We start from the raw sequence: 54,005 nt of genomic DNA on the forward strand, positions 1-54,005 counted from the left end.
CAGCCCGAACGGCGCCGGCTTCCAGATGTTGCGGGGCTTGCAGTCCAGCAGCGGCGTCTTGCCCGCCGGGACGGCCAGGGGGTCGCGGTCCATCACGGTCAGGGTGTGGCGGCGGTGGCTGGTCGGGTCGTGGGTGAGGTACACCTGCGAGGGCGCGACGTCCAGGCCAGAGGCCAGGTCGTCTTTGGCCTTGACCACGGCGTCGAACCCGGTGCCGTGCGGCAGCACGACCTTGACCTGCGACCCCTGCCCTTCCTTCGTGCGGGACATGGTGGTCTCGAAGGTGACCTGCTGGCCGGGCTTGTCGGGGTGGCCGAGCCCGGCGGAGTAGTAGCCGCGCAGCACCACGTCGTGGTTCAGCAGCCGGAACCGCGGCACCGTCATCGCCGGAACGATGATCGGGTGATCCTCCGGCCGGCCGAAGTGCGCCAGCCAGGGCACGACCACGGCGGCGACCGCGACCCAGCCCCACCACGGCGCCAGCTTGACCAGCAGAAGCACGCCGAGGAGCACGCCAGCGGCCTGCCCGGCGAGGATGATCCCGCGGACGCGCCGGGTCTCCTTGACCTCGCGGTGCAGGGTCAGCCAGTCGCGCCGGTCGCCCTGGGCGATGGCAAGCGACCGCAGGTAGTCCTGTTCGGAGACCCACCACCATTTGAGCTGGCGGTTGATCAGACGGCACAGCCCGACCGTCCCCCATACCGCGGCGAGCAGGGCGTAGCGGGGCGCGCGGACGCCGTGGAACGCGGCGCGGTGAGCCAGGCGGCGGGCGTGCCGGCCGATCGCCTCGCCGACTCCGCCGAGGCTGCGCAGGTTCTCCGGGATGACCGGGTAGGCGTCGCCCTCGGGGTCGTCCAGCAGGTACCCGATCCCGTCGTCCACCGGCTCGGGCTCGGCGTCCGGCTCGGGGTCGAACTGCACCTCGAACGAGGTGTCAACGTCGGCCCCCTCGCCGCCGGTGAGTACGGGCGCGTCGGCCGGGTCGGTGCTCGGAGTGGCGGTCGGGTGGGCGGTGATGTCGTCGTCCGGCGAACCGAACGGCGCCGGGCGAAGCGGGATCACCTCGGCGTCCGCGGCGTCCGTGGCGCCGGTGGGGTTGGTGGTCGGGTTGCTCATCGCGCGTCATCTCCCTTCGCGGGGTCGGCGGTGATCTGGGCGTAGAGACGCTGGCCGGTGCGCGGGGTGACCTTGAGACGGCGGCCGAGTTCGGCGCCGCTCATGGTCGGGTCGGCGGCCAGCAGTGCGCGGGCCTTGTCGGCGGTCGTCGCGCCGCCGGTGCGACGTCGGGGCCGCGCGCGTCGCGGCGTCCTGTCGCGCACAGCGTCGCCCGCGGTGTCGCGGTCGGCGTCGGGGTCAGCGTCGGGGGTGCTGTCGCCCGTTCGGTCGTTGTTGCTGTCGCCGGTGGCGTCGCCCTCGCCGTCGCGTCCGGCGTCGCCCGTGCTGTCGCGTCCGGTGTCGCGCGGCGCGGGCAGGGCGGGCAACTCCGGGCGGGGCGAGAGGGCGCGGCGGCCGGGCGCCACGGGGGCTTCGTCCAGGACCCAGGTGCGGAACTCGCGCACGGTGCTCCAGGGCGCCATGCCGAACCGCAGCGCCCACAGCGCCAGCCCGCGAGCGGCGGCCAGCGGGGAGCCGTCCTCGGCGCCGTCGCGGCCAGCGAGCGCGCGCTGTCGGACCACGGCAATGAGCCGGTCGGACGCAGCGGCGTACAGCGCGGCGGGCAGCACCCACGCGGCCACCGACTTGGCCGAGCCGGGGTCGGCGGACAGCGCGTTCATGAACAGCGATCCCAGGACGCACGCCAGGTTGAGCGCACGTTCGGCGACCGCCGGGCGGCCGAGCCGGGCCTGTGCCAGGGCCAGCAGCGCGAAGATGACCGCGGCGGCGTCCAGCCCGAGCGCCTCCAGCATCGAGGCGGCGTGCTCGTGCTTCTGCGCGTGGACGAAGGAGTACTGCGCCCGGTAGGACACATAGCCCTGCGCGGCGGCGAGGATGAGCAGCAGGACGCTGGCCACGGCCAGCAGCCAGCCGCCGGCGCGGTCGGTGTGCTCGGCGCGGGGGTCGCGCTCGGCGCCGTTGGCGCGGCGGCGGGCCAGGAAGCCCGGCAGGTACCGCAGGTTGAACACCTGCACCGGCCGCCCGTACCGGTCCTGTCCGCCGGTCGCGTCGGCGTCGGGGCTGTCGGCGGTGGCGTGGTGGCCGTTGACGGTGTGCTGCCGCTCGTAGGCGCGCAGCGGGTCGTAGGTGGGGGTCATCGCCGGTCCCTCCCTTCGTGGTCGTCGGCGGCGCGGGCCGGGTTGGGCACCGGGCCGGGCACGGGGTGGGGGTGGTATTCGGTGTCGAGGTCGGCGGCCATCACCGACCGGCCGCACGGCTCGCAGCGGAACCGGACCGGGCCGCCGTCCAGCGGCGCCGTGCAGGACGGGCAGCGCTTGCCCGCACCGATGCGTGGCCGAGCACCGGCCGGGGCGGGGGCGGGCATGTCAGAGCCCCCTTTCGGCGCGGTGCTGGGCGGCGAGGCGGGCGATGGTCCGGAGGCTGAGTCCCATGCGGGCCGCGATCTGCCGGTGGGTCAGTCCGGCGTCGGCCAGTTCGGCGAACGCGGCGAGCCGTGCGCGGGTGACACCGGCCGGGGTACGGGCGGTGCCTTTGCTGGCGCGCAGTTCGGTGCGCCACAGCCGCGACGGGCTCTCGCCCTCGTGCCACAGGGCCAGGAACCGGCGGCGGGCGCACGACAGCCGCGCGGCGAACCCCTGGTAGCTGATCCCCAGCGCGTCCGCGGCGGCCTGATGGGTGCCGTGTACGGCCAGGGCCTGGACGGCGGCGCGCTCGCCGGGCGCCAGATGCGGCCAGATCTGCCACAGCGCTATCCGGTCCACCGCGGTGTGCTCGGGGCTGGGGGTCGGCCGGATCACCGTGTCCCAGTAGATGGCGTGCCGGGGCGCCGGCGCGTAGGTGCGCTGCTGGACGCCGTGGTGGTGCAGTTCGGTGCGGTGGTGCCGGGCGATGGCCTTCTGCCCGGTGGTGATCAGGTCGGACGGGTCGGGCCGGTCGGCGGCGGTGTACAGGTGCTCGGCGATCGCCGACCATGCCACCTCGAAGCGGTCCCGCGGGTCGATCGTCACGCCGAACACCCGCCGGGTGGCGAACTTGGCGAGCCGGTCCAGGTCGGCCAGGTTGTAGCCGTGCCGCAACGTGTGAACGTCGGCCACCGGCCGGTGCGGGGCGTCGGGGTGCTGGGTGCCGTTGGGGCCCGTGATCGGTTGGGTGGGACGGCCCTGGGCGGCGTGCGGGTTGGTGGCCGGTGCGCCGAGGTCCGTGGTCGAGGTCTGGGCGGGGATCGGGGGCGGGGCGAGGGTGGTCATGCTGCGGTCACCTCCGTGCCGGTCGGCAGGTCGGTGGGGATGTCGCTGGGGAAGTCGGTGGTGGGGGCGTCGGCGCAGTCCACGCAGGTGCCGAGGTGGCGGGGCAGGACGTATCCGGCGTCGCGTCCGCACTCGGGGCAGCGTCGGCGGGCGGCCAGCGCCTTGCCGAGCGCGGCGCGCTGACGCTCGGTCGGGGGCCGCTTGGGCAGCGCCAGGCGGACGTCGTACAGGTAGGCGGCGCGGACCCCGCCACCGCCGCGGCGCGAGTTCCACAGCACTTGTCCGGCGACGTCCTGACCGCCGGGGCGGAGGTTCTCGGCGGCGAGTTGGCGGCGGGTGCGCAGGTGCGGCGGCGCCATCCGCCACGGCCAGGTCGGGATGCCGAACCGGGCGCCGGTCGGGTCGAAGAACCGGGCCGAGCTGCGGCGGCGGCTCATGGCGTCACACCTCCCGCGCGGCTGACCGCGAACGCGGCGCGCTGGACGGTGACCAGGCACCAGCCGCCCTCGCGCAGCGACCGGTAGGCCATCCGGGCAGCGGCCACCGTCAGCACGGCGGTCACCGCGGCGGTGACCGCGATCGTCGCCGCCGGGTGGGCGGCCACCAGCACCGCGCCGGCGGCACCCAGGCGGACCGGGGACAGGCACAGCCACCCCAGCCCGGCCAGGGCGGCGAGCACGGCCAGGACCAACAGCAGGGCGGTCATCGGATGGCCCCCAGTTCGGTCAGCGCGACGGCCAGGAAGTTGCCGATCAGCAGCCACCACGCGGCGAACCGGATCCACTCGCGCGCGCTCATGCCCACCCCTCCCCGGAGTCGGAGTCGTCGGCGGTGCCGGGGGCGTCGTCGGGGTCGGCGGGGATGCGGACGCCGAGGGGGGACAGCGCGTTGTGCGCGTCGGCGAGCGCGGCCGCGAACATCGAGGCGGCGCGGTTGCACCACTGCAGGGCCTCCACCGCCCTGGCCACCGCGGCGGCCGGGTCGGTGGGGAACGGGCCGTGCGAGACGGTGATCTCGCGCGTCGCGGCGATGACGGTCAGCCGGTCCTCCATCTGGCGGAACAGTTGGTCCGTCCCGGCCGCCGCGGTGCGCAGGCGGCTCGCGATGTCGTAGAGAGTGGACGGGTAGGGCGCGCCCGCCGCGGCGTTGTGCGGCAGCGTCGCGTAGTTCAGCACGCGCACCGCTTCGGCGATCGCGCCGGCCACGGCGAGGGTGTAGTCACCGCAGTGACCCCCGGCCGGGTTCGGCTCCAAGGTGATCGGGTCCATTCCGGTTTCCTCCAACAGGCGGATCGAAGAGCTGGCGGCGGGTGAGGCGGCCCCGCACGGCGGCGGAGCCGCCCGGACGCGCCGTCAGCTCTTGCAGCACAGCGCCGCTTCGGCCGGGGTGTCGTAGCCGGTGCCGCAGGTCGGGCACTCGTTCCAGGTGCTCACCGCGATCACTTCTTCTGGCCGGACTTGGCGTCGTAGGCGTCCCGGACGGACTTGGGCTCGCCGTTGGGCCAGGTCGAGGACTTGCCGCTGGTCGGGTTGTCGGCCATCGTGGAGATGCCTTCCTGTGAGGGAGGGAAGTCCCCGGGGCGCTCGGGCTTGGTCGCTGTGGGCGCTCCGGGGCACACACCGTGTGGTGTGCGGGTCCGGCGGATCTCTGCCGTTCCGTGAGCCGCTCCCCCGCGGGGTGGTGGGAAGCGGCCGGACGCAACGTCAGCCGTCCAGGGCCTGGGTGAGCATCGCGACGTGGGCGGCGAACACCTCGCCGTCGAAGTAGGTCGCCAGCGCCTCGGTCAGCTCGGCGTAGGAGTCGGCCGGCACCCAGGCGGCGCGGGCGGCGTCGTCGCCGCCGACCACGCGCGGGAAGACGGGGCGGGCCAGCACGCCCAGGGACGCGTGGCACAGCACGGTCACCATCCACGCCTCATCGCTGGCGCGCGGGTCCGGGACGTAGCGGGCCGGGGTCGCCGTCCACGCCGCGGGGACGGTCAGGCCGGTCTCCTCGGCCAGCTCGCGGGCAGCGGCCTGCACCGGGGTCTCGCCCGGCTCGACGTGCCCGCCGGGGATCGCCCAGCCGTGCCCATCCGTGCGCTCCACCATCACGATCCACCGGCGACCGTCCCAGTAGTCGGTCACCGACACCAGCGCGTCGGCGGCCAGCGCCTCACCCCAGTGCCCCAGCTCGTTGCGGCCATAGCGCACCGCGGTCTTCTCGCACGGGTTCACCGGCCGCCCGTCCACCACGGCGAACGGGATCGCCGCGACGGCCTGCCGCGCCGTCCAGTCGATCCGGGTCGGGTCGGTCTCCGGGTCGGCCCACCCGTCACGGACACCGGCCCCCAGCACGTCGGGGTGGGTGTAGGTCCGGGCGGTCATCTCACCGGCGGTCATCTCAGGCGACCTCTTCCAGGTCAGGGGCGGACAGGTCAGAAGCGGACAGGGCGCGGGCCTCGCGTCGCAGCGCGGCCAGCTCGTATGGCAGGAGCCCGGCCCACACGCCGTGGGCGGGCGGGATCCGCATCGCGTAGTCCAGGCACAGGTCCCAGACCGGGCAGGACTCGCACACCTCGCGCGCCACGTCCTGGCGGGCGCGCCGGTCGGCGGGCGGCTCGTCCTCGAACGCGTCCGGGCCCATGTGCAGGTCCGGATCGTGCCGGCAGTCGCCGTGCGTGGCCAGTTCGGTCAGCAGGTCCGCCAGCGGCAGGAAGACCGGGCGAACGGACATGGAAACCTCCAGGTCAGGGACCGTGATCGGTTGGGGGTGCGGCCCTCGGCGGCGTGCGTGGTGACTGTGCGCCGCGGGCGGCTTGGGCGAGGGGGACGGGGAGGGCATCGCGGGTCAACCCAGCGAGCTTCCGAACGTGGCGATGGCGTGCATCACCTGGTTGATCAGTGCCGCGGCCTTCTCCGGGTTGTTGACCGCGAAGACCGCGATCGCGATGCCGGCGAGCCACTGCGGGATGCTGCTGGACCTCTGCGGGATCACTTGGGACCTCCTGGTCACCGTCTTCGGGGGCACTGCCAGCTGGCACGGGCCCCGTGTGGAAGGCTGCTGGTCGCAGCGTATACGTAGCTTCGTATACGCACAAGCCCTAGGTATACGATGCTGCGTATACGCTGGTCAAGAGCCGCAGAAGACCGAAGGGGTTGATCGAGAAGTGGCAGAACCGGCCTACGTCCGCATCGCGGGCGAGTACGCGCGACGTATCCGCGGTGGGGAACTCCCACCCGGCACCCAGCTGCCGAGCTACGCCGAGATCGCACAGCAGAACGGCGTGTCGGACATCGTGGTTCGGAAGGCCGTCGAACTCCTGCAGAGCCAGGGGCTTGTGCGGTCCGTGCGTCGGCGAGGTGTCTTCGTCGCCGACCGCCCGAATCTCGTTCGCGTGTCTCCCGAACGTCAGATGGAGAGCGCCGAGCAGTCCTTCCAGAACGAATCGGATCAACCGATCCAGGTAAACCGCGAGGTCCAGCAGCTCCCAGCCACGGTCGAGCTCGCCGAGGCGCTCGGTATCCCGGCAGGGCAGGAGATCAAGCACGTCATCACGAAGGCCTCCGAAAACGGACGCCCGATCTCGATCTCCGACACACACCATCCGCTGGACATCGCGGATATCTCGGGCGCCGCCTACCTAGAAGAGACGATCTTCGACCAACTGCCGCCGACGGCACACGCTGAATGGCTGCGGACGACGCCCGGCGATCTCGTCAAGACGGTCCATCAACGATTCATCGCCGCCGACGAACGAGTCGTCATGATTTCAAACATCTCATATCCCCGCGACCGGTACGACGCCTTCGTCTTCCGCATGTCCCTCGAATAAGGCATAGCGAAGGGGGGTGTCGATACATGGGCACCCCCCTTCGCTATGCGCGGCCTCAGATTCTGACCCACCCCTGTGCCAAGTCCGCGTCTGTCCACCATGAAACAAAGTGCGGGTCTGTGGAATCTAGGGTCCAGCGATCAGACAGGGCCTCGAAGAACGCATCGTTCCCAGTCTTGCCACCTCTTGGCTCGCCGATATAGACGAGTCGCTCGCCGCCGGCGTTCTCGAAGGCTGCGAGCGCCTCGGACGACATGGTGTCTCCCCATCCAGGCGGCCAACACAGGAAGAGAACATAATTCGCGGGCCGGGTACGAGCCGCGAAGTCGGACAGATCTTGGACGGGGTACCAGACGTCTGTTTGGCCAGCCACTTCGGGAAATGAGGCGTTCGAAGTCTTGTCTGGCGGCTCTGAATCATACGCGTCGATAGTCAGAACTGACCGTGCCAACTGGGCCGCCCAATAACCTCGCCCAGCTCCAAGTTCCACTATTGGGAAGCCTGCGCAAAATCTCGCTATCCAATCGATCGTCTCCGGTGAGGGAATCGCATATGCATAGGTTGCCTGCAACAGCATCTGTGCAAAGGCGAGACGCGGGCTGCCTTCTGCGCGACCGCCGTTTACTACACGGCGGTCACCATGCTCGACCACGAACGGTTCGACGATGTCCCAGTATGGGTTAGGGCTCACCGCGCTGCCGCCGGTCATGTAGTGCACAAACCGCAAGTCGAACTGCGCGTCTGCTTGATCGTCACCCGTTCCCCCCAGGCTTGCCGCCATGTCTAGGTACTCGGCCACCTTGGGGTACTCAGATCGAAGTCTCTGTTCGTCCTCCAGCAGGGCCGTGAGTTCGTCCCAGCGGCTCGATGTCATGGTCAGCTTGGCCATGCCGCAAGTCTCTCGCACTGCAGACGCGCGGTCCAGGGTTGCTGTGATCGCGTCCGGAATCCCCCCTCTGGAGAGATAAGCGAAACTAGGAGTGATGCGCCCATCACTTCCGCATGGCGGCGACGATTGCAACAACTGTACCAATCACTGTTGTTGTCGTTGCGATAATGGTTAGCCTCAGGGGCGTGATAATTGGCTCCGCTCGTACGACAACGGCGGAGCGTGAGTTTTTTATGACCGTGTACCATGAAATTCCAACCACTAGGAAGAAAATCAGCTCAAGAGGGAAGGCGGTGGCAACGAACCCAGTAACTGAGTTGTGGCGAGGGTCGATAATGTTGCGAACGATTGCCGCCGGAACTGCAATCAATAATGCGAAAAAGAATAGTAATGCGAGCAGCGCGGGGATGCTGATAAGCATTTGCAGTGCAAAAAGAAGGAAATCCTTTGCCAGTTCGCCAACTCCTCGCCTCTTTTTGCCCTTCGGCCATTCGGGACGAGTTCTATCTCCCAAGGCATACCACTTGCGTGTGTGTAGTAGTTTCTCCATGATTTCCGAATGTCGTCCAATGGACCAAGTGTGGTCCTCCGCTTCCACGGTCACGGAGGTAGCTCTGCCTGGACCAATTTTAATCTCCACCTCGCGCAATGGGCTGTCTTGATGTGCTTTTAGTGTGAGGTTGTCTAGCAGGGCTGGTTCGCCTGCTTCTCGAATCAGTTCAATCAGCGTTTTTTGTCTAACCCGTTCCCGATCTTTGATGAAGTGAACGAGTTCGACTTCTTTGTCGGGACTATCAAAGCCTTTTAATGCCAGGTTCCAGAGGTTAGAAAGCTCCTCTAGCGTGGGGCGACAGCCTTCTAGTTCTCCGGTGCATATTCGGGATCTGCTCATGTGACGGAAGGCCTTCCCGGTAAATGGAAAAGTTCTATATGTAAGCCCTTGGGGTATTATCGCAATGTCTCGACCGCCATGCCTAGCGATGGCGGCTCGTAGTCCAGTACTGGCCGATGGTGGGGTCGACCGGCCGGCCACCTATCTGGCGGCCCTTCTCTGGATTCGAAGCCCTGTTGAGCGTTAGGCCCGGTGGCGTGTCTGACAGCCCACCGCCCCGCCGTCGGCCGGAGGGCCAGGCGCGAGTACCAAAGTGAGTATCAAGCGGAGTGGACGCGCTTGGACTCGCGTGGACGGGTCGGGCATTGTCACCTGAGCCTGTATCGGTCGCGACGTGCGGTTTCTGTCGGTGTGGCCGATTCGAGTCCAATCGCGGGAGCTTCTCTGCGCGCGAAGACGCCACAGGTCAGGCCCCAGTTCCGATCAAGGAACCGGGGCCTTTTGACGTCCGGGGGAGCCAGTTGGGGAGCCACCGGGCTACTCATCCCTGAAGACCAGGTCCATCGCCTCTGCCCCCTGTGTGATGACCGGGCGCAGCTGCTTCCGGTAGACGGTCTGGGTGGTGTTTGGTGTGGAATGCCCGACCAGGTCCGCGATGCGCTCGATGGCCACACCCGAGTCACTCATGATCGACACGAACGAGTGCCGCAACTCACGCGGCGTCCACGCCTTGCCAAGGCCGGCCTTCTTAGTGATTCGCCGGAAGCCCCGTAGGACCCGCATCGGATCGAGCCGCGTCCCGTCCTCCTTGCAGAAGACGAGATCATGGTCCTGCCACGCCTTGCCGACCCGCCGACGAACCTGGGCCTGATCGGCCTTCTGCTGGGTCAACGCCTCGACCGCCAACTTCGGCAACGCCAGCGTGCGACGCGACTTCTTGGTCTTGGTGTCGCCACCGGCCCGGACCGACCGCCAGACCGCGACGGAAGGAGGCACCGGAGGAGTTCCGCCCGGAACGCCGACCAGATCGACATTGGTCCACGTAAGGTCGCGCGCCTCTTCCGTGCGCATGCCCGTGAGCAGCGAGACGATCACGTACGGGCCGAAGGGCTCTCCGGCACTGGCCTTGATGACGGCCGCGGCCTGGTCCACGGTGAGCGCCTTGCTCGGTCGGCCTGCCTGCCCGGTCGGGGTCTCGCAGAGCGCCGAGACGTTCCGTCCCACCAGGTCCCGCTTCTCCGCCATGCGGATCGCCCGGGTCAACAGGCCATGAACCTGCCGGATCGTCTTGGTCGCCAGATCTTCGGCCAGCTCGTCAAGCCACAGGTCGACATGCTCGGCCCGCAAGTCTCGAAGCCGGTAGTTCCCGATCTTCGGGATGATCTGATGGTTGGCCAGCGACCGAGCTTGGATCACCGTTTTCTCGGCACGCCCCTTGAGGCCGTGCGCCAAGAAGTCCTCCACCGCGTTACGCACCCGGTAGTTGGCGCTGGACTTGATGCCCTTCTCTGCCTCCTTGAGCAGCTCTCTGACCTTCGGCTTGAGGAGCTTGGCGGCCTGCTCTCGTTGCTCCTCGATCGGCAAGTCCGCCCACTTGGCACCGAGCTTGACTGACGCCTTGCGCCGGATGCGCTTCCCCGCGCCGTCGAAGCCCAAAGAGACGGCGGCGATCCATCGCTCCTTGTCGGTGTCGTAGTAGACCGAGTAGTCCCCGTTCTCGCTGCTCACGCTGCGCCCACCTGTCGCTCAAGGTCAGCCACGTAATCCTCCAGTGCGGTAGTTGAGATGCGCCGCAGCCCATCGATCTTGACCGAGCGGATCTCGCCACGCCGGAGCAGCGCGTAGATCTTCGTGCGACTGATGCCGAGCCGATCGGCGGCCTCTTCCGGGCGAAGAAGCCGGAACCCGCTGCTCGGGTCGGGGGAGGGTTTGATTGCCATGGTGTTCTCCTTGCGTCTACTCATGCGGCCTGCTGGCTGGTGTTGCTGAGGTGCAGTTCATGGGCGAGTTCCTCGCGTCCGGCCTGGTGTCGTCGGCGGGCTTGGTCGGCGGCGGTGTTGGCCAGGAGGGCGTCTCCGGTGGTCTTCCAGCCGGAGCCGACGTAGGACAGGCGGCCGAGGATCACGGTCGTTTCGGTGTCAAGGTCGGCTTGACGTTCGAATCGCTCGGGTGGCTGCTCGGGTCCTGGGGTCTGGGTGCGGCGGTACAGGACGCGTGCGGCGCGTAGAGCGCCGAAGGTGACCGAGTAGCGACGGGCTTTGGTGAGGAAGTGGCCGCCGAAGCCGAGCATGTGTGCCCAGCGGCGCAGGGATTCGAAGCCGGGGTGTTCGCCGAGGGTCCAAGCGGCGTGGACGAGGCGTTCGGTGTGGGTGCCGTCGGGTTTGGCGTAGAGCGCGATGTTGGCAGCGTGGAGGCGGCGGGAGGTGTGTCCGGTGACTTCGGTGCCTTTGGTGGCGTACTTGGCGAGGTAACCGGCCACCATGGCGTCACTGACGGACTCGCCGCTCAGGCTGATGATACGAACGTCGACCTGGTCGCCCCAGGCGATGGGCCAGCCACCGGGCCGGGCGGGGTGCGGGTCGGTGGTGCAGGTGATGTGCGCGGCGGCGTACCGGACGGCGTCGTCCAGATCAGCGGCGGTGATCCCGTCCGGTGGTGGGACGAAGGCGTCGGGGTCGTCGGGGTCGACACCGTCCAGGCGTAAGAGGGCGTGGAAGTGGACGGCGCCGCGTGCCTGGAATTCGGCGACCTTGCCGTGCGAGACCCGGACCGGGGGCAGGTGCCGTACGCGGGCAAGGCGGCTGAGGTAGCGGGTGATGGCTTGTTTGGTGCGTCGCCACAGTTCGCCCGCGTGGTTGTTCCAGACGGCGTGGTGGTCGTGGTCGTAGCAGTCTGGGCAGAGGGGTTGCCCGAGTTGGGCGTCGCCGGGCTGATGGCGAGCGAAACAGACCAGGGGCCGGCCATGGGGGCAGGTGGGTAGGTCGCGGCGAGCGTGGCAGGGCTCGGGGCGGCAGCTGCACCGGGTCTTGTCGGTGCAAGTGTGGCAGCGGACGTGCCGGGTGTGGACGGGCCCGAAGGACGGCGCGGTGAAGGTGGCGAACACGGCTGGGTGCCGGGCAACGGTGGTGGGAACGGTTTTGCCGCCGGTCAGGCCGGAGCGGATGAGTTGGAAGGCGTCGCGGCGGTAGGTGTCGGCGCAGGAGGGGCAGACAGTGACGCGACGGTTTCCGCACGCTTTGTAGATGACGCCATCCGGCATGTCGGTGGTGGGGGTTGTAGCGGTGATTTCGCCGGTGCGGGTGTCGACGGTGTCAAGAGTGCCGAACAAACGGATGGGGTGAGAGCAGCCTGCGGCGGGCCAGACGTGGTCGAGCCAGTCGAAGTAGCCGTCTCCGGCGCGGGTCAGGGCATTGTCGGTGGCGAACAACGCCGGACGGCGGATCGCTGGGATCGGTTGCCGACGGCGAGGTTGCGATGGCTGCGGATGAGTGCGGATCGGAGGTGCGGGGATGGGCAGCTGGGTGGGTGCGGTGAGTTTGCTGGTGACGCGGTGGTGCCATTGATAGGCATAACGGGGGCAGTTGGCGCAGTTCTTGTGGCCGGTGCAACCTGGGAGGGGTTGTTGCAGGCGGCGGGCTTCATAGCTCCAGGCCATCGAGTCGGCTGATGCGAGGAAGTGGCCGTAGCGTTCCAAGCCACGGGTCTTGACGCCGAAGCCGTGCAGGCGGAGGCCGAGATCGGCGAGGGACTGGATGATCTGAGCGATTTCGCCGGTGGATTGACGGCGACATACAGAGCCGACTCCAACGCGGGGCAGATCGGCAAGATTGATTCCAGCGTCGGTGTAGAGCTGGACGCAGGCGAAGTAGTCCGCCAGGGTCCAGCCTTGCAGGACGGGGATGATCGGCAGGTCGGGAGCCAGATCACGCAGGTGTAGGTAGTTATCGACGGTGCGTTGTTGGTGTTCGGCGACGGTAAGGCCGGTACCGGTGAAGTGCTGGCCGCCGAGAGTGCCCCCGTGGATGACGGCGGGCTCACACATCCAGTCCATTGGGGCGGCCCAGTCCAGGTGCCCGATGTGTTCTTGGTATCGACGAATTTGGGCGATGTACTGGCCGGGAGTGATGGTCCAGCAGCCGTGGTCTTTGAGTTCTTGAAAGCCACCGGAGTCCAGCGCCCATCGGGTGGCAGCCTGAGGGAAGGTCTTACGGTCACGTAGCCGCCGGTCAGAGATGAACAGCGGAACCGGGGCGTTCTTCAACCAGGCAGGCAGATGGGTGCCCAGGTAGAAGGTTGGGGGTTCGGTGTTCGCCCCCGTTCCCGGAGCCGGGGAAGCGGTTCCGGGAGCGAGAGCCAGCGTCGAACCCGACGCCGGGGTGTGAGTCACAGGCGGTCCCCCTCGCTGGGGGTTGGTGCCTGGAGCTGCCGCAGTGTGGTGGCGGCGAGAGACGCCGGGATGAAGCGCAGGGCGATGCCGTGTTCGGCGACGTCTTCGAGGGCCGGAACACGTGGGGTTGGGGTGTAGGCATGGGTAATGTGCATGTCGTCCACTCCTTGCGAGGGGGCTGGACGGCGGGGGCCGGAGGTCTTTGGCGAGAGATCCGGCCCCGAGCCGTATCTAGAACCAGGTGGGCGGTTCGACCACCAGGAGGATGGCGCCGCAGTGGGCGCAGTCGACCAGGCCGGGGTGCTGGTCGTCGGGGTGTGCGTCGGGTTCGCAGGGCCACAGACGCAGGTCGATGCAGCCGCAGTCGGGGCAGCGCAGAGCGCTGATGATGAGCTGGTCGGCCCAGGCGTTGAAGCAGTCGGGGCAGTAGATGTTCATGTCGGGCCAGGCCGACACGAGCCACTCGACGTTTTCCGCGCTCATCATGTAGGCGGTGCAGTGGCAGGAGTCGCATTCCATGACCCAGCGGGACCAGGCGGGTTTGCCGTTGGGGTGGTAGTGCTTGTGGATCATTGGGCCCACACTCCGTGGCAGGCGCCGCATTGCAGCGCCATGTCCTGGTGGCGGTCGTCGACCAGGACGCGGGTTTCGTAGACGTCGGTGGAGCCGCAGTACAGGCATCGGGCGATGCGGTCGCCGATGAGATCGGCGACGACGACGGCGCGTTCGGGGTTGCAGGTGTGTTCGCGGGCCCATTCGCCGAGGGCCAGGTAGTCGCCGATGGCGACGGTGTGGGGTTCGAAGCAGACCAGGCAGATGCCGGTGTAGCCGTTGGTCTCCGGGGTGATGGTGGTGACCAGGATTCGGGTCGGGGGTTGCGGTCGCGTCATTTGATGTCCCTTCGAGGGGGTCAGGCGGCCAGCGCGTTGGCAGACGCGGGGGCCGGCGGCCGGGTGTGGTTGGTGCGGATCCAGGTGGCGTGGTCGACCAGGCCGTTGATCTGGTCGTCGCGCAGGTAGGCCGCTTTGAACAGGGCGGGGACGCCGCCTTCGGCGATCAGGTACGCCACGCCCTGGTTGGTGGGGAGGATGTCGGCGGCGTTGAAGCCCGAGTGGGCCCAACCGTGGCCGAGGATGATGTCGCTGGAATTGGGGGTGGTGCAGCGGAACGCGACCCGGAATCCGAAGATGTCGCGCAGCGAGGTGGGGATGATGTCCACGCTGGGGCGCTGGGTCGCGGCGATGACGGGGATGGCGCAGGCGCGGCCCCGGGCGACGATGTCGCGTACGAGGGCGATGAACTCGGCCTGCTGCTCTTTGGTGCCGATGGTGGCGGAGTAGTACGCCAGCTCGTCGAGGATGACCGGGATGACGGTGACGCCGTCAGCGGCGGTGATCTTGCGGCGGCCGTTGGCCAGTAGCCAGGCGTAGCGGTTGTTCATGACCTGCTGCACCCGTCGCAGGGTGACCAGGGCGTGGTCGATGTCGGGGCCGACGAACTCTTCGGCGAGGTCGGCCCACATGCCCAGCTCGACGAGCTTGGGGTCCAGCAGAACGGGCCGGGTTCCGGCGGCCAGGAAGGCGTGGGCGGTGATGTTCTGGATCAGCCCGGACTTGCCGCCGCCGGGCTCTCCGGCGATCAGCATGTTGCGGTAGGCCAGCACCACGTAGACGGGCTGGCCGAACTCGTCGACCCCCAGATAGACGGGGTCGAACATCGAGAGCATCGGTCCCACGGGCACGGACGCCGTGGCGGCCGGACGTGGGACGGTCAGGGTTGCCATGAGGCGAGGTCCCTTCCAGGAAGTTGGGAGGGACCTGGGCACGAGGCGACCCGCGACGGGTGACCTCATGCCCAGGACCCGTGCGAGTGGACACGGACGGGCGCCCCGTCAGGTGGTGTGGTCACCAGGGGCGTCGGTCACCGGTAGCGAGAAGGCACCCAGACGGGGCACCGCCGGTGAAGAAGGACGACCGGGGGTTCAGACCCAGTCGAGGAGATCGTCACCGGTGCCGGGCTTGGCCGGTTCCGGTGCGGGAGCGGGGGCCGGCTTCTTGTCGGACCGCTCGTTGCGTCCCGCGCGCTTCGTCGTGCGCGGGGCGGTGTCGGTGTCGGGGATGGTGCGCTGGGCCGGGATGTCCGGCAGATCCAGCGCGGTCGGGGCCTCGCCAGCGGCGCGAGGCATCACAGGGGCGTCGGGGTCGACCAGGTCGACCAGCGGTGAGGTCACCGTGCCGATCAGCGCGTCGCGGCGCTTGATGTCGGCCCGCACGAAGGCGGCGTTGCGGGTCGAGGCCCGCTCGACGGTGATGTTCGCGGCCCAGCAGGCGACCGCGATTTTGTCGAGGCGCGATTCCAGGTCGGCCAGCGAAAGGCCGGGCCGAAGCCAGATCCACACGCGTTCTCCGACCGGGGTGGGCTTGGCCCACAGGATCAGCGGGAGGCTTCCCGACCGGTTGGAGATAATGAACTCGTTGAAGCACGAGCGGAGCCGGTGCCGGGAGATCAGGCACCAGCCGATGGCGATGAGCCTGCGTCGCACCACCGGGATCCCCGCGGGGACACCGGCCACCAGGGCGACGATGAGGATCCGCACGACCATGTTGGTGTGCGTCGACAGGACGACGAACCCGGACACCACCAGAGCGGTGGCGAGGATTTCCGGCGTCCACCACCACAGGACCCGCAGCACGGGCCAGACGGCGATGAATCCCGCGACGGGGAGGGCTACGCCGACGCCAATTGCGGCACCGGCGAGCAGCGCGAGGATGGGGTGGATGTAGGACGCGGCGACCACGGCGGCCAGCAGGCCGACCACGATGGCGACGACGTAGAAGGTGATCTTCGCGGTGCGTGCGTAGGACCGGGTGACCCGATCCTCGATGAGCGTGACGGTTCCGCCACGTCCCGAGCGACCGGACGAGCGGCCGAAGGACCCTCGCCCGAACGCGGGCAGGCCCGTAGACTTGGACATGTTGATCTGCCCTTTCGTGATGGTTGGGGTGCGATCGATAGCGGGGCCGGAGGTGGCTGCCTCTAGGCCCCGCACTTCTTGGTGTGGCCCGTGGCCTATACGGCCGAGGGCAGCTCGTTCGGTTCGAGCGAGAAGAACACAGTGTTCGCGTGGCTGATGTCGACGTCGCGAACGGTCTCGCGGAGGTAGCTCCAGACCTGGTTGTACAGGTCCTGCCGGGTCTGCCCCGGCCGCGCGGAGACGGTTCCGCCTCGGGTCAGGTAGCCCAGTCCGCCCTGCGGGCCGGGGAACAGAAGCGTGATGATGAAGTGGAACTCCATGACAGATTCCCTTGCTGTCGCGGGAAAGCAGAGGGGCCGCAGGGGCATACGCCACTGACGGCCCCGTCCGCGTGTGCGAAGACGACTGCGCCGATCACTCGGTGATCTAGTCGCCTTCCTGGCACCGCCGTTGGCGGTGATCGGTCCCACCGATGACGGTGTTCGCGCCGTCATTTCGGCTGGTGGGGTTGTCGCCGGACATCACGTCCGGTGCAGGGTTGGGCCAGCTCAGTCGGCTGGCGGCGTCCCGCTTCGGGGACGGTTCGATCTTCGGAGCCATCGGTTCGGCCCCTCCGTGAGTCACCAGATGCAGCAGGTTGCGATGCTGGAGCCAGGAGCCCCGGTCAGGCCGACTTGGCCACCGGACCGGCCGTCTTGATCTCCACCGCGCGGAACGCCACGCCGTTGCGCCCGTTGGTCGCCCACGGCAGGGCCTCCAGCCTGGACACGGTGACGAGCTGCCCCACCTTCACGCTCGGCTTCTCACCCGCCGTGGTGATGGTGATGACCTCGCCGCCGTCGTCGTCCTGGACGAACACCTGCGTCGACCACATCGGCCGGCCGGTGTCCCGCTCGGTCCGCTGACGCCCGTTCTGGTCCGTCTTCTCGACCGGGTCCTTCGACACCATGACCTGCTTCGCGCTGGTGTCCACGTAGAGCTTCATGAGCTCCCCTTCCGATCCAAGGGCCGCACCGCCTCTCGGTGCGCTTCCCTGTGTGCTGCGTCACCACGATCGGACGGGAAGCATGATTCGAACAGACTGTCGATGGGTGATGATGGATGATGATTGCTCGACACCCCTCGCGACATCGCCCGCGACGTGCGCAGACTGGAGACGACACCGAAGCAGGAGGAGAACCTCGTGACGGAGGAGCGCCCGGATTGGGCGAAGCGGATCACTGCTGAACGAGAGGCTCGCGGCTGGAACAAGCCGCAGTTCATCGAGGCTCTACGGGCCCATGCAGAGCGCCAGCTGCCGGGCAAGGCGTCGATGCTTCGCCGCGTGCACGCTTGGGAGAGCGGCGAGTCGTGCCCCGATGACGACTACCGGCCCATCATCGCCAAGACCTTCGGCACCGTCACCGCAGCCATCTGGCCCCTCGCAGGCAACCGAGACAGCGACGCCGAACTCGTCGCCGGGACCGGCATGGACACCTTGGAGATCGTCACCCGCTTGCGGGCATCGTCCGTGGATCCGGCCGTACTCGAAGGACTCCGGATCACTGTTGACCGACTTTGCAGCGAGTACCCGCACATGCCCGCTGACCAACTCCTTGTCGAAGGGCGCGCTTGGCTACGCAGAATCACGACGCTCCTCGACCGGCACCTGTCTCTCGCCCACCATCAAGAAATCTTGTCCCTGGCCGGCTGGCTTGCCGCACTGGTCGGATGCGTCGAATACGACTCGACCAACCGACCCGCAGCGGAGGCGACCCGACAGGCCGCACTGAGTCTCGGCGAGGAGTCCGGCGATGCCGAAGTGATGGCTTGGGCGCACGAGATGCGCGCCTGGTTCGCTCTCACCCGAGGGGACTACCGAGGCGTCATCGCAGCTGCAGATACGGGCAGCGCCATAGCTCCCAACTCACGCGCAGCCGTCCAGCTCCATGCCCAAAAAGCCAAGGCATGGGCGCGCATCGGCGACCGTCGTCAAGTCGAAGTTGCCCTAGACCAAGGCCGAGCGCTGTTGGAGCGGATGCCCTACCCGGACAACCTGGATCACCACTTTGCCGTTGATCCGGCCAAGTGGGATTTTTACTCCATGGACTGCTACCGGCTGCTCGGCAATGGCCAGCCCGCCAGCGCAGCGGAGAACAAGCTCGCAGAGAACTATGCCCAGGATGTCATCCGAGTAGGAACCGATGCCGGTGGAGTCGAGCGGTCCCCGATGCGTAACGCGGAAGCCCGGCTAACTCTTGGACTGATCGCGGCACGCGAAGGCGACGTGGAACGAGCCGTGGACTTCGGTGAACAAGCACTCCAGGGTGAGCGAAAATCGCTACCAAGCTTGCTGATGGTCTCCCGCGAACTCGGCTCCACGATCAAGGAGCAGTACGAGACGGAGCCGAGGGCCGTCGAGTATCTCGACCACCTTCGCCAGCTCCAAGCAGCCGCTCGCTAGTCACCAGGACCAGAGTCGGAGGACGGCTCAGCCAGCGTCTGGGACTCTGTGCAAACTTTCTGTACGTCTTCAAGGCGGCCCGAGAACCGGGCCGCACGCGCCGCCGACTCGGCGCCTGGCCCCTCCGCCTCTGCTTGGGCGCCGGCTACGGGACCAGGCCGACGCCGGTCGGCAGGCGCGAAGACCAGCAGTAGTCACGGGGCCGCACGAAGACGAGGACCAGTCACGGGGTTGATCTGGCCGCGCCCACGCCGCTGGCCGGTTCCCGACTTGCGCGGGGACCCCGCGCGGGGCCTCACGACGGGCCATTGCGGGCAGGCAGGTGCCGCCCGTCCGCCGCACCAGGCTACGAGGCCCCGCCCCCACGCAAGTCCGGAACCGTCCAGCTCAGTTTCACTTGTTATTGGATGTCAACCCTTGCCCTTGTTCTTTTTTTGCCGCGAAAGGGGTCCGATGGCTTGCCTGTATACTTGCCTCGATTTGCCGAGGATTGGCGCTCGCGGTACATCCAAGGCAAAAGCCAGTCGTTCCACTTCTTTTGTAAGAAGATTTGTTATGTTCTGTTCTTCTTTCCAAAGCTTTTCTATCTCATCCTCATCCAATTCATCTCGATGTCCGTCGAACATGGAAATCCGAGCGACGGTAAGCCAGTATGCCTGCTGCAATCGCTGAAGGTTCTTCATTTCTCTAGATTCTGGCTGAATGCTCGCAATTCGGCTGACTAGCCACCTTATTCTGATGTGTGAAAATTCATAGAAGGCAGAGACGGCCTCATTGGCTTTCTTTTCAACCTCTTCCAGGCGTCCGCCCAATTCCTTGGGGACGCCATCTTTGTAACTTGATTCAACATACTTACGAGTAGAGATCATGACAGAAACATTCACTCTGGCCTCTCTGGCCAATGAGGGAAGCTCGGAAGTCAATAGCTCGCCGAGTGCCAAAATGTCGCGTTCCCAGCGATCCTCTCGTCTCTTCTTGCGCTCCACTCTAGGAACCACAAATCTTTGAATCGCCAACTGTGCAATCAAAGTTAATCCCGCACCAATGGCAAGCAGGACTATCTTGTTGTCTAGTATTTCATTTACATTTTTAGTGACAATGATTGTGACAAAAGACATAACACTCATTCTCTAAATAACCTATCGGGCGATGAAGGTGGATACCTTGTATAGGTTAGCGTAATTCCAGTAAGCGCGTCGCGTAGAACGCAGGCCGTCCCGAAGATCAAGTACCTCTACCTGGCCGCTTGAACATCAAGTCATGGGCATGCGCGTCTACCCTGCGTGTCAGCAGAGTGATTGGCTACCAGTGCAGAGGGGAGCCAAGTAGGGAGCCACCTGGAATGAACCGGTGGGAACGAGCCGGGACGCGTGGGGACGTGGTGAGTTGGGCGGGGGACCGAACGGGATTGATCAACATCGTCGGCCGCTGGTTCGAGTCCAATCGCGGGAGCTTCTCTCTGCGCGAAGAAAGCACAGGTCAGGCCTCGGTTCCGAGCATGGAACCGGGGCCTTTTGGCATTCGGGGGAGTCGGCCTGGTACTCGCCTCGGGAGACGTGGTCTGGGCGATGAATTTTCCGGGCCGTGCTGGTCTGTACGCCGAGTACCGGCTCACAGGAGGCTGACGGCATGCGGAAACTGACCTTCGCCATGAACGTGTCCCTGGACGGCTACGTCGCCGCGCCCGGCGACGACCTCGGCTGGAGCGTGCCGAGCGACGAGCTGTTCCAGTTCTGGTCCGACCGGGTGGGGGCGACGGGCCTGGCGCTGTACGGGCGCAGGTTGTGGGAGACGATGAGCTCCCACTGGCCGACCGCCGACCAGCAGCCCGGCGCCACACCGGCGGAGATCGAGTACGCCCGCCGCTGGCGCGACATGCCGAAGATGGTGTTCTCCTCCACGATCAGCACGGTCGACTGGAACACCCGCCTGGTCACCGGCGACGCCGTCACCGAGATCTCCCGGCTCAAGGCCGAGGACGGCGCCCCCATGGACATCGGCGGCGCCACGCTCGCCGCGGCGGCGATGCGGGCCGGACTGATCGACGAGTACGTGCTGCTCACCGCACCGGTCCTGGTGGGCGGCGGCACGCCGTTCTTCACGGCGCTGGACAACTGGGTGGACCTGACCCTCGCGGAGACCCGGACGTTCCCCGACGGCGTCCTCCTGACCAGGTACGAGACCAAGCGCTGAGTGCCCCGCCGTCACTGCCGGGAGAGGACGCGGGTTATGCCGGCGGCGATCGTGGTGGCGAGGATCCAGCCGGAGGCGATCAGCGCGGCGGCCAGCCACTGGTAGGGGCCGCGCGGGTTGAAGGCCGGTTCCTGGCCGAAGCTGATGATCGGCAGGAGCAGGTCGAGGGTGTAGAGGAACGCGTTGAAGGCCGGCGCCTCGTCCTTCTTGAGGGGGACGGGGTGGTGGGCGGCGAAGAGCATGGTCCCGATCGCGAGGAGCGCGGCGAGGAGGATCCCCGCGCGGAGCGGCCGGTAGCCGTAGCCGACGGTCCAGTCCTGGGCGACGCCCCAGACGCGGGCGGGCAGCGTGAGGGTGCGCCGGCGGCGGCGCTGCTTCGCCAGGCGGACGGTCCGGGCCTCGACGTCGCGGCCCATGCCCTGGAAGACCGCCGCGAGCTGCTCGTAGGGCTGCGGATGGTAGCCGTCGGCGGCGTCCAGCCAGGCGAGGCGGGCGGCGAGCGGCCCCGGCTTGTCGATCGCCTGGTAGACGAACCCGTCGAGTTGGGGGCGCGCGGGCCAGTGGGCGGGGTCGTCGCGGAGGATGTCGATGCGGGCGTGCCGCAGGTCGACGCTGCCGTCGGTGAGGGTGCAGCGGGAGAACCACAGCATCTCCGCGCGCACACGGCGGAGGCCGAGGGCGAGGCCGCCGAAGCCGCTGATCGTCGCGTCGTCGAAGCTCAGCTCGCCGGCGCGGGCGCCGGCGAGCGACAGGCGCCCGGCGGAGGTGAACCCGTCGCAGCAGTTCAGGACGCCGCTGACGGTCAGGCCGTAGCCGGTCATCGCCCGGCCGCCGGGGTTGGACAGGTGCGCGCCCTCCAGCTCGACGCTCGCCCCGATGACCGTGTCGACCAGGCGGACCTCGCCCTCGGCGTGCAGGCCGCGGCCGGCGAGGCCGCCGGTGACCTCGGCGCGGCACAGGCTGAGCGCCTGGCCGCCGGGGTCGCTGAGGCGCGCGCCGGCGAAGTCGGCCGTGCCCTGGATGGTCGCCGAGTCCAGGCAGACCCGGCCCCGGGTCCGGAACCCGTTCGCGGCGCGGAGGCTGCTGCCGATGCCGACCAGGCGGGCGTTCAGCGCGGTGCCGCCCGGGGCGTCGAGGTCGGCGCCGCTGAGCAGAAGCGTGCCGCCGATCGCCGCCGAGCGCAGGCTGACCTTGCCTTCGGCGCGGAACCCGCCGTCCAGGACGGCGGCGCCGTCGATCCGGGCGCGGTCGGCGTCGAGGGCCGTTCCGCCCGGGTTGGACAGCCGGGCGGCGGTCAGGACGAGGCGGCGGCCGATCCGCGCGTCCGGCAGCCGCACCTCGCCCTCGGCGACGAGGCCGGGCGCGTGCAGCCCGGACGGCAGCTCGATCCCGTCGGCGTCGAGCGCGACGCCGCCGGGGTTCGACAGCCGCGCGCCGCCGAGGACGCAGGTCCCGTCGACGTGCGCGCCTTTCAGCATGACCTCGCCGGTGATCTCCGCGTCGGTCGCGTCGATGTTGCGGGCCACGGTCAGCGCGTACGCCTCGACGTCCGCGAGGCGGGCCGAGCGCAGCGACAGCGTCCCGTCGATCCGGGTGCCGACGAGCTGCAGCGGGCCGTCCACCTGGCAGCTGCGCAGCCACAGCAGGCCGTCGACCTGCGAGTCCGAGGCGGAGAGGCCGGGCAGCCGGGAGCCGGTCAGGCTGAACTGCCGCAGCCGGGCCGCGTAGAGGGCGGGCGGTTCGTCGAAGACGCAGTCGCGCATCAGCACCGCATAACGGACCTCGGCGAACGACACGTCGAGGACGCCGGTGATCCGCGCGCCCGTGAGCCGCAGTGCGGGGACCTGCCCGACGCCGCCCGGTTGCGCGCCCAGCAGCAGCGCCGAGACGACCTCGCCGCGGACCGCCTCCCCCGTACCGGTCAGATCGACCTTGCCCGCACTCGGGAACGCGTCCCAGACCGCGCGTTCCGCGTCCGACAGATCCTCGATATCCATTTGGCCCCCATGCATACACCGACACGGAGGGCGGCGCCATGGCGGGCCCTAGACTCGGGTTCATGTTGCGCTTGGGCATTCCAGTGATCGGTGTGACCGACCTCGCGCGCGCCGTGGCGTTCTGGACGGCGGCGCTGGACCTCGTGTCCGTCCCGGAATGGGAGAGCCCGACCTGGCGAACCCTGGCCCACGCGGACGGGTCGGGCCGGGCCCTCGGGCTGATGCGCAGTGACTCGCCCGCCGAGCCCCGCCCGCGCCTCCACCTCGACCTGTTCGTGGACAGCACCGCCGAGCAGGAGGCCGAGGTCGAGCGGCTGATCGGGCTCGGCGCGAGCCGCGTCGACTGGGACCTGTACCCGCCGGACCCCGACTTCGTCGTCCTCGCCGACCCCGACGGCAACCTCTTCTGCGTCGTCGACCTGAGCCACGCCCCGTCCGGCTCGCAGTGAGCCGCCGCTAGGCGTCCGGCGGCGTCTCGCGGGCGTCGATGAGGGCCTGGACGCCGTCGGAGAAGCGGCGGGTGAGCCAGGTCGGCGCGGTCGCGGTCCGTCCAGCCGCCTGCGGCCCTGGTTGATCGACGCGACCACGCGGCGGCCCTCGGGCGTGAGCTCGGCCGTCCTGACGCGGCGGTCGTGCGGCGCCTCGGCGCGCGCGGACGGGGTGGGACGGCTGGAGGACGGCACGCGGGTGGCCTTCTTTGGGCCGGTCGCGCCGCACGGCGGGATGGCGGAGCGGGCACTCGTCCGGCGCGGCATGTGGTTCCCGCTCCATGACGGTGTGGACGACGTGACGGCGGCCGCCCTGCTGAACCCCGGCGGCGCGGCATGGAAGACGGTCGTGTGGGAGGGCGGAGCGGGCCCGGGAAAGACGGTGCTGGTTCTCGGCGCCGCCGGAGCGTCCGGACGGATCGCGGCGCAGGTGGCGAAGCGGGAAGGGGCCCGGGTGGACGCGGCCGGACGCGACCGGCGGTCCTCGACGCGCCGGCCGGACGCGGCGCCGACGCGGTGGTTCGGCTCGACCGGACGAAGGACGAGGTGGTCGAGGCCATCGCCGCGCACGGGCCGTACGACCTGGTCGTCGACTACCTGCGGGGTGCCCCGGCGGCGGCCGCGTTCGACCGGATGCTCGGGCTGGTGGCCGAGGGCGGGATCGTCCTCGACGCCGAGGCCGTTCCTCTCGCCGTCGTCGAGGACGCGTGGACGCGTCGCGAGAACGGGCGACGCATCGTCTTCGTCCCCTGAGGCGGCGCCGGAGGGCGAGTGTGGAATGTCGGTGGCGGGTGGGAGGGTGCGGCGCGTGGGGGTTCATGTGGCGAGCCGGCGGCGGGCGCGGGCGTCGGTGGAGGCGGAGTGGCCGGGGGCGGTGGTGCTCGACGTGACGTCGCGGGGGCCGCAGCCGTGGGTGCGGTTCAGCCCGTTCTACCCGCACGGCGGCATACCGGTGCCGTTGTCGGACGGCGCGACGGGCGCGTCGGTCGAGGGGATCTGGCAGGCGTTGAAGGTGTTCGAGGGCGACGACGTCGACCCGGCCCGGCTGGCGATCACGTCGATGAAGGGCATCAAGCGGACGGTCCGCAAGTACGGGCCGGTGCGCGGGCACCGGGCGGGGCTCGACGGGGACGAACTGCTGCCGTACGGGCGGGCGCGCCGCGAGATCTACCTGCCCGCGTACCGGTGGGTGCTGGAGAACGAGGTCGCCGACCTGGTCGAGGAGGTGCGGCGACTGGGCGAGGTGGTGCTGCTCGACTACACCGTCAACGGGGACGTGGACGACCTGTCCAAACCGCTGTCGCACGCGGCGCTGATCGCCCTGTTCGCCGAAGACCGATGGCCTTGACCGGCGCGGACGCCGCCCCTGCGAGGCGTCCGCGCGAGAGGACGTGCACCGGTCAGGCGCGGTTGCGGGTGATGCGGCCCGCGAAGGCCCAGCCGAGGCCGAGGAGCACGCCGCCGATCGCGGCGACGAGGCCGAGGGCGGGGGTGTCCAGCATGGCGAGGAGGCCGATGAGCAGCCCGTAGAGGATCGTGAGGGCGAACAGGGCGGCCCGGATGGGGTTGTTGTTCATGCCCGCAATGCTCCCGGCGGCCGGGCGGCAGTACTATCCACCGGTCGGTGGACAGGCGGGCCGCGCGGCGCGCCGGGGGAGCGGGCAGGTCATGAGCGGTGTCGACCCGGGCGTGGCGCGGGCGGAGGACGTCTGGTACCGGTCGTACCCGTTCTGGGACGCCTACTTCGCGCTGGTGCTGGTCGGCACGGTCGCGGCGACGGCGGCGGACGGGCTGCCGCCCGGCCGGAAGGCGGCGGCGATCCTGCTGCTGGTGCTGCTGAGCCTGGCGTACGCGGCGCTGGGCCGGAAGGCGCTGCGGTCCCGCGGGGAGCGGCATCCCGGGTGCCGGGTGTACGCGGGGGCGATGGTGCTGATGTTCGTCCCGGCGACGGTGCTGGCGCCGGTGACGGCGACGGGGCTGGCCGCGCTCGCGCCGCAGGTGTACATGGTGTACGGCACGGCGCGCGGCTTCGCGCTGATGGTGGTGCTGTTCTCCGGGGCGATCGGGTCGGCGATGGTGGCGTCCGGCGCGGGCGTGACGCTCTCGCTGGTGATGATGCTGGTGGCCATCGCGTGCAGCGGGCTGCTCGCCACGTTCATCGGCCGGCTCAGCGCGCAGAACCGGGAGCGGGCCCTGCTGATCGACGAGCTGGACCGCACCCGGGACGAGCTGGCGGCGGTGAGCCGGGAGGCGGGCGTGCTCGCCGAGCGGGAGCGGCTCGCCCGCGACATCCACGACACGATCGCGCAGGGGTTCACCAGCATCGTGATGCTGGCGCAGGCGGCGGAGGCGGAGGTCGGGCCGAACCGGCATCTGGACCTGGTGGCGCGGACGGCGCGGGAGAACCTCGCCGAGACGCGCGGGCTGGTCGCGGCGCTGGCGCCGCCCGCGCTGGCGGAGGGGTCGCTGGTGGAGGCGCTGCGGCGGCTCGCCGCGGACTTCGCGCTGCCCGTCGACATGGACGTGGAGGGGGAGCAGCGGCCGCTCGGCGCGGCGGCGGAGGCGGTGCTGCTGCGGGTGGCGCAGGAGGCGCTCGCGAACGTCCGCAAGCACGCGGGCGCCCGGTCGGTGTGGATGGCGCTGGAGTTCGGGGCGGGCGAGGCGCGGCTGACGGTCGCCGACGACGGCCGGGGCTTCGACCCGGAGGCGGTCGCGTCCGGGTTCGGGCTGCGCGGCATGCGCGGGCGCGTCGAGCAGGCGGGCGGCGGCCTCGCCGTGCGCAGCGGCGCCGGCGAGGGCGCCGTGGTCGAGGCGGTGCTGCCGTGCTCCGCGTGATGATCGTGGACGACCACGCGATCGTCCGGGAGGGGCTGCGCGGGATGCTCGCGGCCGAGCCCGGCATGGAGGTGGCGGCGGAGGCGGCGAGCGGTGACGAGGCGGTCGCGCTGGCGCCGCGGGTGCGGCCGGACGTGATCCTGATGGACCTGCGGATGCCCGGCGGGGACGGGGTGAGCGCGATCGAGCGGCTCGGCCAGGGGCACCGGGTGCTGGTGCTGACGACGTTCGAGGACGACGCGGACATCGTCCGCGCCGTCCGGTCGGGTGCGGCGGGCTACCTGCTGAAGGACGCGTCCCGCGCGGCTCTGGCCGCCGCGATCCGGGACGTCGCGGCGGGCCGGACGGTGCTGGCGCCATCGGTGTCGGCGAAGCTGAGCGCGGCGCGGGCGGCGCCCGCGCCGGCGGTGCTGTCGGCGCGGGAGGCGGAGGTCCTCGCGCTGGTCGCGCGGGGGCTGACGAACGCCGAGATCGGCGGGCGCCTGTTCATCGGGCAGGCGACGGTGAAGACGCACCTGCTGCGGGTGTTCGCCAAGCTCGGCGTGTCGGACCGGACGGCGGCGGTGATGGCCGCGATCGAGCAGGGCGTCCTGCCGCCGCCCTGAGCCCGCCCTTCATCCGCGGCAGGGTCACTCCTCGGTGGCGGGGCTGCCGCCCGCGACGACCTCGGCGAGCAGGTCCTCCTCGGTGGCGCCGCGCCGCCAGTAGCCGGTGAAGGTGACGTCGCGGCGGTGCAGGCCGCGCTCGTTCACCAGGTGCCGGCGCAGCGCCTTCACGGTGGCGGACTCGCCCGCGATCCACGCGTACGCGCCGTCCGGGACGGACGCGCCGCGAACCGCGTCGAGCAGCCCGCCGGAGGAGACCCAGCCGATGTCGGCGTCGGCGTCGCTCGGCAGGTCCTGCCGGTCGTCCGGGTGCGGGGTTTCGACGAACACCCGCGCGGGCGTCCCGGCGGGCAGCCAGGCGAGGTTCCCGGCGATGGCGGGGAGCGCGGTGAGGTCGCCCGCGATGACGACGGGCCGTCCGGGCGGCGGCCGGAAGTCGCAGCCGCCGTTGTCGGGGCCGGTCGGGCCGAGCACCACGACGCGGTCGCCGGGGCCGGCCGCCGACGCCCAGCGGGACGCGGGGCCGGACGTCCCGCCGGGGTGCAGCGCGAAGTCGACGTCGAGCTCGCCGGGGCGCTGCGCCCGCACGGTGTAGGAGCGCATGATGCCGCGCTCGGCCGGGTCGAGCGCGCGCCAGTCGGCGAACCAGGTGTCGGCCGACCAGTCGTCCGGCATGACGGGCGCGTCCTGGTGCGGGTGCGGCAGGAAGATCTTGAACCGCTGGTCGCGGCCGCCGGTGGCGAAGCCGCCGGGCCCGCCGTCCAGGCACGTCCCGCCGAAGGTGACGCGGACCATGGACGGCCCGAGTCGCGCGGTCCGCAGGACGTGCAGGTCGAAGAAGGCGTACGGGTGGCTGGGGGTCCTCATCGCTGTGCCTTTCGGTGAACGCGGGCCGGCGGGCCCGGCCGCTGGGTCAGCCGGTCTTCTTCGCGGTGCGGATGGTCTGGGCGAGGGCCTCGATGATCGGGGCGCAGCCCTCGTAGGAGAAGCGGGGCTCGGGCTGCCACGCGATGACCTGCCCGGCCTTCACCGCCGGCAGGTCCTTCCAGGACGGCTTCGAGCCGAGGTCCTTGGGCTGCAGCGCCTGGGTGCGGCTGTCGAGCATGATGACGTCGGCCTTGTACTTGCCGGCGTTCTCCCAGCTCAGGTCCTCGAAGTAGCCGTCCTGGCCGAGCTTGTCCGGGACGACGAGGTCGACGCCGAGCTCCTTGAAGTAGATGAGGTCGGTGTTCTTGTTCGGGCTGGAGGCGTAGAACAGGTCGGGGCTGGCGGACGCGGCGAGCACCTTCAGGCCGGCGCTGGCCTTCGCGGCGGCGCGCAGCGACTCGACGGCCTTGTCGAAGCGGGCCTTGGCGGCGGTGACCTTGGCGGACTTCAGGTCGGCGCCGAGCGCGGCGGCGAGCGCGGCGGTCCGCTCGATCGGCTTCGGCAGCGCGACGTCGCCGGCGGAGATCGCGGCCTGCGGCGCGAGCGCGTAGATCTTGTCCTTGCTCTCGGCCGGGACGTAGAAGAGCTCGCCCTTCACGAACATGTTGTCCACGAGCAGGTCGGGGCGGAGCGAGGCGTACTTCTCGATGTTGAACTCGCCGTAGGCGTTGCCGATGATGGTGAGCCGGTCGACGGGCAGGTTCCCGGCCTGCGGGTCGGGCTTGCCGTCCTTGAGCTTCGTCGGGCCGTACACGCCGACGATCTGCTGGTCGACGCCGAAGTCGTAGAGGGCGGCGAGGGCGCCGACGTAGCCGACGACGCGCTGCGGGCGCGCCTTGAGCCGGATGGCGGTGCCGCGGTCGTCGGTGAACGTCCACGCGCCGCCGGACGGGGACGCGCCGGACGTGCCGTCCCCGCCCCCGCCGCACGCGCTGATCAGGGCGCCGAGGGCGACGGCGCCGCCGGCGCCGAGGAATCCGCGGCGGGTGAAGGGGGGCGAGGGGATTGTCCGCATTTTCGGCTGCTCATCTCTGATCGAACGTGGTGGCCGGATTCCGGCCCGATGGGCGCTTAGGTTAACCTAACCTAAGTCGTTGTCCAGTGGCAGGGGGCGGGCCGCCGCCCCCGTCCGTCCCCCCGGAGCCAGCCCGTGCCGTTGACCAGAACCGCGCAGCCGACGGCCCCAGCGCGCGCGCCCGCCGCCCCTGCGCCGGCACCGGCGCGGCGTCATTCCGCCCGCGCGTTAGGGCTCGTCGCGGCGGTGCTCCTCCTGCTGGCCGTGCTCGTGCTGAGCCTCGCCGTCGGCGCGAAACCGCTGTCGATCGGGCAGGCGTGGGACGGCCTCCTGCACCGCGGCTCGGGCTCCTACACCGTCGTCCACCAGATGCGCCTGCCGCGCACCCTGCTCGGGCTGCTCGCCGGCATCGCGCTCGGCCTGGCGGGCGCGGTGATGCAGGCGCTCACCCGCAACCCGCTCGCCGACCCCGGCCTGCTCGGCATCAACGCGGGCGCGTCCGCCGCCGTCGTCTCCGCGATCTCCTTCCTCGGCATCGTCTCGTTCGCCGGGTTCGTGTGGTTCGCGTTCGCGGGCGCCGGGGTCGTCGCCGTCCTGCTGTACGCGGTCGGCGGCGGCCGCGGCGCGACGCCCGCGCGGCTCGCGCTCGCCGGGTCCGCGCTCAACGCCGCGCTGTACTCCTACGTCAACGCCGTCCAGCTGCTCGACACCGCGTCCCTCGACCGGATGCGGTTCTGGACGGTCGGGTCGCTCGCCGCCGCGCAGACGTCCACGGTCGAGAAGGTCGCGCCGTTCGTCGCGGTCGGGCTCGTGCTCGCGCTGCTGCTGGCCCGCCCGCTGAACGCCATGGCGATGGGCGAGGACGCGGCGCGCGCGCTCGGCGCCCGCCCCGGCCGCGCCAAGATCCTCGCGATCGTCGCCGTCACGCTGCTGTGCGGCGCCGCGACCGCGGCCTGCGGGCCGATCATCTTCGTCGGGCTGATGGTGCCGCACCTCGTCCGCGCGCTGACCGGGCCCGACCTGCGCTGGCTGCTGCCGTACTGCGCGGTCCTCGCGCCCGCGCTGATGCTCGCCGCGGACGTGCTCGGACGCGTCGTCGTCCGGCCGTCCGAGCTCCAGGTCGGGATCGTCATGGTGGTCGCCGGCGGGCCGGTGTTCCTCTACTTCGTCCGGCGCCCGCGCAGCAAGGTGGTCGCATCGTGAAGCCCGCAGGGGTGAAGGGCGCCGTCGTCAGGACGCCGAACGGGCTGTCGCTGCGGTTCCGCCCGCGCGCGCTCGCCGTCGCCGTCCTCTGCCTGGCCGTCGCGCTGGGCGTCAGCGTGCTGCTGATCGGCAGCGGCGACTTCCCGATGAGCCCCGCCGACGTCGTCCGGACGCTGCTCGGGAACGGGACGCCCGCCGACTCGCTGATCGTCAACGAGATCCGGCTGCCCCGCGCCGTGGCCGCGCTCGCGGTCGGCGCCGCGCTCGGGCTGGCCGGCGCGATCTTCCAGTCGCTGACCCGCAACCCGCTCGGCAGCCCGGACGTGCTCGGCTTCACCCAGGGCGCGGCGACCGGCGTGCTCGGCGTGATCGTGCTGGCCGGCGGCGGCAGCGCGGCGGTCGCCGCGGGCGCCGCCGGCGGCGGGCTGCTCACCGGCGCCCTCGTGTACGCGGTGGCCGGCCGGCACGGCGCCCACGGGCAGCGGCTGATCCTCGTCGGCATCGGCGTCGCCGCGATCCTCACCGGCGTGAACGGCTACCTGCTCACCCAGGCGAAGATCACCGACGCGGCGCGCGCCGTGCTGTGGCTGACCGGCAGCCTGGACGGCCGCGACTGGGCCGACGCGGCGCCCGTCCTCATCGCGCTCGCCGTCCTCGGCCCGCTCGTCGTGGTCGGCTGCGGGCGGGCGCTGCGGATGCTGGAGATGGGCGACGACGCGGCGCACGGCCTCGGCGTCCCGATCGAGCGGGCCCGGCTGATCATGCTGGCCGCGGCCGTGCTGCTCACCTCGCTCGCCGCGGCGGCGGCCGGGCCGGTGTCGTTCGTGGCGCTGACCGCGCCGCAGCTCGCCCGCCGGCTGACCCGCACGCCCGGCCCCAACCTGCTGCCGTCCATGTGCATGGGCGCGGCGCTGCTGGTGGCCGCCGACTGGGCCGCGCAGCGCGCGTTCACCGGCCACCAGCTCCCGGTCGGCGTGGTGACCGGGCTGCTCGGCGGCGGATACCTGGTCTGGCTCCTCGTGACCCAACGCAAGACGGGACGGATCTGAATGAAGGACGCGAACGCGCGGCTCAGCGGCACGGGCCTCACCCTGGCCTACGACAAGCGCACCATCACCCGGGACCTCGACGTCACGGTGCCGGACGGCTCGTTCACCGTGATCGTCGGGCCGAACGCGTGCGGCAAGTCGACCCTGCTGCGGGCGCTCGCGCGGATCCTCAAGCCCGCGTCCGGCACCGTCGTGCTGGACGGCGAGCCGATCGCGGCCTGGCCCGCCAAGAAGCTCGCGCGCACGCTCGGGCTGCTGCCGCAGTCGTCGATCGCGCCGGAGGGGATCACGGTCGCCGACCTGGTGTCGCGCGGCCGGTACCCGCACCAGGGGCTGCTGCGGCAGTGGTCGCGCGAGGACGAGCGGGTCGTCGCCGAGTCGATGGAGGCCACCGGCGTCGCCGCGCTCGCGGACCGTCCGGTGGACGAGCTGTCCGGCGGGCAGCGGCAGCGGGTGTGGATCGCGATGGCGCTCGCGCAGCAGACGCCGCTGCTGCTGCTGGACGAGCCGACCACGTACCTCGACATCGCGCACCAGATCGAGGTGCTGGACCTCTGCGCGCGGCTGCACGAGGAGGGCCGCACCGTCGTCGCCGTCCTGCACGACCTGAACCACGCCGCGCGGTACGCCACCCACATGATCGCCATGCGGGACGGCGCGATCGTGGCGGAGGGCGAGCCGGCGGCCGTGGTGACGGCGGAGCTGGTCGAGGAGGTGTTCCGGCTGCCGTGCCGGGTGATCGACTGCCCGGAGACGGGGACCCCGCTCGTCGTCCCGGCCGCCCGCGCAGCCCGCACCGCCCGCGCGGCGGGCTGACCGAGAGCGCGGTGGGGTGCCGGGGACCGCGCGGCGGGCTGAGGGGAACCGCGCGGCGGGCTGCCGGGGACCGCGCGGCGGGGTGACGAGGGACACGGCCGCCGAGGCGCGGAATAGTTGTACGCTTACAACGGTTATAGGCGTACAACGATTGGAGTCCGCTTGACCGACCTCACCCCCCGCCGGCGGATGCTGGTGCTGGCCATCTGCTGCATGAGCCTGCTCATCGTCAGCCTGGACAACACCATCCTGAACGTCGCGCTGCCCACCCTGCGGCGCGAGTTCCACAGCTCCGTGTCCGGCCTGCAATGGACCATCGACGCCTACCTCATCGTCCTCGCCTCGCTGCTCATCCTGGCCGGCTCCACCGCCGACCGGATCGGCCGCCGCCGCGTCTTCCAGACCGGGCTCGCGCTGTTCGTGCTCGGCTCGGTGCTGTGCAGCCTCGCCCCGTCCCTCGGCTGGCTCGTCGCCGCCCGGGTCGTGCAGGCCGTCGGCGGCTCGATGCTCAACCCGGTCGCCATGTCGATCATCACCAACGTGTTCACCGAGCCCCGCGAGCGCGCCCGCGCCATCGGCGTGTGGGGCGCCGTCGTCGGGCTGAGCATGGCGATGGGACCGCTCGTCGGCGGCGTCCTCGTCGACTCGGTCGGCTGGCGGTCGATCTTCTGGCTGAACGTGCCGATCGGCCTCGCCGCGCTCGCGCTGACCGCCCGGTACGTGCCGGAGTCGCGGGCCGAGCGGCCGCGCCGCGCCGACCCGGCCGGCCAGGCCTTCATGATCGTCCTGCTCGGCACCCTGACCTACGCGATCATCGAGGGGCCCGGGCGCGGCTGGGGCGACCCCGCCGTCCTCGGCGCCGCCGCGCTCGCCGCGCTCAGCCTCGCCGGGTTCGTCCGGCACGCGCTGCGCGCCCCCGAACCGCTGATCGACCTGCGCTTCTTCCGCAGCGTCCCGTTCACCGGCGCGACCGTGATCGCGGTGTCGATGTTCGCCGCGTTCGGCGGCTTCATGTTCCTCAACGCCCTGTACCTCCAGGACGTGCGGGGCATGTCGGCCCTGCACGCCGGCCTGTACCTGCTGCCGATGGCCGCGATGAGCGCCGTGTTCGCGCCGCTGTCCGGACGCCTCGTCGGCACCCGCGGCCCCCGTCCCTCGCTCGTCGCCGCGGGCGCCGCGACCCTCGCCAGCGCCGTGCTCGTCGCCGCGTTCGACGCCGAGACCCGCGACGTCACGCTGTTCACCGCCTACGTGCTGTTCGGCATCGGGTTCGGCATGGTCAACTCGCCGATCACCAACACCGCGGTGTCCGGGATGCCGCGCGCGCAGGCCGGCGTCGCCGCCGCGATCGCCTCCACCAGCCGGCAGGTCGGCAACGCGCTCGGCGTCGCGGTGATCGGCGCGGTCCTCGCCGCCGGCACGTCCGGCGCGCGCTCCGGCGGCTCCGGCTTCGTGGACGCCGCCCGCCCGGCATACTGGGTGCTGGCCGGCTGCGCCGCCGTCGTGCTGGTGCTCGGCGTGCTCACCACCGGGCGCCGCGCGGCCCGCAGCGCGGAGCGGACGGCCGCGCTGTTCGAGACCGCCGAGCCGGCCGCCGGCGGACGCCATGTGACGGGAGCGAGCACCCGATGAACCAGTCCGGCCCCGCGTCCGGCGGATCGTCCGCCCCCGCGGCGGGCGACCGGCCGGACGACCCGGCCGTCCGCGCCTGGCGCAACCTCGGCATCCTGATGCACGAGCGCAGCGACCGGCGCGCCGAGGTCACCGAGGCGCTCGGCATGAGCTTCTTCCGGGTCAAGGCGCTGCGCCGGCTGGCCGCCGCGCCCGAGCCGCTCACCCTGCGCGGCCTCGCCGACCGGCTCGTCTCCGACCGCCCCTACGTCACCCTTGTGGTGGACGACCTGGTCGAGCGCGGGCTGGTCGAGCGCACCGAGAACCCGGCCGACCGCCGCTCCAAGCTCGTCACGGTCACCGACGCCGGGCGCGCCGTCGCCGCCGAGGCCGAGCGGATCCTCAGCACCCCGCCGGCCGCCCTCTACGAGCTCCCGCCCGAGGACCTGGCCGTCCTCGACCGCGTCGCCGCCCGCCTGGTCGCGGACGAGTAGCCGGCCGTCACCGCTGGCCGGCCGCGTCCATCCGGGCCCAGTCGGCCTCCCACATCTCGTCGCGGCGGCGGTCGCAGCGGCGCCGGACCAGGACGTACGCCAGCAGGATCGGCATCGACACGCCGAGGACCGCGGCGGTCGAGGCGTAGGCCGCGTCGGTGACCGTGCGGCTGTGCGGGCGCGGCCGGACCGTCGGATCGCCCTTCGCATCGATCCAGATCGTCCGGTGCGCGCCGACCTTCGCGTTCTTCCAGGCGGGCAGCGTGCCCGTGCGGGTCGTGCCGCCGGTGCCGGGCCATCTGGCCTGCACGGTCTCGTGGATGTAGCGGTCGCCGGACGAGCCGATCCCGCCCGTCGAGGTGACGGTCGCGACGACCTCGTGCCGCTGCGCGCGCTCGGCGCGTTCCGCGCTGCTCCCGGCGTGGTACGACCACGTCCCCGCCCAGAACGCCAGCGGCGGCGCCACCACGAGCATCAGCAGGAGCAGCCCGAACCCGATCAGCCGCTGGACGCGGTCGATGTGCCGGCGCAGCTCGTTGTGCTCCAGGCCGCACCTCCGGCGCAGCCTGACGAGCGACCCGCCGGCACGTCCGACGCCGGACCCGCGCATCTGCGTCACCTCCCCGGGGCGTGCCCACCCGGCAGGGGGTCCTGGACCCTCTTTTCCCAGGATATTCCCGAGTTCCAAGATCGGCACATGACCGGTGACCGAATCCTTTCCCAGCTGGGGTCCGGTATGTCGATGCGGTGGCCGGATCCGGCCACCGCATCGGCGGATCCCGGCACCCTCAGGTGGTCCGTGGCGCCGCGGGGCGGACGCCGTCCGCCGCCCGCACCAGCTCGTCCAGCCCGGCCTGCACGCCCTTCGCCAGGACGTCCAGATCCGGCATCGCGTCGAAGTCGCCGGTGATCCCGAAATGCAGCGTCCCGCAGTAGGACACGATCGCGGTCGCGACCCGGATCCCGCCGGTCAGCGGCACGTACGGGTGCATCTCCAGGACGCGGCGCCCCATCACGTACAGCGGGAAGTCCGGGCCCGGCACGTTCGTCGTCACCGTCTGCACGATGTCCTGCCGCAGCCGCACCGGGATCCGCGCGGCCAGCGACAGCAGCGCCGGCGCGACCGCCGTGTCGGTGAGCCGGGTGATCGCCTGCGTCCCCGCGGCCTGGTTGCTGCGCTTGACGTCGTCGGTCTGCTCCCGGACGCGGCGCAGCCGCTCGAGCGGGTCGTCCACGCCGACCGGCAGGTTCACGAACACGGCCGCGACCCGGTTGTTCAGCTCGCCGCGCTCGTCCGCGGCGCGGTGCGACACCGGCACCGCCGTCCGCACGACGGTGTCGTCCTCCAGCCGCCCCCGCGCGTTCAGCAGGTCGCGGTACCCGGCGGACACCGCGGTCAGCACGATGTCGTTGACCGTCCCGCCGAGGGCCTTGCGGGCCGCCTTCACCTCGTCCAGCGGCACTGCCTGCCAGCACCAGCGCCGGTGCGGGCCGATCGGCCCGTTCAGGCCGCCCGCCGACGGGCTGGCGAACCGGGCGGTCGCGCGGGTCAGGCCGGACGCGAACTCGCGCAGCCGGTTCGCCTCCCGGACCGCGCCCGCGCTGCGCGCCACGTCGGTGAGCTGGCGCAGCGGGCGGAAGACGGTGCGGCGCGCGGCGTCCGCCAGCAGCGCCAGGTCGGACGGCTCGGCCTCCGGCTCCCACGGCTCGCCCTCGCGGGGCTGCTCGAACTCGGGGGACAGGTCGAACATGACCGTCGCCAGGTCCATGCCGGCGATGCCGTCGACCATGCAGTGGTGCACCTTGGCGATCAGCGCCCAGCGCCCGTCGGCCAGGCCCTCGACCAGCCAGATCTCCCACAGCGGCTTCGCCGGGTCGAGGCGCTGGGCGAGCACCCGCCCGGACAGGTTGCGCAGATGCTCGTCGGTGCCCGGCGCCGGGAGGGCGGTGTGCCGGACGTGGTACAGGATGTTGAAATGCGGATCGTCCACCCAGACGGGCCGGCCGAGGTGCAGCGGGACGCCCCGCACGCGCTGCCGGTACCGGGGGACGAGGGGCAGCTTCGCGGCGATCGTCCTGACCACGTCGCCGTACGAGGGCGCGGGCCCCTCGAAGACGACCACCGAGGCGACGTGCAGGGGCGTGTTCTCGTCCTCCAGGAGGTAGAAGCTGGCGTCCAGTCCGCTCATCCGATGCACGGGCTCACCGTCTTTCTGCCGCGGTTCCGCGGGGTCGGGGGGAAAGCGCCACCGGCCGGGCGCCGGGGCGCGGGCGGCGGAGCAAGTCACGCTAACCAGGTGCCGCGCGAGCCACGGGATGAACGCGCCCGGTGTGAGCGATGTGGCATCCGAGCCTGGCCGCATCCGGCCATTTCTTTTCCGACCCTTGCTTCCCGGACGAACCGCGAGGTCAGCGGGCGGCCATGGTCTCCGCCGGCTCCGGGGCCGGCTCCGCGCCGTCCCGCCGCGCCCCCGCCACCAGCGCCAGCACGGCGCCCAGCACGCACATCCCCGCCGTGATCCAGAAGATCTCCCGGTACTCGGCCCGCAGCGCGTCCCGCACCGCCGCCTTGTACACGGTCATCTCCTTCGCGAACTCCGCCTTCGACATCAGGAACGGCAGCGGCGGCTGCAGGTGCGCCGTCAGCACGTGGAACCGGTGGAAACCCCACGCCGACAGCGCCGAGATCCCGATCAGCATCCCCATCATCCGCGCGACCACCACGGCCGCCGACGCCACCCCGTGCCGCGCCGGCGGCACGAACGCCAGCACCGCCGACGACACCGGCGCGATCACCAGGCCCAGCCCGAGCCCCGTCACGACCAGGTCGACGTCCATCCGCGGCAGCGGCCCGTACGACGCGTGCGCCAGGTCCGCCGGCCACCCCGCGATCAGCACGTAGCCGGCAGCGGACACCAGCATCCCCGCCGCCATCGGCCACCGCTCGCCCACCCGCCGCGCGACGAACCCGCCCGCGACCGCCGCGACCGGCAGCGCCACCAGGAACCGCGTCAGCAGCAGCGCGCCCTCGGTCTCGTCCTTGTTCAGGACGGTCTGCGCGACCAGCACCACGTCCACCAGCGTCACCATCAGCGCGGCCCCCGACAGGAAGCTCACGCCCAGCGTCGCCAGCAGCGGCCCGCGCCGCACGCCACCGAGGTCCAGCAGCCTCGTCCGGGCCCTGACCTCCCACAACACGAACACCACGAGCACCACCGCGCCCGCGGCCATCACCGGCAGCCCCCACGACGGCAGCGCCGACCTCTCCGGATCCGGGTTGTAGACCCCGACGACCAGGAGCGCCAGCCCCGCCGCGAGCAGCAGCCCGCCCACCACGTCCACGCCCGCACGCGGCCCCGCCGGCCGCCCGCCCGGCACCGTGAACTGCACCGCCGCGATCGCGAGCACCGCCAGCGGCACGTTGATCCAGAAGATCGCGCGCCACTCCAGCGCCGCCGCGATCCCCGCCCCGTACAGCGGCCCGAGCACGCTCCCCAGCTCCTGCGCCGCGCCCACCGCGCCCAGCACCACCGGACGCCGCCGCTCGTCCCACAGGTCCCCGGCCAGCGCCATCGTCACCGGCAGCAGCGCGCCGCCCGCGATCCCCTGGACGACCCGTCCCGCCGTCAGCACCGGCACCGTCCCCGCCAGCGCCGTCACCACCGACCCGGCCGCGAAGAACACCAGGCACGCCTGCAGCACGGGACGCCGCCCGAACCGGTCCGACAGCTGCCCGAGCAGCGGCATCGCCGCCACGTACCCGAGCAGGAACCCGGTCAGCACCGGCGTGATGCGCTCCAGCCGGTTCACCGGGACGTTCAGGTCCTTCACCACCGGCATCAGGATCGTCGTCACGACATAGGCGTCCAGCGCGGCCAGCAGCACCACCGCGCCGCCGGCCCCGATCGCGATCCCGCGCCGCGCGGTCACTTCGGCGCGTTGATCGTGTAGGGGGCGTCGAAGTCGGTGAACGTGATCACCACGGCGCCCGCGTCCTTCGGGAACGCGCCGCGCACCTTCAGCAGCCGCCCGTCGGCCTTGCTCACCCACACCTGCCCGGCCAGGTCGTCGTTGATCCCCGGGATCAGCCCGCCCACCTGGTCCTGCGGCAGCGTCGCGCCGACCCGGTAGGCCTCCTTGCCGTCCACCTTCTCCACGGCCTCGGCCTTCGGCGCCTTCAGCGAGGTCAGCAGCTTCGGGATGCCGCGGTTCGGGTCGAGGACCGCCGACGGGTCGTACACCGCGGACGCCATCGACTTCGGCAGCTTCCGCCAGCCGCCCGTCCCCGCGTCCAGGTAGAACGTGTCGCCCTTCGCGACGACCTTCGCCTCGACGTTCTGGCCCGACTGCTCCAGGGTCAGCGTGCCCTGCGCGTCGCCGTCGCGGAGCAGCTTCATGTCGCCGCCCTTGACCATGATCGGCGTCTTGCCGTCCGACGTCACCGTGAACGCGACGCTCTTCAGGGCCGCCATGGCGGTGGCCGACCGCTGCAGCGCCTGCGCCCCGTCGAAGTCCGCCTTCGGCGCCGGCTTGCCGGATCCGCCGCCTCCGCACGCTCCGGCCAGGAGCACCAGCGACAGGGGGACGAGACCGAGGATTCGTCTGGACATACGCGGACCCTACCGACCGGTCACCTCACCCGTCACTCGGTACCAGGTCTGACCTTCCCTCGTCCTCCAGAGGGACCCCGGCGCCGCGTCCCAGTGTCAGGAACGAAGGGTGCGCAGCCCGGTGCGGATTTCGTCGACCAGGATCCCGGGCTGTTCCAAGGCCGCGAAGTGCCCGCCCCTGTCGGCCTCCCCGTAGTGGATCAGATTGCTGTAGGCGTCTTCGATCCAGCTTCGGGGCAGGCGCGGGATGTCCTTCGGGAAGACGGTCACCGCGACCGGAAGCGACAGCTTCGGGCCGGCGAAAGTGCTCGATCTGTTCTCCCAGTAGATTCGGCCGGACGACGCCGCGCTGTTGGTGAACCAGTACAGGGATATCGCGTCGAGCATGTCGTCGCTGCCGAGGGCGTCCTCGGCGAGCCCCTGGTTGTCGGTCTTGGACTGGAACTTCTCGTAGATCCAGGCCGCCTGGCCGGCGGGCGAGTCCGCCAGGGCAAATCCGACGGTCTCCGGCTTCGTGCGCTGAAGGTGGTTCGATCCGCCGAGATCGCCGGTGTAGAGGGCGAGGGTCTCCACGGCGTATTGCTCTTCGGGCGACAAGGTGTCGGGTATCCGTGCAGGAAAGGCGTACTGGGTGTTCAGGTGAATTCCGAGAAGCCCCTCAGGTCGCATGGCCCCGAGGGCGGTGGTGACGACGGCCCCCCAATCGCCCCCTTGCGCGGCCCATCTCGTGTAGCCGAGACGCTTCATCAGCTCCACCCACGCGTTCGCGATGCGAGGTACGGTCCATCCGGTCTCCCTGGGCTTCTGGGAGAACCCGAAGCCGGGCAGCGACGGGACGACGACGTCGAAGGAATCGGCGGCGTCTCCTCCGAACGAGACCGGATCGGTCAGCGGGCCGATCAGCTTCAGGAACTCGACGATCGAGCCCGGCCATCCGTGCGTGAGCACCAGCGGCATCGCGTCGGGATTCTTGGACCGGACGTGGATGAAGTGGAACTCCAGCCCATCGATCTCGGTCAGGAACTGGGGGAAGCGGTTGAGCGCGGACTCCAAGCGCCGCCAGTCGTAGCCGTGCTCCCAGTGGTCGACCAGGGATCTGGCGTTCTCCAGGCGAACCCCTTGCGACCAGTCGTCCACCGTTTCCGGGTCCGGCCATCGAGTGCGCGCAAGTCGCCGCTTCACGTCGTCGATCTCCGAATCGGGGATCGAGACGGTGAACGGGCGGACGAGGGGCGCCGGTGCGGTCATCGCGTTCTCCTGAACTCTCTCGTTGCACACCAGTGTGCATTGCACATCGATGTGCAGCCTACGTCGTTGCTCACGGGTGTGCAACAATGCCGTCGTGCCCACCGCGTCCTCCCGCGTGCGCTCGATGAACGAGACACGCGATCGCATCCTCGACGTCGCCCTCGAAGTGCTGGGAGAGAACCCCGACGCCGGCATGGGCGACATCGCCTCCGCCGCCGGCGTCGTCCGTCGCACCGTCTACGGCCATTTCCCCTCGCGCCTGGACCTGGTGCGGACGCTCACGGAACGGGCCGTCACCGAGATGACGGCCGTGCTCACCGAGGTCAACGCCTCCGGCGCGGAAGCGGACGCGACGTGGGTCGGGTTCATCGCCCGCCTCTGGCCGGTGGCGCACCGGTACCGGGTGCTGCTGGCGCTGCGCCGTGGCGAGTACGGGGATGCGATCCACGGCCTGCTCGGGCCCCTTGACGAACTCCTCGCAGACCTCGTGAACCGGGGCCAGGACAGCGGCGTGTTCGCACGGCACCTGCCGCCGGGCGTCCTGAGCCAGGTCGCCTACGGCGCCGTGTTCGCCATCGCGGACAGCGACCTGCCGAACGGCGCCCGGGCGGCGACGATCACGACCCTGCTGACGCTGGGAGTCCCCGAGCCCCGCGCGATCGCCCTAGTGGATGACCGGCCCTGACCCGCGGCACGTGAGCGGAGCCCCACATCAGGGTCTGGGGCCTCGCCTTCCAGACCACCAAGCTGCCGGGGCGGCTGGGGGCCGTACCCCGCGCGCAGGTTCAGGTGAGCGCCAACCGGGACCGGGAGGGGGCGTGGGGGCGGAGCCCCCACATCGGGGGTCTGGGGGTCGCCCCCCAGAAAGACACCACGAGCGGGGGAAGGCGGCCAAAGGCCGCCGAACAGCCCGACCGTAGGGCGGGCGGGACTCGAACCCGCGACCGGGAGATTATGAGTCTCCTGCTCTGACCAGCTGAGCTACCACCCCGGAGGCGGCGCCCCTTCGGTGACGCTGCGGTCGGGGGCGTGCCGGGTGTCATCTTAGCGGCGGGGTGTCGGCGGGGGCCAGCGAGAAGCGGCCGGGGCGGTGGTCAGGCGGGCCAGGTGGGGCGGCGCTTGTCGAGGAAGGCGCGCATGCCCTCTTGGGCCTCGGGGGTCTGGCTGGAGGCGGCCATGACTTCGACGGCGTAGGTGTAGGCGTCGGTTTCGGGGCGGTCGAGCTGGGCGTACATGGCCTGTTTGCCCAGGGCTTTGCTGCGGGGGCTGCCTTGGGTGGCGCGCTGGAGGAGGGCGAGGGTGGCCTTGTCGAGGTCGTCGTCGGGGACGGCGTAGTTGATGAGGCCCCAGTCGGCGGCGGTGGCGGCGTCGATGGTGTCGCCGGTGAGGGCCATTTCGGCGGCGCGTTTGCGGCCGATGTTGCGGGAGATGGCGACGAGGGGGGTGTGGCAGAACCAGCCGCCCTTGCCGCCGGGGGCGGCGAACGCGGCGCTTTCGGCGGCGACGGCGAGGTCGCAGGACGCGACGAGCTGGCAGCCGGCGGCGGTGGCGAGGCCGTGCACGCGGGCGATGACGACCTGCGGGACGGACTGGATCGTCTGCATGAGGTCGGTGCAGACGCGCAGGAGGTCGCGGACGTCGGCGTGGGACGCGCCGGCCATGTCGGCGAAGTCGTGTCCGGCGGAGAAGACGGGGCCGTTGCCGGCGAGGACGACGCCGCGCGCGTCGGTGGCGGCGATCTCGGTGAACGCGTCGGTGAGCTGCAGGAGGAAGGTGCGGGACAGAGCGTTGCGGCGGCGCGGGCGGTTCATGGTCACGGTGGTGTGGGGGCCGTCGCGGTCGATGAGGACATCGGTGGTTTCGCTCATGCTTCTGACGTTACGTCAGACCCTCGTCGTACGGTGGGCTCGTCCACGGACGCCGAGGGGGTATGGCCTTGAAGCTGCTCACTGCCACCAACTCCAGCCAGGGTTTGCGCGACAACGATTTCGACTGGTGCGTCGAGGGGGAACTGGTGCACATCGGCGTGGTGTGCGCCCGTGACCGGGACGACCCGGACGGCGGCTGCGGGTGCGGCCGTTCGTTCGCGGGGCTGAACTCGCACCGTGCGACGACGACGGCGATGGTGCGGGAGGTACCGGGGTTCACCGATGAGGACTATGTGGAGGCGATCCGCTCCAGCCTGGAGCAGCAGGGGTGCGATCCGTCGTTCGCGGAGCACGACGCGGCGCTGCTGCGCTGCCTGGTGCGCGACTGGCCGGTGGGGGTGATCGTGGAGCGGCGGCTGAATGAGATCGTGGTCAGGCAGGTCGTGCAGCCCTGACCAGGAGGTGCGTTGTGCTCGTTGCGTTCTCGGTGACCCCGCTCGGTGCGGGGGAGGACGTCGGTGAACTGGTGGCGGAGGCGGTGCGGGTGGTGCGGGCGAGCGGCCTGCCGAACCGCACGGACGCGATGTTCACGACGGTGGAGGGGGAGTGGGACGAGGTGATGGCGGTGGTGAAGGCCGCGACAGACGCGGTGGCGGCGCGGGCGCCGCGGGTGAGCCTGGTGGTGAAGGCGGATCTGCGGCCGGGGGTGACGGGCGCGTTGGACGCGAAGGTGGAGTCCGTGGAGCGCTACCTGTCCGGGGGCTGAGCGGGGCCTAGGCCAGCCAGTCGGAGATCTCGTCGTCGGTGCGGGGGACGGCGCACCAGAGGGCTTCGTCCATGGAGGCGCAGAGGGGGACGCGCTGGTCGAGGCCGAGGACGTGGAACATGCGGCGGGCGAAGGGGCGGGCGCCGACGACGGCGAGGCCGGCGCCGTTGTCCTCGCATCGGCGGGCGCAGTGGGAGACGGCGCGCATGCCTTCGGCGTCGAAGAAGGAGACGCCGGCGATGTCGAGGACGATGGGGCGTGCGGCGAAGTCGAGGAGCCGGGTGCGGACGGCGGGGGCGGACGCGCGGTCCATCTCGCCGGTGAGCAGGACGGTGGTGTGCCGTTCGTGCTCGATGACGACCATGGCGACGGCGGTGTCCTTCATGGTGCCCCCAGTGGCTCGGGCCGGTCCCGTGACTCAAAAGCATCGCGCGGGCACGCATGGTTGCCAAGCCGTTGCATCGGATCGGCATGTTCCTGTTCGTTCCGATGGCCCGCGGGGGCGGGGGCGGGTGCGGTCCAGGTGAGGCGGGTGCGGTCAGGTGAAGCAGGCGGGGACGCCGCGGGCGCCGCCGCGGGAGAAGGCCTGCAGCCGCTGGGAGGCGGTGCCGTGGTCGCCGGGCCTGGTCCAGGGGGTCCTGTCGCCGATGACCTGGAACGAGTCGACGATCTCGCGGGTGTCGCCGGTCTCGAAGGTGAGGTCGCCGTCGGCGGCGGATCCGTAGAGGACGGCGCCGGCGAGGCAGTCGGCCTGGAGTTCGGCGGCGGCGGAGACGAGGCGGCGCTGGAGGCGGTTCTGGACGGCGTGGCCCCATTCGTGGGCGACGACGAGGTACACCCAGGCGTCGCCGTTCGCGTAGCCGGACCGCATGAGGTGCGCGTCCCAGGCGAGGAAGTCGCCGGCGGGGCAGTACTCGGCGTTGTCGCGTTCGAGGGGTTCGCCGCCGCAGGTGGGCGTGGCGGCGGGGTCGGAGCCGTCGTAGAGGCCGACGACGCGCGGGGACCGGTAGGCGCCGGTGAAGAACCGGGTCCAGTGCCGGCGCCAGAAGCGGTCGGTGATCGCGGTGGCGGTGCGGAGGTCGCCTTCGAACCCGGCCTCGTCGAACCGGCGGGGCGTCGCGGGGGCGTGCGGTGAGGCGGTGGGGGAGCCGGTGGCCCGGGGGCTCTGCGCGGGACGTGCGGGGGCGGCCGTCCGGGCGGCGGCGGTGTACTCGCAGGCGCCGGTGAGCGTCATCGCGGCGGCGAGGGCCGCGGCGGCGATGGGGCGTCGGTTCATGCTGGGGGATACGCACGCGCGCCCCCCGGCGGTCGGGCCGGATCCGGCCGTTATGCCTGGAGCAGCATCCCGGCGGTCTGGACGAGGGCGGTGTTGTCGGCCGCGGCGGTGCCGTCCGGGAGGGTGAGGACGTCTTCGAGGCCGACGCGGACGTCGAGGTTGAAGCGGACGGCGAGGCGGAGGACGGGCCAGGCGCCACCGTCCTCGCCGTGCAGGAGGACGGGCCGCCCGTGGCCGGTGCCGAGGGCGTGCAGAAGGTCCTTCGCGGTGCCGGTCGAGGTCTCCGGATCGGTGTCGGTGACCTCGGCGAGGACGCGCAGCACCTCGCGGGCGCGCGGCCAGCGCAGGAAGCGCGCGGCGGCCTCGGTGCCGGAGAAGATCCCGGCCTCGACGCCGACGCCGCGGTCGAGGAGGGTCGCGGCGACGTCCTCGGCGCCGTCCTCGTGGAAGTTGACCGACGCGTGGTCGGGCAGGACGGTCCAGGACCGGATCAGCGCGGCGCGTTCGGCGGGGTCCGGCGCGGTCCAGGCGCCGGTGGTGACGCCGACGGGCACGCCCGGCGCGGCCTCGCGGACGGCTTCGAGCGCGGCGGCGACGTGGCCGGGGTCCATCGTGTCGGCGCCGGCGGCGTCGCGGGGGTGCAGGTGGACGTCCTGCGCGCCGACGTCCACCGCCGCGCGGACGGCCGCCGCGAGCTCGTCCGGCGTGACCGGGACGCCCTGCGCGCGGCTCCCGTTCGGACAGACCTGGAGCATGCTCCGATTCTCTCAGTAGCCGGTCAGGGCGTTATCACGCAGGGGCCGCCGTCGCAGACGTCGACGGTCCGCCCGGTGGTCAGGAAGATCGCCTTCTGCCGGCGCGCGTCGGCGTTGCCGCGCGGGTCGGAGTGCGGGTCACGGCCCTCGGTGGGCGGGGTGTTCGTGGTCGGCGGCGCGGGGGAGCCGCTGTCCCAGACGACCATCGCGGAGCCGCCGGTGGACGCGCCGAACGTCGGGATGTTCCAGTACGGGGCGACGTCCAGGCTGCGTCCGGCCCGGACGGTCGGGGCGTGGATCCTGGCGCCGACGGTGCGGGCCTCGACCTCGGCGGCGACGGTCGCGACCTGGTGGTCGCCGAACGCGACGTGCATCAGCACCTGGTGCTTCGGGGTGCCCGGGTACGGGTGGTCGGTCATGTGCCAGGCGTACCCGTCGGCCTCGCCGCGGTCCCAGAGCATCTGGATCAGCGCGAGGCCGATCTGCTGGTCGAGCTTGTCGGGGTAGAACAGGTCGAGGACCTTGGCGTACTGGGGGAAGTCGGCGCTGCGGTTGAGCAGCGTGCTGTAGTTCATGGCGGGCACGCCGAGGACGGAGCGGCGCAGGTCGGGGGAGACGGCGGTGAGCGCGCCGCCCATGATCCCGCCCTGGCTGTTGCCGTCGTAGGTGAGCGGTGCGCCCGGTGCGATCAGCGGCTTGCCGGAGTCGTCCTGGAACGCCTTGTCCGCCGCGAAGCCGCGGGTCATCGCGCGGCCGAGGAAGACGAAGTTCAGCATGCTCTGCTGGAGCCGGTCGGCGACGGTGCGGAACCGGCTGATGTCGGCGAGCGCGGAGACGACGTTCGGGACGTCCTCCTCGGACATGCCGATCCATCTCGTCGCGCAGAACGCGAAGTCGTGCTCGGCGGCCATCGCCTTGACGTTCCCGGCGTCGACCTCGCCCTCGCTGCCGAGGAGCCCGTGCCCGTAGAGGGCGGGGTTCGCGGGCTTGCCGAACGCGGCCTTCGGGATCTCGCACTGGAACGGGACGGCCTGGTTGTTGCCCGGCAGTTGCGAGGGGAGGCCGTCCTTGCCGTAGTGGAACGCCGATCCGGGGAGGCCGCCGTACTGGTCGAGGTAGCTCGGCGCCCACACGACGCCCTTCACCTCGCGGGCGATCTTGTCGTCGACGTTGTTCGTCACCTGCGTGACCAGGAACGACGGCGACCGGTTCCCGAGCTTGCGGAGCGCGTCGTCGCGGACGTGCAGCATCGGCCCGGCGATGCTCCGCGCGCTGGCGACGGTGAAGTCCCAGGCCAGGTACAGGCCGTCCCGGCTCACGCCGCGCCCGGCGAGGTCGGCGAGCACCTTCTTCTCCGCCTTCTGCCGGGCGGCGAGCGGGTCGGTGGACGGCAGCGCCGGGCCGAGGATCTTGGCGAACGCGGCGTTCGGCGCGATGGGGTTCCCGGACGCGTCGCGCAGGTTCCGCAGCGCGACCGCGTAGTGGTGGCCCTCGACGAGGTTCTTCGCGGGGTGGACGATCAGCGCCTTGCGGTCGTCGGGCGCGTTGGCGTCGAGCTCGGCCCAGTACGGCCAGCGCTGCCCGGTCGCGGTGTCGACGATGACGATCGGCGCGTCCGGCTTGAGCGACGCGCCGATGTCGGTGACGGGGGCGGCGCCGGTGCGCGCCAGGTCGACGCCCGGGACGCGGCTGAGCAGTTCGGACCCGGGGGAGAAGCCGTCGGCGCGGTTCCATTCGTCCGGCGAGACGGGCAGGCCGAGCGCGTTCTTCAGCGTCGTGCGCATGTCGATCCGCAGGCCGGTGGCGGTGTGCGGGTCGGGCCTGGTGTACCAGTTGCTCGGGAACGGCAGCAGGCAGGACGCCGGGTCGATCGGGTCGCAGCCGTCGCCTGCGGGGGCGGCCGGGGCGGGGGCGGCGGACGCCGGCGTCACGGCGAGCAGGGCCGCGGACAGGACCAGAGCGGCGCCCGCCGAGAGGGCGCGCAGGGACAGGACACGCATCGTCCACCTCCGGGGAGATCCGCGGCGTTCGGGGAGATCTTGGTCTCACCGCGGCCCGCGGTCAATGGGCGGCGGCCGTCGGCCGATGCCGGTCATCCGGAGACGGCCCGGAGGGCCATCGGCCCCCGGATGTTCCGACGACGTTAAATCTTCCGAAGTGACGGTTTCATCTCCGTTTCGGGGGGTGATCCGGTCTTGATCGCAAGCGATAGTGAGCGCAGCGCCGCACCCCACCGGGAAAGGAACGTTCCATGAAAGCCGTCCCGATCATCGACCTCGACCCCTGGTTCCACGGCGGCGAGCGCGACCGCGCCGCCGTCGCCGCGCGGGTCGACGCCGCGCTGAGCGAGATCGGCTTCCTGGTGGTCACCGGGCACGGGGTGCCCGCCGCCGACCGGGACGCCATCCGCGCCGCGGCGAAGCGGTTCTTCGCGCTGCCGGAGGAGGTCAAGCGGCGGTACGCGGCGACCGTGGGGGAGCGCGGCTGGCTGCCGCCCGGCGTCGAGGCCAACGGGTACGCCGAGGGCACCGCGACGCCGCCGGACCTGAAGGAGACGTTCGCGGTCGGCGCGGACCGCCCGATCGGCGACCCGCTCTTCGACGCCGAGTGGTTCCTGCCGAACGTGTGGCCGGGCGAGGTGCCGGAGCTGGAGGCGCTGCTGACCCGCTACCTGGCCCGGATGAAGCGGCTGTCGGACGACCTGCTCGCGCTGTGCGCGGTGGCGCTCGGCCTGCCGTCGGGCTTCTTCACCGCGCACGCCCTGCACCCGTCCTTCACGCTGAACATCAACCGGTACCCGCCGCTGTCGCAGCTCGGGGAGCCGGAGCCCGGCCAGTTCCGGATCGGCCCGCACACCGACTTCGGCACCGTCACGGTCCTGGACCGCCAGGACGGGGTCGGCGGCCTGCAGGTGCACTCCGAGGAGGCCGGCTGGGTGGACGCCCCGTGGGTCGAGGACTCCTTCACCATCAACGTCGGCGACCTGCTCGCCCACTGGACCGGCGGCCGCTGGAAGTCCAACCGGCACCGCGTCCTGCCGCCGGACCCGAGCGCCCCGGACGAGGAGCTCGTGTCGCTGATCTTCTTCTACGAGTGCGACCCGGACGCCCGCGTCGAGCCGCTCGCCCCGCCCCTCGGCCGCACCGCCGGCGGCGCGGCCGTGCGCGCGCACGACTTCCTCCTCGAACGCCTCGACGCCATCACCCTCGCCTGAGCACGCGGAAAGGTCCCCCCATGACGGAGATAAAGGAAGGCGCGCCCGCGGGCGTGGTCGTCCGCGAGGGCGACTACGGCGCCCGGGTCGCCGCCGTCGAGCCGGGCGGCGTCGGCTTCATCCCCCTCGACCAGCGGCACGGCCGGCCGCTCAACCTGCTGTGGACCTGGACGTCGCCGAACCTGGAGTTCGCGACGGTGTTCCTCGGCGTGCTCGCGGTCGCCGCGTTCGGGCTGACGTTCTGGCAGGCCACCGCCGCGATCGTGGCGGGCACGCTGCTCGGCTCGGCGACGCACGCGGTCCTGTCGGCGCGCGGCCCCCGCTACGGGGTGCCGGAGATGGTGCTCGGCCGGGTGCCGTTCGGGCACCGCGGCAACATGCTGCCGTCCGCGATCAACTCGGTGGCGGGCGGCGTCGGCTGGTTCGCGGTGAACAGCGTCAGCGGGTCGCTGGCGCTCAACACTCTGACCGGGATGCCGAAGCCGCTGTGCCTGGCGATCGTGGTCGCGCTGCAGGCGGGCGTCGCGTTCTTCGGGCACAACCTCGTGCACGCCTACGAGCGGTACGCGTTCCCGGTGCTGGCGGTGGTGTTCGGCATCGCCTCCGTGATCATCCTGGCGAAGGCGGACTTCGGCGCGCCCGCGCCGGAGGGCGCCGGCGCGGGCGGGATCGGCGCGTTCCTCATCGTGGTCGGCGCGAGCTTCGGCTACGCGGCGGGCTGGAACCCCTACGCCGCCGACTACACCCGCTACCTGCCGGCGACGACGAGCCCGCGCGCGGCGGGCCTGTGGGCGGGGCTCGGCGTCTTCGCCGGATGCACCGTCCTGCAGATCGTCGGCGCGGCGTCGGCGACGCTCGGCGGCAAGGCGCTCGCCGACCCGACCGGCGCGTTCACCGGGCACCTGCCCTCGCTCGTCGCGAACCTCACCCTGCTGGTCATCGCGATCGGCGCGGTCGGCGCCAACGCGATCAACATCTACTCCGGGTCGATGTCGTTCGTCGCGACGGGGATCCGGCTGCCGCTGCCGGTGCGGCTGCAGCGCGCGCTGGTCGCCGGGGCGTTCGGCGCCGTCGGGCTCGTCGTCGCCTACTTCGGGCTGGACGACGCCGGCCACGACTACGAGGCGTTCCTGCTGGTCATCGCGTACTGGATCGGGCCCTGGCTGGGCGTGGTGCTGGCCGACCTGGTGCTGCGGCGCGGGGTCTGGTCGGCGCGGGCCGCGGACGCGCGGGTGGACGCGATGGTGTTCGACGTCCGGCGCCGCAGCTGGGCCGGGCCCGCGGCGATGGCGGCCGCCGTGGTGGTGTCGGTCTGGCTGTTCTCCAACCAGGAGAAGTACGTCGGGATCGTGCCGAGCCACCACCCGTCGTTCGGCGACATCACGTTCGCGGCCGGGTTCGTCCTCGCGGCGGTGCTCTACGCGGTCCTGCGCAAGGTGCCCGGGTTCCGCGAGAACGGCTGACCGGTGGCGCGCTTGTCCGACGACGCGGGGCCGTGCGAGGTCAGCACGACCGGGGCGCCGAGCGCGTCCTCGATCGTCTCGACCGGACGGCGGCCCAGCGGAGCGTAGACCGGCCGCGCGGACGCCAGCCGGCGGGTGAGGGCGGCCTGGCGGTCCAGGTCGCCCCCACCTTCCGGCAGCCGGTCCACCCGCCCGACCGGCGTGGCGTAGGCGTGGCAGACGCGCAGATCGGGACGCGCCCCCGCGACGTCCAGATGCGTGACCGCCAGGCCGTCCACGCCGCCGGCGACCTCCAGCGCGTACCGGAGCGCGACGGCGTCGAGGTGGCCGGCGCGGAACGCGCCCTGCCAGGGGCCCGTGCCGTTGTGCGGTTCGGGGAGCGCGGCGGTCAGCGCCGCGTCCTCGGTGACGAACGGGCCCGGGCCGTGGCGCGTCGCGTACGTCCGCAGGACGCCGAGCCGCGCCGCCGCTCCCACCTCGCCCGCCTCTTCCAGCAGCGTCTCCGCGTTGGCGAAGGTCGTGGTGGACCAGGTCGTGTACGGGTGGAAGCCGTGCCACTCGTCGAGCAGCACGCCCTGCGCGCCCTCGAACACCACGTCGCCCGACCGGAGCAGGCCGTGCAGGTGGCCGCCGCCGACGATCCGCACCCGCCCGGCGAACGCGGTGAACGCGTCCGCGCAGGCGGCGACGTCCGGGACGTCCTCACCGGACGGGAACATCGCCCGGTACCAGTCGTGCAGGGCGCCGAGCCGGCGCCGCAGCCGCGCGGGGGACAGGCAGTCGCCCGCGCGCGGCGCGTCGTCGTGCGCGAGGGCGTACGACGCGGTCTCGCCGACGCCCATCCCGCACGACCCGTGCCGGGCCGCGCCGCGCGCCCGCTCGCGCGCGCGGTTGGCGGCCCGGTGGTACGGCGTGGTGAGCAGCGCGTCGCGGTCGACGGTGAGCCGGTCCAGCGCGTCGTCCACCCCGAGCCGCCCCAGGTGGTCGGCCTCGGCGGCGAGCGCGAGCGGGTCGACCAGCATGAACCGCGACAGGTGCGTCCGGACGCCCGGCACGAACGTCCCCGAGCCGAACTGGGCGAACGTGTGGTGCCGCCCGTCGTCGGCCACGACGTTGTGCGCGGCCTGCGCGCCGCCGTTGAACCGGACGACCGCCGTCACCGGGGACGTGCGGCAGAGGTGGTCGACGACCGTGCCCTTGCCCGCGTCCCCGAACCCGAGGTCGACGACGATGACGTGCCCCATCGCGGTGCTCTCCTCTCCTACGTGGGGTCTCAGAGCCGCGTCGTCGCGGACGGCCCCGCCGCGTCCAGGCCGGGCGGCGTCGCCGACACCGCGACCGGCGCGCGCGACGCGTCCAGCCGGGCCAGCGCCCGCGACACCGACGCGCCCGCGTCCGAGCCGGCCTCCGCCAGGTGGTCCAGGCCCTCGTCCAGGTCGATGGCGTCCTCGGCCAGCCCGACGGTCAGCGCGATCGTCTCGCACACCGCGTCGAGGTCGTCGAGGTAGAGGACGTGCTGGCCGAGCAGCCCCTGCCAGAAGTCCTTCAGCTGGCGGCTGCCGGAGTGGTAGGCGCCCTCGGGGATGATGAAGTACACCTCGTACATCCGCTGCAGCTCGCGCAGGACGTCCTCGATCGGCAGGTCGCGCTCCAGGTCGTCGCCGATGACCTTGGCGACCTCGCGCCGCTTGATCTTCGGGTAGGCCAGCTCGTCGCCGATCATGAACAGGTAGCCGCGCTTCCCGCGCCTGTCGAAGCAGTCGATCGAGGTGTGCCGCGCCATGAAGTACATGGCCAGCTCGTAGGACTCGCGCATCTGGCCGCCGCCCCCGCCCTCCAGCAGGATCTTGCCGAGGTCGTCGTCCATCCGGTTGTCGGCCTCGAACTGGCCGATCTGCAGCGGCGCCCGGTCGCAGGTCGCGTCGCCGACCGCGCCGAACAGGATGTGCGGGTCGGCGGCGTAGCCCTTGCGCAGCAGCAGCCCGAGCAGGTCGGGCAGCTTGGTCTGCAGGGTGCGCGGCACGCCGCCCATCGAGCCGGTCACGTCGAACAGCACGCCGATCGCCAGCGACTCGGGGTGGTCGTCGGAGTCGCGGCTCTCCCGGACCTTCACGCCCTTCGGGTCGAGGTCGGGGTGGACGGTGGTGGCGCCGCCGTCGCTGTAGGCGAACGCGCTGGCGCCGGTGGACGCGCGGTAGCTCGCGCGCGCGGCGTAGACGTCGGTGGACCAGTTTCCGCTTCCCATGGGTGGTCTCCTTCAGTGGGTGACGGGCAGGTGGAAGGGGCGGAAGCGCCGCGGGCCGTAGAGCCGTTCGAGCAGCTCGTCGAGCTCGCCCAGCAGCCGCCAGGCGTCGCGGGGACGGCGGTTCTGCGCGGACAGCAGGCAGCCGCGCGCGAACCCGCGCAGCGCCTTGGGCGCCTGGTCGCCCATCAGGTCGGTCATGCACCGGGTGGCCATGTAGAGGTCGGTGGCCTCGCTGGCGGGCCGCCGTGCCGGCACCTCCGGCGGGTACCAGTCGCGGTACCGCTCCACCAGGGCGGGGACGCGCCCGGTCGCGTCGGCGTAGGAGTAGCAGCCGGGAACGGAGTAGCACCAGTCGACCAGGACGAGCCCGTGCTCCTCCGGGTGGATCATGACGTGGTCGGGCAGCACCGCGCCGTGCAGGACGCCCGCGCGGTGCGCGAACCCGAGCCCGACCAGCAGGCGCCGCCACATCCACGCGGCGTCGCGCGGGTCGACGCCGCCGGGGTAGGCGGCCTTGACCTCGGCCAGCGTGCGGAACCCGTCGAGCGCGGCGACCGCGTTGGCCTGCCGCTGCGTCCCCGTCGCGGCGTCCTTGTGGCGGAACGACTCGACGAGGTACGGCACGTACGGCAGGAACCGCCCGTCGCCGTCCTTGGGGAGCTGCCGCAGCGCGACGGCCTCGCGTTCGAGCAGGTCGCCGTCGCGGGGGTCGCGCGGCATCTTCAGCAGCACCCCGCCCGGCCGGGTGTCCGTCCCGGCCCGGTACAGCTCGGCGAGGTCGCCGGAGACGGGGTCGCCCGCGATGCGGTAGGAGTGCCGGCGGGTCGTGACGACGGTCGGGTCGGACCGGTTGTAGGTCCGCCACAGCGCGTTCAGCCGGACGAACGCGTCGCGGGTGCGGCCGCCGGTCGCGTCCGGGTGGACGAGCCGGACGAGCCGCCGGTAGCGCCGCGCCGCCTCGGCGGCGTCGTCGCCGAACAGGTCGGCGGGGACGCGGACCCGGTCGAGCCGGGCCAGCGCCTCGTCGAGGTCGCGGGTCTTCCCGATGTGCCTGGTCATAGGGGGCATCACCTGATCTCTTCCTCGCGGCTGGGGCGCAGCAGTGCGGGGTGCAGGAGGCGGGCGTCGCCCGCGCGGTAGAGGCGGGGCCGGGGGCCGCCGCGCCGGCCGCCCTTGTCGGACGTCGCGCCGGTGCTCTCCACGAAGCCGGGCACCGACAGCACCTTCCGGTGGAAGTTGCCGGCGTGCAGCTCCTCGCCCCAGACCGCCTCGTAGACGGCGCGCAGTTCGGGGATGGTGAACTCGGCGCCGCAGAACGCCGTGGCGAGCGGGGTGTACTCGAGCTTGTCGCGGGCCCGCTCCAGGCCGTCGGTGAGGATCCGCGCGTGGTCGAACGCGAGCCGCCGGGTGGTGCCGGGCCGCTGGTCGCCGGACTCGGCCAGGCCGAGCGCGTCCACCGGGACCCAGGCCGCGTCGGCGGCGTCGCCGCCCGCCTCGGGGTCGGGGAGCTCGGGCGCGAACGCCAGGTAGGCGACGGAGATGACGCGCATGCGCGGGTCGCGGCCGGGGGTGCCGTAGGTGCCGAGCTGCTCCAGGTGGACGCGGCCGAGCGCCCCGTCCTTCCCGCTGAGGCCGGTCTCCTCGGCCAGCTCGCGGACGGCGGCGTCCGGCAGGTCCTCGGCCTCGCGCCGGCCGCCCGCGTGGACGAACCCGCCGGGCAGCGCCCACATCCCCTCGTACGGCGCGCCACCGCGCCGGACGAGCAGGACGTGCAGCGCGCCGTCCCGGATGGTGAGGGCGACGACGTCCACGGTCACGGCGACGGGGTCGTAGGCGCGCGGGTCGTAGCTCGCGAGGAACGCGCTCTCGTCGCGCATCGGTTCCGGGGACATCCGGGTCCCTCCATGGTCTCGGACTGAGTAAGTCTCATGTTGAGTTCATCTCGATATGAGAAGAACATAACCCGGGGTGCGGCGCTCTGTCCACCCGTTTCTCCGCGCATGCGCAGAGCGCCGTCTCCCACCTGGGGAGACGGCGCTCTGCGGGTGATCGTCAGCGGCGGTGGCGGCCGCCTGGGTACGGCGGCTCCTCGCGCTCGCCGTCCTCGTAGGGCTCCTGGACGGAGGGTTCCTGGACGTACGGCTTCTCGACGTACGGGTCCTGGACGTACGGGTCCCGCGTGTGGGGGCCGGTGCCGTACCGTCCGCCCTCGTAGGGGTTGGAGCCGAACTGCTCGGCGGAGTACCGCCCGCCCGGGTGCGGACCGGACGCGAACGGGTTCGGCACCCCCGGATCGAGCGCGTACGGATCGGCCGGCGGTTCACGGTCGTACGGTTCACGGTCGTACGGGCCGCTCGGCCGCCGTCCCACCGAGTACCGGCCCGTCGGGTAGGGGCTCTCTGGCGCAGGGACGTTCGGCCGCGGCCCCGCCCCGTACGAGCCGGGCGGCGGCACAGGGAACCCGCCGCCCTGCCCAGGCCCCGCGAACGACCCGTCGAAGGGCGCCACGCCGGGCGGCGGCGCCTGCGTCCGCGCGGCGGCCGGGCGCTCGGGCGGCGGCGCGTCCAGCAGCAGCTTCATCTGGCTCTTGCGACGGCCGTACGCCAGGTAAATCACGATGCCGACG

The 54,005-nt window shown here is 71.4% G+C and carries 60 protein-coding genes and 1 tRNA gene (1 of these 61 running past the window's edge); 18 read left to right on the forward strand and 43 right to left on the reverse strand.

Annotated features, from left to right (window positions below):
• The 10 genes from F9B16_RS17255 to F9B16_RS50910 form a co-directional block, all read right to left on the reverse strand.
• Window positions 1-1,116 (reverse strand): hypothetical protein (locus F9B16_RS17255; protein ID WP_225991699.1); only part of this gene is annotated, 1,116 nt, incomplete at its 3' end.
• Window positions 1,113-2,252, reverse strand: a complete 1,140-nt coding sequence (locus tag F9B16_RS17260; protein ID WP_151539163.1) for a hypothetical protein — start codon at window positions 2,250-2,252, stop codon at window positions 1,113-1,115. The genes F9B16_RS17260 and F9B16_RS17255, both read right to left, overlap by 4 nt.
• Entirely contained in the window at window positions 2,249-2,479 is a 231-nt protein-coding gene (locus F9B16_RS17265) for a hypothetical protein (RefSeq protein ID WP_151539164.1), read from the reverse strand. The genes F9B16_RS17260 and F9B16_RS17265 overlap by 4 nt, the downstream gene beginning before the upstream one ends.
• 1 nt (window position 2,480) lies before the next feature.
• Window positions 2,481-3,362, reverse strand: coding sequence for a helix-turn-helix domain-containing protein (locus tag F9B16_RS17270; protein ID WP_151539165.1), 882 nt, complete (start codon window positions 3,360-3,362; stop codon window positions 2,481-2,483).
• On the reverse strand, window positions 3,359-3,799 hold the full coding sequence (locus F9B16_RS17275) for an RRQRL motif-containing zinc-binding protein (protein ID WP_151539166.1): 441 nt from the start codon (window positions 3,797-3,799) through the stop codon (window positions 3,359-3,361). The genes F9B16_RS17270 and F9B16_RS17275 overlap by 4 nt, the downstream gene beginning before the upstream one ends.
• A complete protein-coding gene (locus F9B16_RS17280; protein WP_151539167.1) occupies window positions 3,796-4,068 on the reverse strand; it encodes a hypothetical protein in 273 nt (90 codons plus the stop codon). The genes F9B16_RS17275 and F9B16_RS17280 overlap by 4 nt, the downstream gene beginning before the upstream one ends.
• A gap of 88 nt (window positions 4,069-4,156) precedes the next feature.
• Window positions 4,157-4,630: a hypothetical protein gene (locus F9B16_RS17285; RefSeq protein WP_151541107.1), complete on the reverse strand. Its 474-nt coding sequence runs from the start codon at window positions 4,628-4,630 to the stop codon at window positions 4,157-4,159.
• A 435-nt stretch (window positions 4,631-5,065) separates the two neighbouring features.
• On the reverse strand, window positions 5,066-5,743 hold the full coding sequence (locus F9B16_RS17290; protein ID WP_225991700.1) for an NUDIX domain-containing protein: 678 nt from the start codon (window positions 5,741-5,743) through the stop codon (window positions 5,066-5,068).
• Between the two features lies 1 nt (window position 5,744).
• Window positions 5,745-6,077 (reverse strand): WhiB family transcriptional regulator, encoded by a 333-nt coding sequence (locus tag F9B16_RS17295; RefSeq protein WP_192808834.1) that lies wholly within the window; start codon window positions 6,075-6,077, stop codon window positions 5,745-5,747.
• A 114-nt stretch (window positions 6,078-6,191) separates the two neighbouring features.
• The gene (locus tag F9B16_RS50910) at window positions 6,192-6,338 is read right to left on the reverse strand and encodes a hypothetical protein (protein ID WP_192808835.1); all 147 of its coding nucleotides are present in this window, start codon (window positions 6,336-6,338) and stop codon (window positions 6,192-6,194) included.
• Window positions 6,339-6,510: 172 nt separating this feature from the next.
• Here F9B16_RS50910 and F9B16_RS17300 point away from each other — a divergent pair, with 172 nt between their 5' ends.
• Complete coding sequence (locus F9B16_RS17300) at window positions 6,511-7,176, forward strand: GntR family transcriptional regulator (RefSeq protein ID WP_151541109.1); 666 nt, start codon at window positions 6,511-6,513, stop codon at window positions 7,174-7,176.
• 55 nt (window positions 7,177-7,231) lie between these two features.
• Here the strand turns inward: F9B16_RS17300 and F9B16_RS17305 are convergent, their stop codons facing one another.
• The 12 genes from F9B16_RS17305 to F9B16_RS17355 all read right to left on the reverse strand — a co-directional run bounded on the left by F9B16_RS17305 (window position 7,232) and on the right by F9B16_RS17355 (window position 17,243).
• Window positions 7,232-8,065 carry a hypothetical protein gene (locus F9B16_RS17305; RefSeq protein WP_151541110.1) on the reverse strand — a complete coding sequence of 278 codons (834 nt, stop codon included), beginning with the start codon at window positions 8,063-8,065 and terminating at the stop codon, window positions 7,232-7,234.
• Between the two features lie 103 nt (window positions 8,066-8,168).
• Window positions 8,169-8,957 (reverse strand): hypothetical protein, encoded by a 789-nt coding sequence (locus F9B16_RS17310; protein ID WP_151541111.1) that lies wholly within the window; start codon window positions 8,955-8,957, stop codon window positions 8,169-8,171.
• A 477-nt stretch (window positions 8,958-9,434) separates the two neighbouring features.
• Window positions 9,435-10,625: a site-specific integrase gene (locus F9B16_RS17315; protein WP_151541112.1), complete on the reverse strand. Its 1,191-nt coding sequence runs from the start codon at window positions 10,623-10,625 to the stop codon at window positions 9,435-9,437.
• A complete protein-coding gene (locus F9B16_RS17320; protein WP_225991701.1) occupies window positions 10,622-10,837 on the reverse strand; it encodes a helix-turn-helix domain-containing protein in 216 nt (71 codons plus the stop codon). Before F9B16_RS17320 ends, F9B16_RS17315 begins: the two co-directional genes overlap by 4 nt.
• Window positions 10,838-10,857: 20 nt before the next feature.
• Window positions 10,858-13,284, reverse strand: a complete 2,427-nt coding sequence (locus F9B16_RS52735) for a replication initiator (RefSeq protein WP_449698819.1) — start codon at window positions 13,282-13,284, stop codon at window positions 10,858-10,860.
• A complete protein-coding gene (locus F9B16_RS50915; RefSeq protein WP_192808836.1) occupies window positions 13,281-13,439 on the reverse strand; it encodes a hypothetical protein in 159 nt (52 codons plus the stop codon). The genes F9B16_RS52735 and F9B16_RS50915 overlap by 4 nt, the downstream gene beginning before the upstream one ends.
• A gap of 76 nt (window positions 13,440-13,515) precedes the next feature.
• Complete coding sequence (locus tag F9B16_RS17330) at window positions 13,516-13,857, reverse strand: hypothetical protein (RefSeq protein WP_151541114.1); 342 nt, start codon at window positions 13,855-13,857, stop codon at window positions 13,516-13,518.
• Entirely contained in the window at window positions 13,854-14,174 is a 321-nt protein-coding gene (locus F9B16_RS17335; protein WP_151541115.1) for a hypothetical protein, read from the reverse strand. The genes F9B16_RS17330 and F9B16_RS17335 overlap by 4 nt, the downstream gene beginning before the upstream one ends.
• A gap of 20 nt (window positions 14,175-14,194) precedes the next feature.
• Entirely contained in the window at window positions 14,195-15,067 is an 873-nt protein-coding gene (locus F9B16_RS17340) for an FtsK/SpoIIIE domain-containing protein (protein WP_151541116.1), read from the reverse strand.
• A gap of 198 nt (window positions 15,068-15,265) precedes the next feature.
• Window positions 15,266-16,333: a hypothetical protein gene (locus tag F9B16_RS17345; protein ID WP_225991703.1), complete on the reverse strand. Its 1,068-nt coding sequence runs from the start codon at window positions 16,331-16,333 to the stop codon at window positions 15,266-15,268.
• A 20-nt stretch (window positions 16,334-16,353) separates the two neighbouring features.
• Window positions 16,354-16,578 carry a hypothetical protein gene (locus tag F9B16_RS17350; protein WP_151541117.1) on the reverse strand — a complete coding sequence of 75 codons (225 nt, stop codon included), beginning with the start codon at window positions 16,576-16,578 and terminating at the stop codon, window positions 16,354-16,356.
• A gap of 344 nt (window positions 16,579-16,922) precedes the next feature.
• Complete coding sequence (locus F9B16_RS17355) at window positions 16,923-17,243, reverse strand: hypothetical protein (protein ID WP_151541118.1); 321 nt, start codon at window positions 17,241-17,243, stop codon at window positions 16,923-16,925.
• A gap of 123 nt (window positions 17,244-17,366) precedes the next feature.
• Here F9B16_RS17355 and F9B16_RS17360 point away from each other — a divergent pair, with 123 nt between their 5' ends.
• Entirely contained in the window at window positions 17,367-18,701 is a 1,335-nt protein-coding gene (locus F9B16_RS17360) for a helix-turn-helix domain-containing protein (protein ID WP_225991704.1), read from the forward strand.
• A 410-nt stretch (window positions 18,702-19,111) separates the two neighbouring features.
• Here F9B16_RS17360 and F9B16_RS17365 read toward each other — a convergent pair whose 3' ends face one another.
• Complete coding sequence (locus tag F9B16_RS17365) at window positions 19,112-19,819, reverse strand: hypothetical protein (RefSeq protein ID WP_151541119.1); 708 nt, start codon at window positions 19,817-19,819, stop codon at window positions 19,112-19,114.
• A 511-nt stretch (window positions 19,820-20,330) separates the two neighbouring features.
• Here F9B16_RS17365 and F9B16_RS17370 point away from each other — a divergent pair.
• Window positions 20,331-20,894 carry a dihydrofolate reductase family protein gene (locus tag F9B16_RS17370; RefSeq protein WP_151541120.1) on the forward strand — a complete coding sequence of 188 codons (564 nt, stop codon included), beginning with the start codon at window positions 20,331-20,333 and terminating at the stop codon, window positions 20,892-20,894.
• Window positions 20,895-20,905: 11 nt separating this feature from the next.
• Here the strand turns inward: F9B16_RS17370 and F9B16_RS17375 are convergent, their stop codons facing one another.
• Window positions 20,906-22,891, reverse strand: coding sequence for an oxidoreductase (locus tag F9B16_RS17375; protein ID WP_151541121.1), 1,986 nt, complete (start codon window positions 22,889-22,891; stop codon window positions 20,906-20,908).
• Window positions 22,892-22,983: 92 nt separating this feature from the next.
• Here F9B16_RS17375 and F9B16_RS17380 point away from each other — a divergent pair, with 92 nt between their 5' ends.
• The 3 genes from F9B16_RS17380 (at window position 22,984) to F9B16_RS17390 (ending at window position 24,727) form a co-directional block, all read left to right on the forward strand.
• On the forward strand, window positions 22,984-23,340 hold the full coding sequence (locus F9B16_RS17380; RefSeq protein ID WP_264159719.1) for a VOC family protein: 357 nt from the start codon (window positions 22,984-22,986) through the stop codon (window positions 23,338-23,340).
• A 555-nt stretch (window positions 23,341-23,895) separates the two neighbouring features.
• The gene (locus tag F9B16_RS17385; protein WP_151541123.1) at window positions 23,896-24,132 is read left to right on the forward strand and encodes a hypothetical protein; all 237 of its coding nucleotides are present in this window, start codon (window positions 23,896-23,898) and stop codon (window positions 24,130-24,132) included.
• 55 nt (window positions 24,133-24,187) lie between these two features.
• Complete coding sequence (locus F9B16_RS17390) at window positions 24,188-24,727, forward strand: DUF6939 family protein (protein WP_151541124.1); 540 nt, start codon at window positions 24,188-24,190, stop codon at window positions 24,725-24,727.
• A gap of 52 nt (window positions 24,728-24,779) precedes the next feature.
• Here the strand turns inward: F9B16_RS17390 and F9B16_RS50920 are convergent, their stop codons facing one another.
• Window positions 24,780-24,956: a hypothetical protein gene (locus F9B16_RS50920; protein ID WP_192808837.1), complete on the reverse strand. Its 177-nt coding sequence runs from the start codon at window positions 24,954-24,956 to the stop codon at window positions 24,780-24,782.
• 91 nt (window positions 24,957-25,047) lie between these two features.
• Here F9B16_RS50920 and F9B16_RS17395 point away from each other — a divergent pair, with 91 nt between their 5' ends.
• Together F9B16_RS17395 and F9B16_RS17400 are read left to right on the forward strand one after the other, a co-directional pair.
• Entirely contained in the window at window positions 25,048-26,214 is a 1,167-nt protein-coding gene (locus tag F9B16_RS17395) for a sensor histidine kinase (RefSeq protein ID WP_192808838.1), read from the forward strand.
• Window positions 26,202-26,819: a response regulator transcription factor gene (locus F9B16_RS17400; protein ID WP_151541126.1), complete on the forward strand. Its 618-nt coding sequence runs from the start codon at window positions 26,202-26,204 to the stop codon at window positions 26,817-26,819. The genes F9B16_RS17395 and F9B16_RS17400 overlap by 13 nt, the downstream gene beginning before the upstream one ends.
• A gap of 24 nt (window positions 26,820-26,843) precedes the next feature.
• Here F9B16_RS17400 and F9B16_RS17405 read toward each other — a convergent pair whose 3' ends face one another.
• Window positions 26,844-27,686 carry a siderophore-interacting protein gene (locus F9B16_RS17405; protein ID WP_151541127.1) on the reverse strand — a complete coding sequence of 281 codons (843 nt, stop codon included), beginning with the start codon at window positions 27,684-27,686 and terminating at the stop codon, window positions 26,844-26,846.
• A gap of 46 nt (window positions 27,687-27,732) precedes the next feature.
• On the reverse strand, window positions 27,733-28,761 hold the full coding sequence (locus tag F9B16_RS17410) for an ABC transporter substrate-binding protein (protein WP_151541128.1): 1,029 nt from the start codon (window positions 28,759-28,761) through the stop codon (window positions 27,733-27,735).
• Window positions 28,762-29,007: 246 nt separating this feature from the next.
• Here F9B16_RS17410 and F9B16_RS17415 point away from each other — a divergent pair, with 246 nt between their 5' ends.
• The 5 genes from F9B16_RS17415 (at window position 29,008) to F9B16_RS17435 (ending at window position 33,934) form a co-directional block, all read left to right on the forward strand.
• Window positions 29,008-29,964: a FecCD family ABC transporter permease gene (locus F9B16_RS17415; protein ID WP_225991705.1), complete on the forward strand. Its 957-nt coding sequence runs from the start codon at window positions 29,008-29,010 to the stop codon at window positions 29,962-29,964.
• Window positions 29,961-31,013 (forward strand): FecCD family ABC transporter permease, encoded by a 1,053-nt coding sequence (locus tag F9B16_RS17420; protein WP_225991706.1) that lies wholly within the window; start codon window positions 29,961-29,963, stop codon window positions 31,011-31,013. Before F9B16_RS17415 ends, F9B16_RS17420 begins: the two co-directional genes overlap by 4 nt.
• On the forward strand, window positions 31,014-31,829 hold the full coding sequence (locus F9B16_RS17425; RefSeq protein WP_151541130.1) for an ABC transporter ATP-binding protein: 816 nt from the start codon (window positions 31,014-31,016) through the stop codon (window positions 31,827-31,829). It abuts the gene before it with no gap.
• Between the two features lie 162 nt (window positions 31,830-31,991).
• A complete protein-coding gene (locus F9B16_RS17430) occupies window positions 31,992-33,461 on the forward strand; it encodes an MFS transporter (RefSeq protein WP_151541131.1) in 1,470 nt (489 codons plus the stop codon).
• The gene (locus tag F9B16_RS17435; RefSeq protein WP_151541132.1) at window positions 33,458-33,934 is read left to right on the forward strand and encodes a MarR family winged helix-turn-helix transcriptional regulator; all 477 of its coding nucleotides are present in this window, start codon (window positions 33,458-33,460) and stop codon (window positions 33,932-33,934) included. The genes F9B16_RS17430 and F9B16_RS17435 overlap by 4 nt, the downstream gene beginning before the upstream one ends.
• A 7-nt stretch (window positions 33,935-33,941) precedes the next feature.
• Here F9B16_RS17435 and F9B16_RS17440 read toward each other — a convergent pair whose 3' ends face one another.
• The 5 genes from F9B16_RS17440 to F9B16_RS17460 all read right to left on the reverse strand — a co-directional run bounded on the left by F9B16_RS17440 (window position 33,942) and on the right by F9B16_RS17460 (window position 39,792).
• Window positions 33,942-34,544, reverse strand: coding sequence for an Rv1733c family protein (locus F9B16_RS17440; RefSeq protein WP_151541133.1), 603 nt, complete (start codon window positions 34,542-34,544; stop codon window positions 33,942-33,944).
• A 178-nt stretch (window positions 34,545-34,722) separates the two neighbouring features.
• Complete coding sequence (locus tag F9B16_RS17445; protein WP_151541134.1) at window positions 34,723-36,123, reverse strand: WS/DGAT/MGAT family O-acyltransferase; 1,401 nt, start codon at window positions 36,121-36,123, stop codon at window positions 34,723-34,725.
• Window positions 36,124-36,343: 220 nt separating this feature from the next.
• Window positions 36,344-37,864: an MFS transporter gene (locus F9B16_RS17450; protein WP_151541135.1), complete on the reverse strand. Its 1,521-nt coding sequence runs from the start codon at window positions 37,862-37,864 to the stop codon at window positions 36,344-36,346.
• Window positions 37,861-38,544 carry an LppX_LprAFG lipoprotein gene (locus F9B16_RS17455; protein ID WP_151541136.1) on the reverse strand — a complete coding sequence of 228 codons (684 nt, stop codon included), beginning with the start codon at window positions 38,542-38,544 and terminating at the stop codon, window positions 37,861-37,863. Before F9B16_RS17455 ends, F9B16_RS17450 begins: the two co-directional genes overlap by 4 nt.
• Window positions 38,545-38,640: 96 nt before the next feature.
• The gene (locus F9B16_RS17460; RefSeq protein WP_151541137.1) at window positions 38,641-39,792 is read right to left on the reverse strand and encodes an epoxide hydrolase family protein; all 1,152 of its coding nucleotides are present in this window, start codon (window positions 39,790-39,792) and stop codon (window positions 38,641-38,643) included.
• Window positions 39,793-39,916: 124 nt separating this feature from the next.
• Here F9B16_RS17460 and F9B16_RS17465 point away from each other — a divergent pair, with 124 nt between their 5' ends.
• On the forward strand, window positions 39,917-40,477 hold the full coding sequence (locus F9B16_RS17465; RefSeq protein WP_225991707.1) for a TetR/AcrR family transcriptional regulator: 561 nt from the start codon (window positions 39,917-39,919) through the stop codon (window positions 40,475-40,477).
• A 232-nt stretch (window positions 40,478-40,709) separates the two neighbouring features.
• Here F9B16_RS17465 and F9B16_RS17470 read toward each other — a convergent pair.
• A tRNA-Ile gene (locus tag F9B16_RS17470) sits at window positions 40,710-40,783 on the reverse strand.
• Window positions 40,784-40,886: 103 nt separating this feature from the next.
• Window positions 40,887-41,660, reverse strand: coding sequence for an enoyl-CoA hydratase-related protein (locus F9B16_RS17475; RefSeq protein ID WP_151541139.1), 774 nt, complete (start codon window positions 41,658-41,660; stop codon window positions 40,887-40,889).
• A 62-nt stretch (window positions 41,661-41,722) separates the two neighbouring features.
• Between F9B16_RS17475 and F9B16_RS17480 the strand changes: the two genes are divergently transcribed.
• Window positions 41,723-42,115, forward strand: a complete 393-nt coding sequence (locus F9B16_RS17480) for a DUF7715 family protein (RefSeq protein WP_151541140.1) — start codon at window positions 41,723-41,725, stop codon at window positions 42,113-42,115.
• Window positions 42,116-42,129: 14 nt separating this feature from the next.
• Window positions 42,130-42,426, forward strand: coding sequence for an MTH1187 family thiamine-binding protein (locus F9B16_RS17485; RefSeq protein ID WP_151541141.1), 297 nt, complete (start codon window positions 42,130-42,132; stop codon window positions 42,424-42,426).
• Between the two features lie 7 nt (window positions 42,427-42,433).
• Here the strand turns inward: F9B16_RS17485 and F9B16_RS17490 are convergent, their stop codons facing one another.
• The 4 genes from F9B16_RS17490 to F9B16_RS17505 form a co-directional block, all read right to left on the reverse strand.
• Window positions 42,434-42,811, reverse strand: a complete 378-nt coding sequence (locus F9B16_RS17490) for an STAS domain-containing protein (RefSeq protein WP_151541142.1) — start codon at window positions 42,809-42,811, stop codon at window positions 42,434-42,436.
• 153 nt (window positions 42,812-42,964) lie between these two features.
• Window positions 42,965-43,702, reverse strand: coding sequence for a neutral zinc metallopeptidase (locus F9B16_RS17495; RefSeq protein WP_225991708.1), 738 nt, complete (start codon window positions 43,700-43,702; stop codon window positions 42,965-42,967).
• Between the two features lie 50 nt (window positions 43,703-43,752).
• Window positions 43,753-44,457 carry a 3-keto-5-aminohexanoate cleavage protein gene (locus tag F9B16_RS17500; protein WP_151541143.1) on the reverse strand — a complete coding sequence of 235 codons (705 nt, stop codon included), beginning with the start codon at window positions 44,455-44,457 and terminating at the stop codon, window positions 43,753-43,755.
• 23 nt (window positions 44,458-44,480) lie between these two features.
• On the reverse strand, window positions 44,481-46,457 hold the full coding sequence (locus F9B16_RS17505) for a hypothetical protein (RefSeq protein WP_151541144.1): 1,977 nt from the start codon (window positions 46,455-46,457) through the stop codon (window positions 44,481-44,483).
• 251 nt (window positions 46,458-46,708) lie between these two features.
• On the opposite strand from F9B16_RS17505, the gene F9B16_RS17510 reads away from it, so the two are divergent.
• Both F9B16_RS17510 and F9B16_RS17515 read left to right on the forward strand, forming a co-directional pair.
• Window positions 46,709-47,671, forward strand: a complete 963-nt coding sequence (locus tag F9B16_RS17510) for an isopenicillin N synthase family dioxygenase (protein ID WP_151541145.1) — start codon at window positions 46,709-46,711, stop codon at window positions 47,669-47,671.
• Window positions 47,672-47,691: 20 nt separating this feature from the next.
• Entirely contained in the window at window positions 47,692-49,134 is a 1,443-nt protein-coding gene (locus tag F9B16_RS17515; RefSeq protein ID WP_151541146.1) for a purine-cytosine permease family protein, read from the forward strand.
• Here the strand turns inward: F9B16_RS17515 and F9B16_RS17520 are convergent.
• From F9B16_RS17520 to F9B16_RS17540, 5 genes are all read right to left on the reverse strand, one after another.
• Window positions 49,089-50,378, reverse strand: a complete 1,290-nt coding sequence (locus F9B16_RS17520; protein ID WP_151541147.1) for an adenylosuccinate synthetase — start codon at window positions 50,376-50,378, stop codon at window positions 49,089-49,091. The two genes, F9B16_RS17515 and F9B16_RS17520, sit on opposite strands and share 46 nt — an antisense overlap.
• Before the next feature lie 29 nt (window positions 50,379-50,407).
• Window positions 50,408-51,379 (reverse strand): hypothetical protein, encoded by a 972-nt coding sequence (locus F9B16_RS17525; protein WP_151541148.1) that lies wholly within the window; start codon window positions 51,377-51,379, stop codon window positions 50,408-50,410.
• Between the two features lie 12 nt (window positions 51,380-51,391).
• The gene (locus F9B16_RS17530) at window positions 51,392-52,438 is read right to left on the reverse strand and encodes a serine/threonine-protein kinase (RefSeq protein ID WP_151541149.1); all 1,047 of its coding nucleotides are present in this window, start codon (window positions 52,436-52,438) and stop codon (window positions 51,392-51,394) included.
• An 8-nt stretch (window positions 52,439-52,446) separates the two neighbouring features.
• A complete protein-coding gene (locus tag F9B16_RS17535; protein ID WP_225991709.1) occupies window positions 52,447-53,271 on the reverse strand; it encodes an NUDIX hydrolase in 825 nt (274 codons plus the stop codon).
• A 160-nt stretch (window positions 53,272-53,431) separates the two neighbouring features.
• Window positions 53,432-54,005 carry the 3' end of an APC family permease gene (locus F9B16_RS17540; protein WP_225991710.1) on the reverse strand. 1,430 nt of this gene lie beyond the right edge of the window, so only the last 574 of its 2,004 coding nucleotides appear in the window; its start codon lies beyond the right edge, outside the window; the stop codon is at window positions 53,432-53,434.

This window comes from Actinomadura montaniterrae, from assembly GCF_008923365.1.
In the GTDB taxonomy this organism is placed as follows: Bacteria; Actinomycetota; Actinomycetes; order Streptosporangiales; family Streptosporangiaceae; genus Spirillospora; species Spirillospora montaniterrae.

What these genes read in the sequence shown, in the direction of transcription:
- F9B16_RS17260 (WP_151539163.1), bottom strand. Translation starts at nt 2,252, where the DNA reads ATGACCCCCACCTACGACCCGCTGCGCGCCTACGAGCGGCAGCACACC.
- F9B16_RS17265 (WP_151539164.1), bottom strand. Translation starts at nt 2,479, where the DNA reads ATGCCCGCCCCCGCCCCGGCCGGTGCTCGGCCACGCATCGGTGCGGGC.
- F9B16_RS17270 (WP_151539165.1), bottom strand. Translation starts at nt 3,362, where the DNA reads ATGACCACCCTCGCCCCGCCCCCGATCCCCGCCCAGACCTCGACCACG.
- F9B16_RS17275 (WP_151539166.1), bottom strand. Translation starts at nt 3,799, where the DNA reads ATGAGCCGCCGCCGCAGCTCGGCCCGGTTCTTCGACCCGACCGGCGCC.
- F9B16_RS17280 (WP_151539167.1), bottom strand. Translation starts at nt 4,068, where the DNA reads ATGACCGCCCTGCTGTTGGTCCTGGCCGTGCTCGCCGCCCTGGCCGGG.
- F9B16_RS17285 (WP_151541107.1), bottom strand. Translation starts at nt 4,630, where the DNA reads ATGGACCCGATCACCTTGGAGCCGAACCCGGCCGGGGGTCACTGCGGT.
- F9B16_RS17290 (WP_225991700.1), bottom strand. Translation starts at nt 5,743, where the DNA reads ATGACCGCCGGTGAGATGACCGCCCGGACCTACACCCACCCCGACGTG.
- F9B16_RS17295 (WP_192808834.1), bottom strand. Translation starts at nt 6,077, where the DNA reads ATGTCCGTTCGCCCGGTCTTCCTGCCGCTGGCGGACCTGCTGACCGAA.
- F9B16_RS17305 (WP_151541110.1), bottom strand. Translation starts at nt 8,065, where the DNA reads ATGGCCAAGCTGACCATGACATCGAGCCGCTGGGACGAACTCACGGCC.
- F9B16_RS17310 (WP_151541111.1), bottom strand. Translation starts at nt 8,957, where the DNA reads ATGAGCAGATCCCGAATATGCACCGGAGAACTAGAAGGCTGTCGCCCC.
- F9B16_RS17320 (WP_225991701.1), bottom strand. Translation starts at nt 10,837, where the DNA reads ATGGCAATCAAACCCTCCCCCGACCCGAGCAGCGGGTTCCGGCTTCTT.
- F9B16_RS50915 (WP_192808836.1), bottom strand. Translation starts at nt 13,439, where the DNA reads ATGCACATTACCCATGCCTACACCCCAACCCCACGTGTTCCGGCCCTC.
- F9B16_RS17330 (WP_151541114.1), bottom strand. Translation starts at nt 13,857, where the DNA reads ATGATCCACAAGCACTACCACCCCAACGGCAAACCCGCCTGGTCCCGC.
- F9B16_RS17335 (WP_151541115.1), bottom strand. Translation starts at nt 14,174, where the DNA reads ATGACGCGACCGCAACCCCCGACCCGAATCCTGGTCACCACCATCACC.
- F9B16_RS17340 (WP_151541116.1), bottom strand. Translation starts at nt 15,067, where the DNA reads ATGGCAACCCTGACCGTCCCACGTCCGGCCGCCACGGCGTCCGTGCCC.
- F9B16_RS17350 (WP_151541117.1), bottom strand. Translation starts at nt 16,578, where the DNA reads ATGGAGTTCCACTTCATCATCACGCTTCTGTTCCCCGGCCCGCAGGGC.
- F9B16_RS17355 (WP_151541118.1), bottom strand. Translation starts at nt 17,243, where the DNA reads ATGAAGCTCTACGTGGACACCAGCGCGAAGCAGGTCATGGTGTCGAAG.
- F9B16_RS17365 (WP_151541119.1), bottom strand. Translation starts at nt 19,819, where the DNA reads ATGTCTTTTGTCACAATCATTGTCACTAAAAATGTAAATGAAATACTA.
- F9B16_RS17370 (WP_151541120.1), top strand. Translation starts at nt 20,331, where the DNA reads ATGCGGAAACTGACCTTCGCCATGAACGTGTCCCTGGACGGCTACGTC.
- F9B16_RS17375 (WP_151541121.1), bottom strand. Translation starts at nt 22,891, where the DNA reads ATGGATATCGAGGATCTGTCGGACGCGGAACGCGCGGTCTGGGACGCG.
- F9B16_RS50920 (WP_192808837.1), bottom strand. Translation starts at nt 24,956, where the DNA reads ATGAACAACAACCCCATCCGGGCCGCCCTGTTCGCCCTCACGATCCTC.
- F9B16_RS17395 (WP_192808838.1), top strand. Translation starts at nt 25,048, where the DNA reads ATGAGCGGTGTCGACCCGGGCGTGGCGCGGGCGGAGGACGTCTGGTAC.
- F9B16_RS17405 (WP_151541127.1), bottom strand. Translation starts at nt 27,686, where the DNA reads ATGAGGACCCCCAGCCACCCGTACGCCTTCTTCGACCTGCACGTCCTG.
- F9B16_RS17410 (WP_151541128.1), bottom strand. Translation starts at nt 28,761, where the DNA reads ATGCGGACAATCCCCTCGCCCCCCTTCACCCGCCGCGGATTCCTCGGC.
- F9B16_RS17425 (WP_151541130.1), top strand. Translation starts at nt 31,014, where the DNA reads ATGAAGGACGCGAACGCGCGGCTCAGCGGCACGGGCCTCACCCTGGCC.
- F9B16_RS17435 (WP_151541132.1), top strand. Translation starts at nt 33,458, where the DNA reads ATGAACCAGTCCGGCCCCGCGTCCGGCGGATCGTCCGCCCCCGCGGCG.
- F9B16_RS17440 (WP_151541133.1), bottom strand. Translation starts at nt 34,544, where the DNA reads ATGCGCGGGTCCGGCGTCGGACGTGCCGGCGGGTCGCTCGTCAGGCTG.
- F9B16_RS17445 (WP_151541134.1), bottom strand. Translation starts at nt 36,123, where the DNA reads ATGAGCGGACTGGACGCCAGCTTCTACCTCCTGGAGGACGAGAACACG.
- F9B16_RS17455 (WP_151541136.1), bottom strand. Translation starts at nt 38,544, where the DNA reads ATGTCCAGACGAATCCTCGGTCTCGTCCCCCTGTCGCTGGTGCTCCTG.
- F9B16_RS17460 (WP_151541137.1), bottom strand. Translation starts at nt 39,792, where the DNA reads ATGACCGCACCGGCGCCCCTCGTCCGCCCGTTCACCGTCTCGATCCCC.
- F9B16_RS17465 (WP_225991707.1), top strand. Translation starts at nt 39,917, where the DNA reads ATGAACGAGACACGCGATCGCATCCTCGACGTCGCCCTCGAAGTGCTG.
- F9B16_RS17475 (WP_151541139.1), bottom strand. Translation starts at nt 41,660, where the DNA reads ATGAGCGAAACCACCGATGTCCTCATCGACCGCGACGGCCCCCACACC.
- F9B16_RS17480 (WP_151541140.1), top strand. Translation starts at nt 41,723, where the DNA reads ATGGCCTTGAAGCTGCTCACTGCCACCAACTCCAGCCAGGGTTTGCGC.
- F9B16_RS17490 (WP_151541142.1), bottom strand. Translation starts at nt 42,811, where the DNA reads ATGAAGGACACCGCCGTCGCCATGGTCGTCATCGAGCACGAACGGCAC.
- F9B16_RS17495 (WP_225991708.1), bottom strand. Translation starts at nt 43,702, where the DNA reads ATGAACCGACGCCCCATCGCCGCCGCGGCCCTCGCCGCCGCGATGACG.
- F9B16_RS17500 (WP_151541143.1), bottom strand. Translation starts at nt 44,457, where the DNA reads ATGCTCCAGGTCTGTCCGAACGGGAGCCGCGCGCAGGGCGTCCCGGTC.
- F9B16_RS17505 (WP_151541144.1), bottom strand. Translation starts at nt 46,457, where the DNA reads ATGCGTGTCCTGTCCCTGCGCGCCCTCTCGGCGGGCGCCGCTCTGGTC.
- F9B16_RS17510 (WP_151541145.1), top strand. Translation starts at nt 46,709, where the DNA reads ATGAAAGCCGTCCCGATCATCGACCTCGACCCCTGGTTCCACGGCGGC.
- F9B16_RS17515 (WP_151541146.1), top strand. Translation starts at nt 47,692, where the DNA reads ATGACGGAGATAAAGGAAGGCGCGCCCGCGGGCGTGGTCGTCCGCGAG.
- F9B16_RS17520 (WP_151541147.1), bottom strand. Translation starts at nt 50,378, where the DNA reads ATGGGGCACGTCATCGTCGTCGACCTCGGGTTCGGGGACGCGGGCAAG.
- F9B16_RS17525 (WP_151541148.1), bottom strand. Translation starts at nt 51,379, where the DNA reads ATGGGAAGCGGAAACTGGTCCACCGACGTCTACGCCGCGCGCGCGAGC.
- F9B16_RS17530 (WP_151541149.1), bottom strand. Translation starts at nt 52,438, where the DNA reads ATGACCAGGCACATCGGGAAGACCCGCGACCTCGACGAGGCGCTGGCC.
- F9B16_RS17535 (WP_225991709.1), bottom strand. Translation starts at nt 53,271, where the DNA reads ATGTCCCCGGAACCGATGCGCGACGAGAGCGCGTTCCTCGCGAGCTAC.